Raw genomic sequence first — 55,595 nt, forward strand, 5'->3', positions numbered from 1 at the left:
CTCGACACCTCCGAACAGCCCGCCCCCGCACCGCCGAACACACCGCTCCCCCACACCTCCACGTGATGCTCACCGCGCCCAGGCCCCCGACACTCCCTCCTCCGGAATTTCGCGTATACAGTGAAACGAAAATGCGTTTCGGACCCTCGCCCGTCACGCGCAGCGCGCCGCTCCCGGCGCCGCAGCCGTGACCCGGCCCCGCCCGATGCGCATGTTCGACTCCGTCGGCGCCCACCAGTCAGTCCCTGGCGCCCTGAACAACCCGAGGTGAGATGTCCTTCTCCCAGCCGTTCCGCCTTGCCGTCATCGGTGCCGGTCCCGCCGGCATCTACGCCGCCGAGACCCTCGCGCGCCGGCCGGAGGTGAAGTCCGGTGAGCTGACCGTGCAGTGCGACATCTTCGATGCGATGCCCACGCCGTTCGGCCTGATCCGCTACGGCGTGGCTCCGGACCACCCCCGCATCAAGGGGATCATCACGGCGCTGCACCGGATCCTGGGCCGCGGGGACATCCGCTTCATCGGGGACGTCGAGTTCGGCACGGACCTCACCTTCGAGGAGATCCACGAGCGCTACGACGCGGTGATCTTCGCGACCGGCGCCCTCAAGGACGCGGACCTCGACATCCCCGGCATCGATCTCGAGGGCTCCTTCGGCGCCGCCGACTTCGTGGCCTGGTACGACGGCAACCCCGACTACCCCCGCACGTGGCCGCTCACGGCCCAGCACGTCGCGATGGTCGGCAACGGCAATGTGGCGCTCGACGCCGCGCGCATGCTCGCGAAGTCCTCCGACGAGCTGCTGCGCACCGAGATCCCCGCCAACGTCTACGAGGGTCTGCGGTCCGCGGCCACCACGGACGTGCACGTCTACGGCCGCCGCGGCCCCGCCCAGACGAAGTTCTCCCCGCTCGAGGCCCGGGAGCTCGCGCATCCCCACGGCGTGCAGATCGTCCTGGACGAGCGCGACTTCGACCAGATCACGGATGCCGAGTGGGAGGTCATCAAGGCCGACAAGCGCACCGACCAGATCGTGCAGACCTTCGTCGGCTGGCTCGAGGAGCAGAAGCGCCGCGAGGCCGCCGGCGAGGCGCCGGCCGACGCCCACGGCGGGCCGGTCACCCGGCGCCTGCACCTGCACTTCTGGCACAAGCCGGTCGAGGTCCTCGGCGAGGACGGCAAGGTCGTCGGCATGCGCTTCGAGCGCACGAAGCTCGACGACGGCGGCGCCCTCGTGGGCACCGGCGAGACCGTCGACTACGACCTCGAGGCCGTGTACCGCGCGATCGGCTACTTCGGGTCCGCGCTGCCCGGCGTGCCTTTCGACCCCGCCCGCGGCGTGATCCGCAACGAGGCCGGGCGCGTGACCAAGGACGTCGGCACGCCGATCCCCGGCGTCTACGCCAACGGCTGGATCAAGCGCGGACCCGTGGGGCTGATCGGCGCGACCAAGTCCGATGCCGTCGAGACGATCACCTGCCTGCTGGAGGACCTCGCCGAGGACAAGCTGCTGCCCGCCGCGGATCGAGACAACGATTCGGTGCTGCGCCTGCTGGACTCCAAGGGCGTCGAGTACACGACCTGGGACGGCTGGACCGCCCTGGACGCCCACGAGATCGAGGCCGGGTCGCACGAGACCGATGCCGAGGGCCAGCCGCGCCCCCGCATCAAGGTCGTCGAGCGCGAGGACATGGTGCGCGTGGCGCGCGACGGAATGTTCGCCCCCGCCGAGGGCTGATCGCGAGAACATGCATGGAGGGCCTCGACGCACCGGCGTCGGGGCCCTCGTCACGTGCGGGGACCATCGGGTCTGCCTTTAAGCGGGGGACCCGCGGGGTGATCACCGCACGAGGACCAGCAGTCCGCTCCCGCCATCCGGCCATCCCGGCGTCCTCGTGCACCACAGACCACCTCGGAGCGATCGCGGAGACGCCACCCCTACCGCCGGATCCCCGCCAGGAAGTCCGCGATCCGGTCGACCGCATCGGCCAGCATCTCCACCGGCGGCAGCGTCACCAGTCGGAAGTGGTCGGGCTCGGGATAGTTGAAGCCCGTCCCGTGCGTGACCAGGAGCTTCTTGGAGCGCAGCAGGTCGTAGGCGAACTGCTCGTCGTTCTCGATCGCGTACATCTCGCGGTCCAGCCGCGGGAACATGTACAGCGCACCCTGGGCCTTCTCGACATGCACGCCGGGAATGGCCGACAGCCCCTCGTAGGCGACGTCGCGCTGTTCGAGCAGGCGACCGCCGTGGTGCACGAGCCCCTTGATGCTCTGGCGTCCGCCGAGCGCGGTGGCCACGACGTGCTGGGCCGGCACGTTGGGGCACAGCCGCATGTTCGAGAGCACGTCGAGGCCCTCGATGAAGCTCGCGGCGTCCTCCTTGGGGCCGTAGAGCGCCATCCATCCGGCACGGAACCCCGCCACCCGGTACGCCTTGGACAGCCCGTTGTAGGTGATGGTCAGCAGATCCGGGGCGAGCGACGCGATGGGCGTGTGGACGGCGTCGTCGTAGAGGATCTTGTCGTAGATCTCGTCGGACAGGATCAGCAGGTCGTGCTTGCGGGCGACCTCGACGATCTCCCGCAGCACCGACTCGGGGTAGACGGCCCCGGTGGGGTTGTTGGGGTTGATGACGACGATCGCCTTGGTGCGGGTGGTGACCTTGTCCGCGAGGTCCGTGATGTCGGGCCACCAGCGGTTCTCCTCGTCGCACCGGTAGTGGACGGCGCGGCCGCCGGCGAGCGCGACCGAGGCGGTCCACAGCGGGTAGTCCGGCGAGGGCACGAGCACCTCGTCGCCGTCGTCCACGAGCGCCTGGCAGGTGAGCTGGATGAGCTCGGAGACGCCGTTGCCCAGGTAGATGTCGTCCAGCGACATGTCCGGCATGTTCTGCGTCTGGTAGTACTGCGCGACGGCACGGCGGGCCGAGACCAGCCCCTTGGACTCGGAGTACCCCTGGGACGTGGGCAGCTGCCGGATCATGTCGACGAGGATCTCGTCGGGCGCCTCGAAGCCGAACGGCGCCGGGTTGCCGATGTTGAGCTTGATGACCTTCTGCCCCTCGGCCTCCATGCGTGCTGCCTCGGCGGGGACCGGTCCTCGGATCTCGTAGCAGACGTCGCGCAGCTTCGAGGACTGGTTGAGGATCATCGGGGGGCCTCCTGGAGGGTCGGGTCGGGTCGGCTCAGGTTAGCCCTGTCGCATGGACGGACCAGACCGCGTCCACGTGGCACGGGGCACGGGGCACGGGTATCGAGCAGCGCGGCCACCCCCGCGGTCCAGAGAGACCCGAAGCACCCCACTCCGGGACCACGCGACCCACGCCGCGACACCACCCCGACCCCCCGCACCCCCTTCCACGACTTTCTCCGAAGGGGTTGACCGCACGCCCGGTTCCTATTATTTTCTCCCCGTAAGTAACCCCGGTTCCGATGGAGAAGCCGATCATGCATCCCCCCGCCAGCGCGTCCTCACCCGCCGACCCGCAGCACCCCCTGACCCGCCGCGTGCACCTGCGCGCCGCGGGCGTGTCCCTCCTTCTCGACGTCACCGACGGCCGCATCCCCGCCGTGCTGCACTGGGGCGCGGACCTCGGAGAGCTCACGGAGGCCGATGCCGCCGCGATCGCCCTGCTGACCACCCCCACGGTGGCCAACAACGCGATCGACACACCCCTGCGCCTGGGACTGCTGCCGCAGCTGGCCGATGGCTGGGTGGGCACCCCCGGCATCTCCGGGGCCCGCGACGACGGCTCCGGCTTCGCACCCCGCCTGCGGACGACGGGCGTCGACATCCTCCCGGCCGATGCCACGAGCACCTCCGCGGCGTCCGCGCCCGGCGCCGCCTCCCCCGCGGCGGACGGCTTCGTCGCCACCGGCCCCGGCGCCGTCCGCTTCGACCTCGCCGACGCCGACAACGACCTCGCCGCCACGATCGAGGTCGAGCTGCTGGCCACGGGCATCGCCCGCACGCGCGCGACGCTCACGAACACCGGGGCCACCCCCTACACGCTCGACGCCCTCACCCTCGCGCTGCCCGTGCCGCTCGCGGCCGACGAGGTCCTCGACCTCGCGGGTCGCTGGGGCAAGGAGCGCACCCCGCAGCGCTCCCGCCTGCGGGTGGGCACCCACCTGCGCGAGAACCGCCGGGGCCGCACGGGCCCGGACTCCGCGTACCTCCTGCACGTGGGCCGCCCCGGCTTCGACTTCCGGACCGGCGAGATCTGGGCCGTGCACACGGCGTTCTCCGGCAACCACCGCCACCTCGCCGAGCGGTCCTCCCTCGGCGCCCAGGTGATCGGCGGCGGCGAGCTGCTGCTGGCGGGCGAGGGACGCCTGGACAGCCAGGACACCTACCAGGGCCCCTGGGTCCACGCCGCCTACTCCCCCGCGGGCCTGGACGGCATCGCCCAGCGCTTCCACCGCACGCTGCGAGCCCGCCCCCAGCATGTCGACACCGCGCGCCCCGTGACCCTGAACGTCTGGGAGGCCGTCTACTTCGACCACGACCTCGCCCGACTCAGGGACCTCGCCGACCGCGCCGCACAGCTCGGCGTCGAGCGGTACGTGCTGGACGACGGCTGGTTCGGCTCGCGTCGCGACGACCGCTCGGGGCTCGGCGACTGGGTGGTCTCGGACGAGGTGTGGCCCGACGGCCTCGGCCCCCTCATCGACCACGTCACGGGCCTGGGCATGCAGTTCGGCCTCTGGTTCGAGCCCGAGATGGTCAACGAGGACTCCGACGTCGCCCGCGCCCATCCCGAGTGGATCATGGCGCCGGCCCCGGACCTGCTGCCGCTGGAATCCCGCCACCAGCAGGTGCTGAACCTGTCGATCCCCGAGGCCTGGCAGCACGTCCACGACCAGATGCACGCGATCCTCTCTGCCCACGAGATCGCCTACGTCAAGTGGGACCACAACCGCGATCTCGTCGAGTCCGCGACCCGCACCACGGGTGCCGCCGCGACCCACGCCCAGACCCTCGCGGTGTACCGCCTCATGGACACGCTCAAGGCCGAGCACCCGGGCCTGGAGATCGAGTCCTGCTCCTCGGGCGGCGCGCGCGTGGACCTCGAGGTGCTCGAGCGCACCGACCGGGTGTGGGTCTCGGACTGCATCGACCCCCTCGAGCGCCAGCAGATGAACCGCTGGACCGCCGAGCTGATCCCGCTCGAGCTCATGGGCAGCCACATCGCCTCGGGCCGCTCGCACACCACGGGACGGCTGCACAGCCTGGCTTTCCGGGCCGCCACCGCCCTCTTCGGCCACCTCGGCATCGAGTGGGACCTCGCGCAGGCCTCCGCGGCGGAGCTCACCGAGCTCACCGAGTGGATCACCCTCTACAAGCGCCTGCGCGGCCTGCTGCTCGCGGGCGACTACGTGCGCGGCGGCGGCGAGGACGACGCCCTGTGGCTGACCGGCGTGATCTCGGCGGACCGCGATCACGCGATCTACGAGGTCGCGTGCGTGCGCCGCTCGGACCTCGCCGGAGCCGGACCCGTGCGCCTGCCGGGCCTGGACCCGGGGCGCCGCTACACGGTGCGCCGCATCGACGTCGGCGAGCGCCTCCACGGCCACCACCCGGCCCCCTGGGAGGCCGAGCTGTCCGGCCCCGAGGGCGTCACCGTCGCGGGCTCGGCCCTCTCGGACCTGGGCATCGCCCTGCCCGAGATCCCCGCCGAGTCCGCCCTCCTCCTCGAGCTCACGGTCGCCGTCGGCGACTGATCCCCCCTGCGCGGCCCTCGGGCCGCACCCTGAAAGGAAAGCCCATGTCCATCGCGACGACGACGACGCGATCGACGGGACGGCCCGCCACGAGGCGCCGTCCCGACGACACGAAGCTCGCCCTGCTGTTCATCCTGCCCGCCGGCATCGGAATGCTCGTGTTCCTGGTCTGGCCCCTGCTGACGGGCATCTACTACTCGCTGACCGAGTACACGACGCTCACCCCGCCCCAGTGGGTGGGCCTGGACAACTACGCCCGCATGCTCGAGGACCCCCGGTTCTGGAACTCGCTGAAGGTGACACTGTTGTACGTGGGCATCAACATCGGCGTCCAGACCATCCTGGCCCTGCTGATCGCCGTGCTCATGCAGCGCCTGACGCAGTCGACCTGGCTGCGCTCGATCGTGCTGACGCCCTACCTGATCTCCAACGTGGTGGCCGCCATCGTCTTCCTGTGGCTGCTGGACACCCAGCTGGGCATCGTGAACATCGCCCTGCAGGCCATCGGGTTCGACCCCGTGCAGTTCTGGTCCTCGGAGGGCTGGGTCATCCCGACGGTCGCCTTCGTCAACGTCTGGCGGCACATGGGCTACACGGCGCTGCTGCTGTTCGCGGGGCTGCAGTCGATCCCCGCCTATCTGTACGAGGCCGCCAAGACCGAGGGTGCCGGGGAGATCCAGATGTTCCGCCGGATCACCCTGCCGCTGCTGCGGCCGATCCTCGCGCTGGTCCTCATCATGACGGTGATCGGCTCCTTCCAGGTGTTCGACACCATCTCGGTGACCACCCAGGGCGGTCCGGCCGATGCCTCCCTCGTGCTGCAGATGTACATCTACGAGAACGCCTTCGGCCAGTACCAGTTCGGATACGCCTCGGCGCTGTCCGTCGCGCTGCTGATCATCCTCATGGTGATCACCTTCGCCCAGTACTTCCTGACCCGCGCGAACCAGAGCGATCTGGACTGACGGAGGAGAGAGCCATGACCACTGCATCCACCACCACTGCCATCGATCCCGTCCCGAACGATCCCGCGGAGCCCGCGAGACCTGCACCCACGCCGCGCCGCAAGCCGTTCTCGTGGGGCAAGGTCTTCGGGTGGCTCGCGATGATCGTGATCCTGTTCATCACCGTGTTCCCCTTCTACTGGATGCTGCGCACGGCACTGTCCAGCAACAACGCCCTGGCCACTGACCCGTCGAGCCTGCTGCCCGTCGGCCTCAACCTCGGCGGCTTCGAGCGGGTGTTCGGCACCCAGGACGTCGACGAGGCGGTGGCCCAGGGCGGCTCCGGCGCCTCGATCAACTTCTGGCGCTACCTGCTGAACTCCGTCATCGTGGCCACCTGCATCACGGTGGTCCAGACCTTCTCCTGCGCGATGGCGGCCTACGCGTTCTCGCGTCTGCGCTGGCGCGGCCGCGAGATCGTGTTCCTGATCTTCCTGGGATCGATGATGATCCCGACGATCTTCACGCTGCTGCCCAACTTCATCCTCATCAAGAACCTGGGCCTGGTCGACACCCTGCTCGGGATCATGCTGCCGACGCTGTTCATCTCGAGCTTCGCGATCTTCTTCCTGCGGCAGTTCTTCAACAACATCTCCCGCGAGGTCGAGGAGGCCGCACTCATCGACGGCGCCTCCAAGACGCGGGTGTTCTTCACGCTGATCCTGCCGATGTCGGGGGCGCCGCTGGCCACCCTGGCGCTGCTGACGTACTTCACCGCGTGGAACGAGTACTTCTGGTCGCTGATGGTGTCCTACACCGACTCCTCCCGCGTCCTGACCGTCGCCCTGGGCGTCTTCCGCGCCCAGTCGCCGGGCACCGGCCCCGACTGGTCGGGGCTCATGGCCGCGACCCTCGTCGCCGCCGCGCCCATGCTGATCCTCTTCGCGCTCTTCGCCAAGCGGATCGTCAACTCCATCGGCTTCAGCGGGATCAAGTGAGGCACCGACCATGACCACGAGAACGAACCCCCGACCGACCATCCGCCGCCGTGCGCTGCTGACCGGGGCCGCGGGACTGACCGCCGGTGCCCTCGGGGCGACCGCCCTGGCCGGCTGCGATGCCGCCGACGCCTCCGGGAGGGTCCAGCTGGACTACTGGATGTGGGACGCCAACCAGCTGCCCGGCTACTCCCAGGCGATCGACCTGTTCATGAAGCAGAATCCGGACATCGAGGTCCGCATCACGCAGCTCGGCTGGGACGACTACTGGACCAAGCTCACCGCGTCGTTCGTGGCCGAGGCCGGCCCCGACGTCTTCACCGACCACCTCGCCCGCTTCCCGGAGTTCGTGCGGCTGGGGGTGATCGCGCCGCTGGACGGGATCGCGGAGATCGACGCGCTGCCGGCCGACCACTTCCAGGACGGGCTGCAGGAGCTGTGGACGGGCCAGGACGGCAAGCGGTACGGGCTGCCCAAGGACTACGACACCGTCGCGGTCATGTACGACAAGGCCGTGCTCGAGGAGGCCGGGGTCACCGGGGAGGAGCTCGCCGGGCTCGACTGGAACCCGGAGGACGGCGGCAGCTTCGAGCGGATGATCGCGCATCTCAGCGTCGACTCCCAGGGCCGTCGCGGCGACGAGGACGGCTTCGACGCCTCCGACGTCGCGATGTACGGGCTCGCGTCCTACGCGTCCGTGGACTACGTGGGCCAGACCAACTGGTCGCCGTTCGCGCTGTCGACGGGGTGGACCTTCACCGACTCCCCCACCTGGGGCACCCGCTTCAACTACGACGACGAGCGGTTCGCCGCCTCGATCGACTGGTACTTCGGGCTGGTGGAGAAGGGCTTCCTGCCTCCGTTCGGGAAGTTCGGCGACTCCTCGCCCCCGCAGACCCAGGTCCAGGGACGCAAGGCCGCCCTGGCGACCGCGGGGTCCTGGATGATCGGGACCTACTCGGGTCTGGACGGTGTGGACCTCGGGATCGCCCCGCTGCCCAGCGGCCCGATCGGCACTCCCATCTCGATGTTCAACGGTCTGGGCGACTCGATCGCCTCCCAGACCGAGCACCGCACCGAGGCGGGCAAGCTCATCGCCTTCCTCGGCTCGGACGCCTCGCAGGAGATCATCGGCGGGCGCGGCATCGTGTTCCCGGCCACCGATGCGGGCACGGAGGCGGCGATCTCCGCCTACGAGTCCAAGAAGCTGGACGTCGCGCCGTTCACCGACCGGGTGGAGCTGAAGCAGACGGGTCAGTACCCCCTCACGGAGAACTCCGCCTCGATCGCCTCGCTCCTGCAGCCGGCGTTCGACCAGGCCTGGCTGGGCCGGATCTCGGGAGCGGACTTCGCGAGCTACAACGATCGGGTCAACGCCCTGTTCTCCTGATCCGGGATGCACGAGGGGCGGGGACGATGCCGTGGCATCGTCCCCGCCCCTGCTCGCATGCGCCCGTGTCGTCTCGGGCCAGGGCTGCTCGCTCGGTGCCTGCCGACCCGGCCCGGGACTGCACGCTCGGCGCCCGCCGACCCGGCCCTCAGGCGCCCGTCACGAACCTCCGCACGGCGATCGACGCGGCGCCGCGCGCCCATTCGTCGAAGTCCCCGGAGATGCTGCGCAGCTCGAGATCGGCCTGGGAGGCGGGCACCAGCGCACGCACGCGCGAGGCGATGTCCACCGCCGGCAGCGTCAGCAGCTCGGCGGTCTCCCCGCCCAGCACCACGGCCTCGGGATCGGTCAGCGCCACGAGCGAGGCCACCACATCGGCGACGACCCCGGCGACCTCCCGGGCGACCGTCAGCGCCGGAGCCTGTCCGTCCCGCGCGGCGGCGATCAGCGCGGGCAGCCCCTCCCCGTCCCGGATCGCTCCGTGCGCCAGGGCGCGCTCCAGGACCACGGCGGTCCGGGTCGCGTCGCCGAACGTCGTGCGGGTCCCGTCGGCGGTGACCACGGGCATCGCCTCGGTCAGGCCCGCCCGGTGGTGGGCGCCGGGCAGGACGGCCCCGTCGAGCACGGTGCCCACGGCGGCCCCGGCCCCCACGGTGACGACCCCGAAGGAGCGATAGCGTCGTCCGATGCCCGACCAGGCCATGCCGCGCAGCAGCGCCGTGAAGTCGTTGTCGACCGTCACGGGAACCTCCAGCGCGCCGGCCAGGTCCCCGCCGACGTCGGTCGGCGAGGACCATCCCAGCAGGTGCGAGCTCATCGCGCGGCGCCCGTCGTGGACGATGCCCGGCAGGCTCACCCCCACCCCGGCCACGCGGGGGTGGGCGGCCAGCAGCGTGCGGGCCAGTCGGCGAGCGGTGCGCAGCACCGTGGTCGGCCGGGTGTCGGCCAGCGGCTCCTCGAGATCCTCGTGGACCACACCGCGCGCCGTCGTCACCGAGGCGAACACGCCGTCGGCGGTGATCTTCACACCGATGAACCGCGCCCGCTCGTCGTCGACGTCGAGGGGCTCCTGAGGCCGTCCCTTGTCCCGCATGATCGGCGGCAGCTCCCGCAGCAGACCCGCGTCCAGGAGCGCCCGGCTCGCGCGCGTGAGCGTGGGCCCGGACAGGTCGAGCCGGTGCGCGAGCTCGGTGCGGGGCCGGGGGCCGAAGCGCAGGATCTCGGCGTAGACCGCTCGCGCGGCGGGACCGGACGGCGGCACGAGGGCCGCGGGCGCGACGGCGCCCGGTTCGTCCGACTTCACGCGATTCCCCACATCGCCACACCTTATCCGTGCGGGCCGACCAGCGCGTTCTCCCGCAGATCACCCCGATCCCCTGCCTAGTGTGAGGCCATGTCAGCCCCCTTGCCGGACACGTCGACCGTCGATCCCGCGCTCGCGGACAACCCGCTCGCGACGCCCTCGACGCTCCCCTACGGCCTGCCCGACTTCGCCGCGATCCGGCCCGAGCACTTCGGTCCCGCCTTCGCCGCCGGGATCGCCGAGACCCGCGCGCTGCTGGAGCAGGTCGCCGCGGACCCGACCGCGCCCACCTTCGCCACCGTGATCGAACCCCTCGAGCGCGGCAGCGCGCTGCTGGACCGCACGCAGCACGTCTTCTTCCACATCGTGGCCTCCGACGGCAGCGAGGAGCTCCGCGCGATCGAGGCGGCGGTGACCCCCGAGCTCACCGCGCTCGAGGACGCCATGTACCTCGACGCGCCGCTGTTCGCGCGCATCGACGCCCTCCACCAGGCCGCCTCCGACGGGACCGGCGAGGACCTCACCGCGGAGCAGGCCCATGTCCTGTCACAATGGCACCAGCGGTTCGTGCTGCACGGCGCCCGGCTCGAGGAGGACGGCCGCACGGCGCTGGCCTCGCTGAACCAGGAGATCTCCGCCCGCGAGACCGCCTTCACCCAGGACGTCCTGCACGACCTCACGGCCGCCGCCGTGCACGTCACCGAGGAGGCGGAGCTCGACGGGCTCGATGACGCCCAGCGGGCGGCCGCCCGCGCCGCGGCCCAGGAGGCCGGACTCGACGGCTTCCTGCTGACTCTGGTGCTGCCCACCGTCCAGCCGCTGTTGACCTCCCTGACCCGTCGGGACGTGCGCGAGCGCCTGCACCGCGCCTCTATCGACCGGGGGACGGAGACCTGGGGGCTCGCGGCGGAGATCGCACAGCTGCGCGCGCGCCGCGCCGCCCTGCTGGGCTTCGAGGACTTCGCCTCCCTCGCCGTCGCCGACCGCACAGCCCAGATCCCGCTGGCCGTCGACGACCTCTTCGACCGCACGATCGCCCCGGCGATGCGACGCACCGCGGCCGAGGCGGAGCGGATCGCGCGGCGTGCCGCCGAGGACGGGATCCAGCAGCTCGAGGCCTGGGACTGGCCCTTCTACGCCGATCGTGTCCGCGCCGAGGACCACGCCGTCGACCAGAAGGCGCTCCAGCCCTACTTCGTGCTGGAGCGCGTGCTGTTCGAGGGCGTCTTCCGGGCCGCCCGCGACGTCTACGGCGTGACCCTCGAGCTGCGCAAGGACCTGCGCGCCCACCACCCGGACGCGGTGGTGTGGGAGGTCAAGGAGGCCGACGGGACGGGCCTGGGCCTGTTCATCGGCGACTACTTCACGCGCGACACCAAGCGCGGCGGCGCCTGGATGAACCCCGTCGTCACGCCCTCGGGGCTGCTCGGCACGCGCGCCGTGGTCTCCAACAACCTCAACATCGCCCGACCCGCGCACGGGGGCATCGCCTACGTGACCCTCGACGAGGTGCGCACGATGTTCCACGAGTTCGGGCACGCGCTGCACGGTCTCGTCTCGGCCGCGCGCTACCCCTCGGTGTCCGGGACCTCGGTGCCCCGGGACATCGTCGAGTACCCCAGCCAGGTCAACGAGATGTGGGCCCTGCGCCCGGGGATCGTCGAGCACTACGCCCGGCACGTCGAGACCGACGAGCCGATCCCCGCCGACCTCCTGGCCCGCGTCCAGGAGTCCGCCCTGTGGGGCGAGGGCCGTGCCACCGTCGAGTACCTCGCCGCCGCCGTGCTGGACTGGCGCTGGCACGCGATGGGCCCGGACGTCGCCATCGATGATGCGCGCGCCTTCGAGGACGAGACGCTCGAGGACGCGGGCCTCGCCCACCCCCTCGTCCCCCCGCGCTACCGCACCGGATACTTCCAGCACACGTTCTCGGGCAGCTACGCCTCGGGCTACTACTCCTACCTGTGGGCCGAGGCCTTCGACGCCGACACGGTCGCGTGGTTCGACGAGCAGACCGCCGCGGGCGTGCCGGTCCGCGAGGCCGGTGAGGCGTTCCGCCGCGGCTTCCTCGAGCTCGGCGGCTCCCGCGACCTCCTCGCGGCCTACCAGGCCTTCCGCGGACACGATCGCGACCTCGCCCACCTGCTGGCGCGGCGAGGGCTGGCCGATGCGGACGCCCCCGGGCTCGAGGCGGACGACGTCACCCCGGAGCCGGCCGAGCTGGACTGAGCGGGACCTGCCGCCTCAGAGCTCGTCCGGGCCGACCGGAGCCCTGCGCTCCCGGGCGGCACGCGAGCGCGCCCGCAGTCGGCGGAACGCCCGGTGCAGGCGGTAGGCCAGATACAGGCCGATGCCGAGGAGCACCACACCGATCACGGCGGCGACGGCGGGCAGGGCGATGGTCAAGATGCCCAGCACGAGCGCACCGACGTCCTCGGCAGTGCTGACGACCACGTTGGACACCGGCTCCGGCGACACGTTGACGGCGGCCCGTGCGGTGGACTTCGTGATGTGGATGCCGATGGCGGCGGCACCGCCGAGGAGGGCCATCACGATCGCCGAGGTCGTGTCGGTCTCACCGCCCAGCAGATATCCGATCGCGGCCCCGGCCAGCGGCCGGACGACCGCGTTCAGCTGGTCCCAGAAGGAGTCGAAGTAGGGGATCTTGTCGGCCGCGAGATCCACCAGCAGCAGGATCCCGGTGATCACCAGGACGTCGGTGCGCTGGAGCACCGCGGGCACCTGATCGAGGTCAAGCAGGCGCCCGGCGAGCCCCAGCAGGAACACCATGAAGTAGGGCCGGACCCCGCTGACGACCCCCGAGCCCACGGTCATGAGCAGTGCTTCCATGTCTCCCCCTCCCAGCACGCCCGGCCCCCGGGTGCGCGTGCCGCGAGCGTACAGTGGGACGATGCCTGCCGAGTTCCGCCGTCCCGCCTCGCTGTCCCCCGCCGCGCAGGACAACCTCCCCGGCGACCCGGATCCCGGCTTCTCCCAGGACCACGCGCATCGCAGCGCCAACGCCCTTCTGTCCGGGGTGCGCGGCACCCAGGACCCCGCCGTCGTGGACCGCGTGCTGTCGATCGCCCGCACCGACGGTCTCGACGACCTCGCGAGCCTGTGGGCCGGTGCACCCGCCGCGACCCTGCCCGGCGCCCTGTGGCGCCTGTACGTCGTGCACACCTGGGCCCGCCACGACCCCGACGACGTGGTGCGCCGCTACCGCGATGGCAGCCGCACCGTCCCGGGCCTGCGGTACCTCGCGGGCCTGTCCGAGCCGCCGGACGTCGATTCGGTGCGGACGACCGTCGATGCGATCCTCCGGGGCGCCTTCACGGGGGACCTCGCGGTGGCCCTGGGGCGCGCCGGGGCGCTCATGATGCTGGTGGCCTACGGCACCGCGCACCTCGCGGACTCCGAGCCCGATCCCGCACGCCAGCGGGAGCTGACCGAGCAGGGCGGGCGACTGCTGGCCACCGGCGAGGAGCTCGCCCACGCCGCACGGCGCGAGGCCGCCGGCACGCTCTCCTGAGGTCCGCCCCCGAGGCGTGATCTTCCTTGCGCCGCCCGCGCCCCACGCGGGCGGCGACTGTGTTCTACAGTGGTTCGTGCGTCGGGCCGCGGTTGCCCCGGGCTCCACATATTGCCGCTTCGAGCGGCCTTCGCGCCGACAGGCGCATCCCGGTCCGGCGCGTCACTCGTCCCCCGGGGTCCGTCCCGGACCGGCCCGCTGCCGCGCCCCCACCGGAGCGCGCCGCACGGGTCCTTCGGACTGCGGCCCTCGACCCCGGGAGTGATGATGCGGCTGTTCCCCCAGCGCTACGAGAAGCCGCTGTTCGACCTGTTCGGGGACATCGCCCAGCTGCTCGTGAGCGGCTCCGAGATCCTCTCGCGCACCCTCGGGGAGAGCCCGCGCGAGCGCGCCCGGATCGCCGCCCGGCTGCACGAGCAGTCCGGGGAGGCCGCCGCCCTGTCGCGGCGGATCGCCAACCGGCTGGCTGCCGCGCTCATCCCCCCCTTCGAGGCGGAGGTGCTGCACGGCCTGTCGCTGGCCCTGAGCGAGGCGATGCAGGCGATGGACCGGGCGGCGGACCTCACGGTGCGCTTCTCCCTGGGCTCCGTGCCGGACCCGTTGCTGGAGACCGCCGAGCTCATCGCCCGCGCCGCGGAGATCACGGTCGAGGCGATGTGGCACCTCGGGGAGGTCCACGAGCTGCACGAGTTCTCCGCGGCGATGCGTCGGCTCGACAACCACGGCGAGCGCCTGGCCCGGGGAGCGCTGACCGACGTGTTCGCCAGCGGCGCGAGCGCCGGCCAGATGCTCCGCGAGCGCGAGGTGGCCCTTGCGCTGCGGGGCGTGCTCTCGCAGTTCGAGCAGGTCGCCCGGGAGGCGGACCTGCTGCGGATCAAGGACTCCTGAGGATGCCCTGGAGCGATCCGCCGGTGCTGGTGCTCGCGGCGCTGGCCCTCGGACTCGCCTACCTCAACGGTCTGCACGACGCGTCCAACGCCGTCTCGACCGCGATCGCCAGCCGTGCGCTGTCCGAGCGCGCCGCCCTGGCAGTGGCCGCGGTCCTGAACCTGCTCGGGGCCCTCCTCGGTCTGCTGCTGGCGCCGTGGACCGCGGCGCGCGCCCTCGATGTCCTGGGTCTGGCGCCCGCGGACCTCGCCGATCCTCAGATCGGCGCGGCGATCCGGATCGTCGCGGCGTCCGCGGTGATCGCGACGATCCTGTGGGGCACCGCGACCTGGTGGTGGGGCATGCCGTCCTCGACCTGGCACGCGATGTACAGCGCGCTCGCCGGCGCCTCGCTCGCGGTCGGGATCGCCGTGCCCTGGACCCTCGAGGCGGTGGCTGTCCTCGGATCCCTGCTGCTGTCGCCCCTGCTGGGCGGGGCGCTCGCCTATGCGCTGGTCCACGGGATCGCACGCCTCTCCCGCCGCCGCACCGTGCGCACCCATCATCTCCGCTCTGCCCAGACGGTCTCCGCGGGGGCGGTGGCCGCCGCCCATGGCCTGCACGACTCCCTGCTGCCCATGTCGGTGCTGGTCCTCGCGCTGGCGACCGTCCCCGGTGGCAGCGGCCCGTCGAGGCTGCCGCTGTGGCTGGGGGCGCTCGTGGCCCTCGCGCTCGCGATCGGCACCCTCGTGGGCGGGCACCGGATCATCCGCACCCTGGCCCGCCGCCTGACCGACCTGTCGACCGCGCAGGGCCTGGCCGCGGAGACCTCGGCGGCCCTGGTGCTGCTCGCGGGGATCGTGGGGTTCGGGGTGCCCATCTCCACCTCGCAGACGGTGACGGCGGGGATCGTGAGCTCCGGGCTCGCGGTGGGCCGACGGTCGGTGCGCTGGACGGTGGTGCGCAGCATCCTGGCGACCTGGATCGCGACCCCGCCCGTCGCCGGGCTGCTCGGTGCCGGCTGCGCGGCGGCCCTCGCGCTGCTCTGACGCGGCGCGGCCACGCGGTCTCGCGAGCCGACAGCTCCTTCCTCCGCGCCGGTGCGAGCTTCGCCAGCTCCCCTTCCTCGATCCGGCGCTCCCGGGCCCCAGGCTCCCGGGCCCCCGGGCCCCCGGCTCTAGGGCTCCAGCGTCCTGCACCTCGGTACCCCGGCACCCCGGCACCCCGGCACCCCGGCACCCCGGCAGCATGCTCGGACGACTCGGAGCGCACGTCGATATCCTGTCCGCCGTGCGGTCGCCGGGCACGCGGCGGGCCCCGCGCACGCCCCGAACCGATCCGCTGGAGGACCCGATGACCGACGCCGAGCGTCCGCGCCGCACCCGCCCGACCTACGGCCTGCCCGGATCCACCTCCGGAACGACCTCATCCGGCTCCCCGGCGGCAGGCGGTGCCTACGGCGTCCCGGCGTCGGAGACCGGGCAGACGGGCCACGAGACCGGCGCCTACGGCAGCGACCCCTGGACCTCCGGCGCTCCCGGCTCCCCCGCACCGACCTACGCCTCCTCCGTGCCCCAGGGCGGTGGCCCGTGGGGCAACGCCCCCGTCGCGGCACCGCACCGGCGCAAGGGCGGTCGGCTCGTCCTCATCGGCATCGTGCTGCTGGTGCTCGGGGCGATCGCCGCCGTGGTCGGCCTGGTCCTCAGCGCGCGCGCCCTCTCGGGTCCCATCGACGACGGCGCGGCGCCGATGGCCGGCGGCACCGCGACCATCGAGGCGCAGGCCTTCGACATGTACCTCGTCTACGTGCCCGTGGCCGATGCGGACACCGCGCAGTGCACCGCAACGGGCACCTCCACCGGATCCGTGCAGGTGGTCGACGTCTCGGGCGAGGCCCCCGTCGGACCGGGCGGCGAGACCTATGCGCAGGTCGCGGGCGTCTCCGCGAGCGAGGCCACCACGATCACCATCACCTGCACCGGCACGACCTCGGACCCGCTGGTCCTGGGACCGGTCGGCATGCTCTCGATGCTGCTGCCCGTGCTGCTCGGGATCGGACTGGGCGGCCTGGCCGGGTTGGTGGGCCTGATCCTCCTGATCGTCGGGATCGTCCGGCGCGTGCGGAGCGCCCCCGGACGCTGAGCACGCCGCGTCTCAGCGCGGGCCGACGCGAGGACGTGCGGGGCGTCACCGTCCTACAGTGTGGGCACGCCACCCACGATCGGAGAAGCTCGCTCATGCACCCTCGCGCAGGTCAGAAGGCACTTCCGGAGGACCTCATCGACGTCGATGCCGTCCTCGACGCCTACTACGACAAGCACCCCGATCCCTCGGATCCCGACCAGGCGGTCTCCTTCGGGACCTCCGGGCACCGCGGCTCCTCCCTCGACACGGCCTTCAACGAGGACCACATCGCCGCGACCACGCAGGCGATCGTCGAGTACCGCGCGGGCCAGGGGATCCGCGGTCCGCTGTTCATCGGCCGCGACACCCATGCGCTGTCGATGCCCGCCTTCGAGACGGCCCTGACGGTGCTCGTGGGCAACGACGTCGCGGCGCTCATCGACTCCGGCGACACGTACACGCCCACCCCGGCCGTCTCGCACGCGATCCTCGTGCACAACCGGGACCTGCCCGCGCAGGACCCGGGGCGCGCCGACGGGATCGTCGTGACGCCCAGCCACAACCCGCCGCGGGATGGCGGCTTCAAGTACAACCCGCCCCACGGCGGACCAGCGGACACCGACGCGACGTCGTGGATCGCCGACCGCGCCAACGAGCTGCTGCGCACGGGCCTGCAGGGCGTGCGCCGGGTCGACCGCGCCAAGGCGCTCGCCGCGGCGGGGCGCTACGACTTCCTCCACACGTACGTGCGGGACCTGCCGAACGTCGTGGACATCGCCGCGATCCGCGAGGCCGGGGTGCGGATCGGCGCGGACCCGCTCGGCGGCGCGTCGGTGGACTACTGGGCCGAGATCGCAGAGGTCCACGACCTCGACCTCACCGTGGTCAACCCCGAGGTGGATCCCCGCTGGGCGTTCATGACCCTGGACCGCGACGGCAAGATCCGCATGGACTGCTCGAGCCCCTGGGCGATGGCCTCGCTGCTGCAGGTCAAGGACCGCTACGACATCGCCACCGGCAACGACGCAGACTCCGACCGCCACGGGATCGTCACGCCCGACGCCGGGCTCATGAACCCCAACCATTACCTCGCCGTCGCGATCGAATACCTGTTCACCCATCGGCCGAACTGGCCCGGCACGGCCAAGGTGGGCAAGACGATCGTGTCCTCGAGCCTCATCGACCGCGTCGTCGCCTCGATCGGCCGCGAGCTGTGGGAGGTGCCCGTGGGCTTCAAGTGGTTCGTGCCCGGGCTCATCGACTCCTCCGTCGGCTTCGGCGGCGAGGAGAGCGCGGGGGCCTCGTTCCTGCGCACCGACGGCACGGTGTGGACCACCGACAAGGACGGCATCATCATGGCGCTGCTGGCCTCGGAGATCCTCGCCAAGACCGGGAAGGCGCCCAGCGCACTGCACCGGGAGCAGGTCGAGCGGTTCGGCGCGAGCGCCTACGACCGGATCGACGCCCCCGCGAACCGCGAGCAGAAGGCCCGCCTCAAGAAGCTCTCGGCCGATCAGGTGACGGCCTCGACCCTGGGCGGCGAGCCCATCACCGCAGCGATCACGGAGGCCCCCAACGGGGCGCCGATCGGCGGTCTGAAGGTCTCCACCGAGAACGCGTGGTTCGCGGCCCGTCCCTCGGGGACGGAGGACGTGTACAAGATCTACGCCGAGTCCTTCCGTGGCGAGGACCATCTGCACGAGGTCCAGGCAGAGGCCAAGAAGGTCGTCGACGCGGCCCTGGGCGACTGACGGAGCCGGTCCAGGTCACGGGGGTGCGCACGGTGCTCGGCGCCGTGGCGCACCCCCGGGACGCGCTCCGCGACAAGCGACGGGATGTGATGGACGCCATTCCTCCACGCGTGGCATCGTCCACACACTCTTGCGCACACCGGACCTTCTGCGCACCCTGGAGAGGAAGGTCAAGAGAAGGCAAGGTACTGTCGTCGGGACACAAAGCCGTTCCGGAGCGCCCCGAGGCGCTCGTGACCGAGCCATCGCCCGACATCATTCCCCCGCGGGAGACCGCGGAGAGCGACGAGAGGAGAACGCATGCGCCGACGGACACACCGAGTCCTCGCCCCCCTGGCCGCGACGACAGCCGGCCTGATGACCTGCCTCTCCCTCGCCGTCGCGCCCGCCGCGGTCGCGGACCCCGACCCCGCCCCGACCACGGAGCCGACCACCACGACCACTCCGTCGCCGTCCCCGGACGAGACGACCTCCAGCGAGCCCGCCGAACCGACCTCGACTCTGGAGCCCACCTCGACCGAGACCGGATCGCCGAGCGCCACGACGACCGCACCGTCGACGCCTCCGCAGCACTCGACGACCCCGGCGCCGAGCAGCCCGACTTCGACCGGCGGCCAGACGCCGACCAGCGGCGCCCCCACGAGCACCTCGGCCACGCCCTCGTCGACGACGACCCCGGCGCCCACGAGCACGACCCCCTCGGAGACCGGCACCGAGCAGCCCGAGAGCACCACCACCTCGCGGACGCCCCCGCCGACCACGCCAACCTCCACGACCTCCGAGCAGCGGGTCGAGACGACCACGCCGAGCGCGACGCCGTCGCAGGCTCCGGCCACCCAGAGCACCACGCCCACCGAAGCTCCCCGCACCACGGAGCAGCCCACCACGGAGGCGTCGACCCAGACGGCCGAGAAGAGCTCCAAGGACTCCACCACATCGACCTCGATGGGCGCGGTCCCGGTGACCACCACCCCGGCCGGTGACTCCGGCAACGGCTTCCCGAACCTCCTCGAGGCGTTCACGACCAACGACGGAACGGCCTTCGGCAAGCTCCGTCAGGTGCTCATGCTGACCTTCGGCGTCGGATTCCTGACGGCCGCCGGGTTCATCGCCGCAACCTGGCACAGCCGCCGCGTGACCGCCCGCGCCGAGCACCCGACCTCGGGCCACGGACGTCGCCGGATCGACATCAGGAACCTCTTCGGCCGCTCCTGATCCGAGCTGTCCACCGCAGCGGGACGTGGACCATCGCGCCCACGCCTGCTCGGCGACGGGAGAGGGTGGCTCAGGCCTCGCGGCGGCCGCGCTCGCGGAGCAGGCCCCGGATGTACAGCACGAGACTGGGCAACGCCTTCTCCATGTGCAGCACCGTGCGGTCGAAGGCCTTCTGCCCCTCGTACCAGGGATCCGGCACCCCGAGGTCCTCCTCGCGGGCATTGGCCGGTGCCGCCGGGTCGAACTGGCGCCACAGGTAGACCTCCGGCCGCGGCTCCCCCTCGGGGATCTGCGCGACCTTGCGGCGCATCGCCTCGGCGTGCTCCTTGGTCATCGGCAGCACGAGGTCCCAGGTCGACATCTCCGACTGGTGGATCACCCGCGCTGTGTGCACGAACGGCTTGACGTAGCCGGCGTGCTCGAGAGCCAGCACCGTCCGCTCGTCCATCGGCCTGCCGTCGGAGTCCCAGCTGGTGCCGCCGGACTCCACCTCGACCTGATCGGCCAGCCCGGCGAGCTCCAGGCTGCGCCGGAGGATCACCGCGGCGGCGGGTGAGCGGCAGACGTTGCCGGTGCACACGGTCAGGACGCGGAGTTTGGACACGTGAGCATTGTCCCAGGGACGCCGCCCCGATGCGAGTCCGCTCCGCGTTCCGGATCCGTCGCGGGGCCCGCGAGGGAGGCGACCGGTGGGCTGCCGCCCCCGTTCGGGACATCCGACATGTCGGACAGCGGACGTCCGGCATGTCCGTCACGGACCACCCCGGGCCAGGCACGCTTCGCACCGGGGCCATGACTGTGGCAAGGTGGGAGCGACAGTGCGCGGGATCCTCCCGTCCTTCGTGGTGTGCACGGCCTCGTCGCCGGCACGATCGACAACGAGAAAGGGCACGCCATGGCCGACATCATCCAGGCCCACGACGACGACTGGTCGCTCGTGCGCGAGATCCGCCTCCGCTCGCTGAGCTCCGACCCGCAGGCCTTCGGGCAGAGCTGGGAGAAGGAGTCCGCGTACGACGAGGCCGAGTGGCGCTCGCGCGTCCAGGAGGCCGCCTGGTTCCTCGCCATCGACGACGAGGTCCCCGTGGCCCTCGTGGCCAGCCGGCACGAAGAGGACTCCCCCGCCAACGAGCGCGAGCTCCAGGCCATGTGGGTCAGCCCCGGCAGCCGCAAGGGCGGGATCGCCCAGAAGCTCGCCGACGCGGTGTTCAGCTGGGCCTCCGCCGACGGCGGCGACACGGTGACCCTGTACGTGGGCCCTACCAACGCCCCGGCCCGCAAGCTCTACGACGCCCTGGGCTTCACCGACACCGGCGACCGCTGGGTGCTCGACGAGGATGACCCCGACGGCGCCTGGATCAAGATGTCCCGCGCTCTCTGAGCGCCCGGATCCCGTCATGCCCCTGATCTCGCGGCCGGACCGCGCGTGCCGGTGAGCAGCACCCCCTCCTCGACGTTCGCGACCGACGGCGACCGTCCGCACTGGGCGGCCCGGATCGAGAACACCAAGAACCGGATCACCACCAGGGCCCTGCGCACCATCGGCTGGGACGTCCGGATCCAGCCGTACACCGGATACGGCACCCCCAGCCGGATCCGGGTGCTGGCCAAGGTGCTGTACGCGGCGCCCCGCACGCCCGCCGACTACCACGACCAGCCCGTGCACGACATGCGCACGATGGCCGTCCGCGGCTTCCGCAGCTTCACCTCGCAGTGCGTCCCGTACGCCCGCGTGCGCATCATCGCCGGCGGCCAGGAGTTCACCGTCCGCGCGGACCGCTCCGGGATCGTCGACACCGTGCTCGATGTCGCCCTGCCCGTCGGCACCCACGAGATCGTCGTGTCCACCCACGCCGGCAACGAGGTGACCGCCGAGGTCGTGGTCTACGACCCGCGGCCCGGGATCGGCGTGGTCAGCGACATCGACGACACCGTCATGGTGACGTGGCTGCCACGGCCCCTCCTCGCGTTCTGGAACGCCTTCGTGATCCACCAGTCCTCGCGCAAGGTGGTGCGGGGCATGCCCCTGCTCTACCAGGAGATCGTGCGCCACCACCCCGGCCTCCCGTTCGTCTACCTGTCCACGGGTGCCTGGAACGTGTTCCCGGTGCTGCGCCGGTTCCTCTACAAGAACGGCTACCCCGACGGGCCCATGCTGCTCACGGACTGGGGGCCCACCAACACCGGGATCTTCCGTTCGGGGATGGACCACAAGGACCGCTCCCTGCGGATGCTCGCCGAGGCGCTGCCGGAGATCCGCTGGCTGCTGGTCGGGGACGACGGGCAGCACGACCCCGAGATCTACGGCCGCTTCCGCGCCGAGCACCCCGAGCACGTCGCGGGCATCGCGATCCGCCAGCTCACCGACACCGAGCAGGTGCTGTCCCACGGGTCGCGGCGCGCCGCCGGCTCCGGGCTGCCAGCCGACGGGACCCGCCCCGAGCGTGCCTTCGCAGCCCCCGACGGCTTCGGTCTGCTCGAGGAGCTGCGCGAGGCGGGGTTCCTGCCGTGACCGAGCGCTCCACGCTCCGTCCGGGCGCCGTGCCGCGGCGGGTCGGCATCCGCCGTGCCGTCCCGGCCGATGCGCAGGCGGCGCACACCGTCGTCGAGGCCGCGTACCGCGGCACCGGGACCGACGGCGTCGGCTGGACCACCGAGGCGCACCTCGTCGAGGGCGCCCGCAGCAGCGTGCGCGACATCGAGGATCTCATCGCCGACCCCGCGGTCACGGTGCTGGTCGCCGAACGGCCCGACGAGGGGGACGACGCGACGGATCGGGGGCGGCTCGTGGGCTGCTGCTACGTCCACCGACCGCGGGCCGGGGGCGGCCCGGCGGAGTTCGGCCTGTTCGCGGTCGATCCGCGGGTGCAGTCCGGCGGGATCGGACGGGCGCTGCTGAAGGCCTCGGTGGACCAGGTGCGGGCCGACGGCGCGAGCACCCTGGAGATCACGGTGCTGCAGTCCCGGCCCGAGCTGCGCGCCTGGTACGAGCGGCGCGGCTTCGTCGCCACCGGCGAGAGCCGCCCCTTCCCCGGCCACGACCAGCGCCTGCGGATCGAAGGTCTGGGCATGGACGTGCTGGTGAGACGCCTTGACGTCTGATCGCGGGGCACCCCCTGCGACCTGCCGCCGCGGCTAGGCTCGTCGCATGAGCACCTCTTCATACACGCCCGACCCCGACCGCTACCTCGCCGGCGCCTTCCGCCGCGCCGGCAGCTCCGGAGTGCTGCTGCCGCCCATCTCCCTGGGCCTGTGGCAGAACTTCGGCGGCGATCGGGAGCTCGCGACGCAGCGCGCCATCGTGCGCCGCGCCTTCGACCTGGGCGTGACCCACCTGGACCTCGCCAACAACTACGGCCCGCCGCCCGGCAGCGCCGAGTCGAACCTCGGGCAGATCCTCCGCGCGGACTTCTCCGCCCACCGCGACGAGCTGTTCATCTCCACCAAGGCCGGATACACGATGTGGCCCGGCCCCTACGGCGACCACGGCTCCCGCAAGTACCTGCTGTCCTCCCTGGACCAGTCGCTGGGCCGTCTGGGCCTGGACCACGTGGACGTCTTCTACCACCACCGCGAGGACCCGGAGACGCCGCTCGAGGAGACGATGGGCGCCCTCGCAGACGCCGTCCGCTCCGGGCGCGCCCTGTATGCCGGGATCTCCAACTACTCCCCTGAGCGCACCCGCGAGGCCGCCCGGATCCTCGCCTCGCTGGGCACTCCCCTGCTGCTGCACCAGCCGTCGTACTCGATGTTCAACCGTCATGTCGAGCGCGGGCTGCTCGCGGTGCTCGACGAGATCGGGGTGGGCGCCGCCGTGTTCTCGCCGCTGCAGCAGGGTCTGCTGACCGACCGCTACCTCCGGGGCGTCCCGAAGGACTCACGTGCCGCCGGCGGCGGGTTCCTGTCCTCGGACCAGGCCTCCGACGAGCTCTACCTCGAGCGGGTCAGGGTGCTCCAGGGGATCGCCGAGGACCGCGGGCAGAGCATCGCCCAGCTCGCGCTGGCCTGGGTGCTGCGGCATCGTGCGGTCACCACCGCGCTGGTGGGCGCCTCGAGCGTGGCCCAGCTCGAGGCCAACGTCGCCGCCCGGGAGAACCTCGACTTCGGGGACGACGAGCTCGCGGCGATCGACGCGGTCGCGATCGACGGGACGGGCGCGCGGCGCTGAGCGCCCCTCACAGCACCGAGTCGAGGAACCCCTTCAAGCGATCCGACCGCGGGTGCTCGATGACCTGCGACGGCGGTCCCTGCTCGAGGATCTCGCCGTCGGCCATGAACACGACGTTGTCGGCGACCTCACGGGCGAAGCCCATCTCGTGGGTCACCACGACCATGGTCATGCCGCCCTCGGCGAGGTCCTTGAGCACGGTCAGCACCTCGGCCACGAGCTCGGGATCCAGGGCCGAGGTGGGCTCGTCGAACAGCATGAGCTCGGGGTCCATCGCCAGCGCCCGGGCGATCGCGACGCGCTGCTGCTGACCTCCGGAGAGCTCCGAGGGATAGTGGTCGGCGCGATCGGCCAGGCCCACCCGGTCCAGGAGCTCACGGGCCCGGGACTCGGCATCGGCCGTGGAGATGCCGCGCACCTGCACGGGTGCCTCCATGACGTTGCCCAGTGCCGTGAGGTGCGGGAACAGGTTGAAGCGCTGGAACACCATGCCCACCCGGGAGCGTTGGGCGGCGATCTCCCGCGGGCGCAGTCGCTGCCAGCGGCCATCGGCCAGGGGCTTCTCCGCGTAGCCCTGGGTGATCCCGCCGATCCGGATGCGTCCGGCCGTGGGCTCCTCGAGCTGGTTGATGCACCGCAGGAGCGTCGACTTTCCTGAGCCCGAGGGGCCGATCAGCACGGTGACCTCGCCCTCGCGGACGCTCAGGTCGTTGCCCCGGAGGACATGGAGGTCGCCGAAGGCCTTGTGCAGCCCCTCGATCTGGATCAGCGGCGCCTGGGCAGGGTCGGTCTCGGCGGGGGCAGCCGCGGCCTGTGGCGTGCTCGCGGGGTCTTGTGTCATCACAGCTCCACCTCCGGGAGGGTGTTCGTGGGGGTCGTGCCGGCGCGGGTGACGGCGGCCTGACGACCGCGCGTGGCGCGGCCGCCGCTGCGGTCGTCGAAGCCGCGTCCGAAGTACCGCTCCAGGTAGTGCTGGCCCACCATGAGGATGCTCGTGATGAGCAGGTACCACAGCGCCGCGACGATGAGCAGCGGCACGGGGGTGAACAGCTTGTTGGCGATCGCGTTGGTCGCGAACGTGAGGTCGAGGGTGAAGGGCACCGCGAGCACGAGCGAGGTGGTCTTGAGCATGCCGATGGTCTCGTTGCCCAGCGGCGGGATGATCACCCGCATCGCCTGCGGGACGATGATGCGCCGCAGGATCCTGCCGTTGCCCATGCCGAGGGCCTTGGCGGCCTCGTCCTGTCCCCTGTCCACCGAGTTCAGGCCCGAGCGGATGATCTCGGCGAGGTAGGCGCCCTCGTTCAGCCCCAGGCCCACGATCGCCGCCAGCAGCGCCGGGAACAGGTCCCGGGTCGAGAGGGAGAACAGCTCGGGTCCGAAGGGCACTCCCAGCGCGAGCCGGGGGACGATCACGGTGAACAGGCCCCAGAACACGAGCTGCGTGTACACCGGGGTGCCGCGGAACACGAAGATGTACGCCCAGGAGACCCCACGCAGCACGGGATTGTCGCTGCGTCGCATGACAGCGGCGGCGAGCGCGACGACGGTGCCCAGCACCATCGAGGCGACCGTGATGAGCAGGGTCCAGCCGACGCCCTGGACCACCTTGACGTCCAGGAAGTACGTCGCGACGGTGGCCCAGTCGAAGACGGGGTTGGTGATCAGGAAGTTCACGAGCGCGAGGACCAGCAGCGCGACGACGACCGCGCTGATCCAGGTGCCCGGGCGCGGGCTCTGCTTGGCGCGGATCCGCCCGGGGATCGCATCGAGGGGGGCAGGGGCTGGAGAGGTGCTCACGGCTGGGGGTCCACTTCCGAGGTGTCGATCATGCCGGACTCGTTGCCCCATGCGGCGAGGATCTCGCGCAGGCGGCCGGAGTCGATGAGGTGCTGCACGGCGCCCCGGACGGCTCGTGCGAGGTCGGGCTGGTCCTTGGCGACCACGATCCCGTTGAGCGCGGAGTCCTCGATGCCGCCGATCTGCTCGAGGGTCCCGCGGGACCGGTCCACCGCGTAGGCGATGACCGGGGAGTCGGCGAGGAGGATGTCCGCCTTGCCACCGGCGGTGGCGGTCGCCGCGTCGGCGTTGCCGGTGTAGGGGAGGTCCGTGACGCCGGCACCTCCGGCGGCGCGGCAGGCGCTGTCGCGCTCGGCCACCACATCGTCCATGTAGGTGCCCACCTGGTGCGCGGCGCGCAGCCCGCACAGGTCCGCCGGATCCACGCCGTAGGGGTTGCCGGTGCGGACCGCGAAGGACATGCCGGCCTGGAAGTAGGAGACCATCGAGACCGCCGCGAGGCGTTCGGGGTTGACGGTGAAGCTCGAGATGCCGACGTCGAACTTCGTGCCGATCGCGGGGATGATCTGGGCGAACACCGCGGACTCGGTGCGGGTGGACAGGCCCAGGACCCGCCCGATCGCCGCCAGGATGTCGATGTCGTAGCCGACGGGCTGACCCTGGTCCCCCACGAACTCCCCGGGCGCGTAGTTCAGGGCGGCGCCGTTGACGAGCTCCCCGCGCTCGCGCAGCGCGGCGGGGACCAACGCGGCGATCTCCTCGACGGCCTGGATGTCCGAGACGTCGACGTGCGGGATCGCGTTCGACTCCGCATCCAGGCGCTCGGAGGCATAGGTGCAGGAGGAGAGGACCGGTGCCGTGCCCGCGAGACCGAGGGCGACGGGGAGCGCGCGCAGGAGCGTGCGGCGCGCCGGGGCCGGCCGCCCGGACCGGGGCGCGGGATCGTGCGGAAGCATTCCGCAATACTATGCATGCGAATGCATATACTTCAAACCGTGGGCGTGGATTCAGACAACCCCGACCCGTGCCCGTATCGTGGACCCATGCCATCGCCGACCGGCCCTGACGACCCCGACAGACCCGAGCATCCCCTGGACCTCCCTCCGGGCCTCCTGACCAGAGCTGATCGCCGGGAGGAGGCGGTGCGCCGATGACCGGGGAGCTCCTCCTCAACATCGGGCTCGTCATCGTGTTCGTGCTGATCGGAGGCGTGTTCGCCGCCACCGAGATGGCGCTCGTGACGCTCCGAGACAGCCAGATCAACTCGATCGCCCAGCGCGGCGCCCGCGGCCAGAAGGTCGCAACCCTGGCCCGCAACCCCAACACCTTCCTGTCCGCCGTGCAGATCGGCGTGACGGTGGCGGGCTTCGCCTCCGCCGCCTACGGCGCCTCCTCGATCGCCCCGGCCGTGGTGCCGGTTCTCGAGGACTGGGGGGTCCCCAGCACGGTCGCCTCGACCACCGCGACCATCGTGCTGACGCTGATCATCGCCTACCTCTCGCTCGTCCTCGGCGAGCTCGCGCCCAAGCGCCTCGCGATCCAGCGCAACGCCCAGTTCGCCTACGTCGTCGCCCCGCCGCTCGGCGTGTTCGCGACGGCCATGCGGCCCGTCATCTGGCTGCTCTCGCGCTCGACGAACGCCGTCGTGCGGATCCTGGGCGGGGACCCGGACAAGGCCTCCGAGGAGATGTCCGACGAGGAGCTGCGCGACATCGTCTCGACCCACGAGGGCCTGCCGGAGGACGAGCGCCGGATGCTCGACGACGTCCTGTCCCTGCGCGGCCGCGAGATCAGCGAGGTCATGCGCCCGCGCCCCGAGGTCGTGGCCGTCGACGGCACGGGCACCGTCACCGACGCCGCCGCGCGCGTCCAGGAGCTGCCGTACTCCCGCTACCCGGTCACGGACTCCTCGATCGACGACATCATCGGGTTCGTCCACGTGCGCGACCTGTTCGACGCCGTGCGGGAGGACCCCCGGCGTCCCGTCACCGAGGTCATGCGGCCCATCGAGTACTACCCCGCGATGGCCCGCGTGCTCCCGACGCTGACCGACATGCGCAAGCAGAACCACCACATCGCCGTCGTCGTCGACGAGTACGGCGGCACCGACGGGATCGTCACCCTCGAGGACATCATCGAGGAGGTCGTCGGGGAGATCTTCGACGAGTACGACGCCGAGGCCCCCGTGCCCGGGCTCGACGGCCAGGGCGGCACGGTCGACGGCCGTCTGAACCTCGCCGACTTCGAGGAGGCGACGGGGATCGAGCTGCCCCAGGGCACCTACGACACCGTCGCCGGGTTCGTGGTCGAGCGCCTGGGCCGGATCCCCGTGGTCGGGGACCTGGTGCGACAGGGCGACGTGACGCTGCGCGTCGAGCGCATGGACCGCCGGCGCGTCGCGAAGCTCGCGGTGGTCCACGAGACGGCCGCCGAGGACACTGCCGACGACGCGACCAAGGAGAGGACGCGATGACCACCCCCGGACCGGACGCCCACGAGGCGACGTCCACGGATGCACCCGCTCCGCGAGGCACGCCGACGGCGGTGGACGCCCTGCGCGCCACGGTGCGCGGCCCGATCCGCACACCCGAGGACCGCGACTTCGAGATGGCCCGCCGCCCGTGGGCCCTGGGGATCGAGCAACCCGTGCGGGCCGTGGTCGACCCGGTCGACGCCGCCGACGTGGCGGCGGTGGTGCGCATCGCGGCCGAGCGCGGCCTCGGTCTGCTCCCCCAGCCGGGCGGGCACGGGGCCACCGGCACCAGCGGCGCCGCGCTGCTCGTGCGCACCCGCTCCCTGACCACGATCGACATCGACCCGGTGACGCGCCGCGCACGGATCGGCGCGGGGGTCCGCGCCGGAGCCCTGCAGAAAGCCGCGGCCGCACACGGCCTGACGGGCCTGCCCGGGGACTCCTCGCTGGTCAGCGCCACCGGGATCGTCCTCGGAGGCGGCCTGAGCTGGTTCGGCCGGGCCTTCGGGTGGGTCTCGGACGCCGTCGTGGCGCTCGACGTGGTCGACGCCGAGGGGCGCCCGCAGCACGTCACGGCCCAGAGCGACCCCGAGCTGTTCTGGGCGCTGCGCGGCGGGGGCGGCGGCCTCGCCGTCGTCACCGGCATCGAGCTGCAGCTGCGGGAGGCACCTGCCCTGCGCGCCGGCCGGATGCTGTGGACCGTGGACCGCACGCCCGCCGTCCTCGAGGCCTTCTGCGCCCTCACCCGCGAGGCCCCGCGGTCCCTCACGGCGTGGCTCACGCGACTGCACCCCGCCGGCGGCGAGCCCCTCGTGGGGATCGACGTCACGGATCTCGAGACCGCGGAGGGCTCTGAGGGCTCTGCGGGCGCCGAGACGCTGCTGGGCGCCCTCGATGCCCTGCCCGCCCCCGAGCTCGACACGCGCGCCGTCCTCACCGCGGACCAGCTCTGGGCACCCTTCGCCGCCCCGCGGATCCCCGCGCGCGGCGTGCTGCGCGGCGAGCTCCTCGACACGGTCGACGAGGCGTCGCTGGCCGCCGCGTTCGAGGTCGCGGAGCACCCGGTGACGAGCCTGCAGGTGCGGCACCTGGGGGGTGCGCTCGCAGATCCCTCCGACTCCCCCCAGGGATCGCTGACCTCGCCGTTCCTGCTGAGCACCTACGCGGTGCCCGATGACGCCGGGATCCCCGGGGTCCAGGCCGCCCACGACCGGATCGCCGCGACCCTGCCGGTGACCGGCAGGCGGCCCGTCACGTTCCTCGCCCCGGGGGACTCGCTCGCCGACGCGCTGCCCGAGGCGTCCCTGGACCGCCTCGCGCGGCTCGCCGCGGAGCGGGATCCGCAGGGGATCATCCGCTCGGACGTCGCCCGCCCCTGGGCCTGACCCTTCAGGGTTCCTGCACGGGCCTCGGTCGCGCGCAGGTGGGTCCGCTCACCCTGGGGCCCGAACAGTGCGAGCACCTCGGCGAGGCTCTCCCCGACGGCACCGAACCAGTGCGGGGTGCGGGTGTCGAACTCCGCGGCCTCGCCGGGGCCGAGCGTGAGGTCGTGGTGCCCGAGGATCACCCGCAGCCGGCCGTCCAGCACGTAGAACCATTCGTAGCCGTCGTGCGTGCGCAGCTCCTCGCGCTGCGGCATGCCTCCCGGCGGCAGGATCAGCTTCATCGCCCGGATCCCGTCGGGACGGTGCGACAGCGCGATCATCGTCCGCCCGTCGTGGTGGACGGGCCGCAGGTGGATGCGGGGATCTCCGAGCGGCGGCGCGTCGACGACGTCGTCGAGCGTGACCCCGTAGAGCTGGGCCAGCGGCAGCAGCAGCTCGAGGGTGGGGCGCCGGGTGCCGGATTCCAGGCGTGACAGCGTCGAGACCGAGATCCCCGTGCGGGCCCCGACCGCGGCGAGCGTGAGGTCCCGCTCCCGCCGCAGGGCGCGCAGGTGGGTTCCCACCCCGGCGAGGGACGTCAGCGGATCCGCGCGCTGCGGCGCGGCGTGCTCGGGCCGTCCGTGCTCGGGCTGTCCGTGCTCGGCCCTGGGGTGCGCGCCGTCCTCGTCCTTGCCGTCGGAGGAGCGGTCGGTCTCGTGAGCCATGTCGGCAGTGTGTCAGGCCCGCAGGGGGTGTGCCGGCGCGCCGGCCTGCGGAGCGACGGCACGGGCTGGTGTCGTCGTGGCGGGCCGCGGACTGCGAGCTGCTGGCGAGGGGCGGGGCGGTGCCTGCTCAGAATCGGGCCAGGTGCTCCTCGAGCTCGCGACGCCGGTTGCGGCGCGGGGTGCCGACCGCGGCGAGCGTCGCCGCGATGGCGGTGGTCAGCGGGATCGCGAGCACCAGACCCGTCGAGGCCACGAGCGTGCGGAACACCTCCGAGGCGATCTCCCCCGAGGAGAGGGTGTCCAGCAGGGGCCGTTCGATCGTGCTGGCGACCAGCAGCGTGGGCAGGGCGGAGCCGATGTACGCGTAGGCCAGCGTGTAGACGGTCGAGGCGATGTGGTCGCGGCCGATCCGCATGGTCGCGGTGAAGATCTCCCAGCGGCTCGCCTCGGGCATCGCCGCCCGCAGCTCCCATGCCGAGGACGCCTGGGTGATGGTGACGTCGTTGAGCGCACCGAGCCCGGAGATCACGACGCCCGCGAGGAAGATCGCGGACAGCGACAGGGTGGGCGTCTGTCCGAACAGCAGCATCGCGGCGTCCCCGTCGGTGCCCGTCATCCCCGAGGGCCGCCCGGCGACCAGTGCCAGCACGACCGTCACCGCGAGCCCTCCGAAGGTGCCCAGGATGGCCGTCGTGGTGCGCACGGAGATGCCGTGCGCGAAGTAGACGCATGGGAAGATCATCGCGGAGCCGCCGACGAGGGCGACCAGCACCGGGTCCTGTCCGCCCAGGATCGCGGGGAACATGAACAGCACGATCACCGCGACGCCCGCGACCAGGCCCACGACCGCCCGCAGACCCCGCCCGCGCGCGACGAGCGCGACGACCACGAGGTACAGGACGAGCAGGAGGCCCAGCGGCACCTTCCGGTCGGCGTCGAAGTAGTAGTAGAGCTCCGGGGCCGCCTCGGCGGTGCCGGACTGCTCCGCCGCTCCCCCGGCGTCCGAGGGAGCGATCGCTCCCCCGTCGCCGGAGGGGGTGAGGGCTCCGCCGCCGTCGGAGGCCGCCTCCCCGGGGACGATGTCCTCGCCGGTGTCGAGTCCCTCGGACCCGGTGTCGCCGGCGGCGGCGTCCGTCTGGCCGCTGGCGTCGGCGACCGACAGCACGCGCAGCCGATCCCCCACGTGCAGTCCGCTCACGGCGATCTCGGGTGGGACCTGCACGGAGACGGTGCGGCCGTCGATGGGATCCGACGTCCCCTCCGCCTGCACGATCATGTTCTGGTCCGGGGCGCGCGCCGCGGGAATCTCCGTGACCGTCACGTGCAGGACCTCGACGCCGGGCGCGAGGAGCTTCTGCGACGGGGCCGCGGACGAGGAGCCCGGCCACAGGACGATCAGCCCCGTGACGGTGGCCGCGAGCAGCGCCAGGGTGAGGGCGAGCAGGACGATCCGCGAGCCGCGAGAGGCATGGATCGCCACGCCGTCGCCGTGCCCGTGCCCGTGCCCGTGCCCGTGGGACGATGCGGCCGGACGTGCGGCAGGCGGTGCGGCGTCCTCGGGGACCTCTCTGCGGCGGCGCCCCCGAGGCCTCTCGGCGGGTGTCGGGTCGGGGTCGCTGCCGGATTCCATGGCTGAACAGTAGGCACCGGGTCCCGCTCGGGACGGCCCGGGACACGCCGGACACAGCACACAGCGTGCGGCGGCGCCTCGAGGTCCCGCGCGGGATCAGATGCCGGGCATCATCCCGGCGCCCGTCTGCGGCGCCGGGGCGTCGTCCTCCTCGTCGTCCTCGAGGTCGTTCGTGGCGCCCTCGAACTGAGAGGCGTACAGGTGGGCGTAGGCGCCGTCCTGGGCCAGGAGCCCCTCGTGGTCGCCCTGCTCGACGATGTCCCCGTGCTCCATGACGAGGATCAGATCCGCGTCCCGGATGGTCGAGAGGCGGTGGGCGATGACGAAGGACGTGCGGCCCTCGCGCAGGCGGTTCATGGCCTTCTGCACGAACTGCTCGGTGCGGGTGTCGACGCTGGAGGTGGCCTCGTCCAGGATCAGCAGGCTGGGCCGGGCCAGGAACGCGCGGGCGATCGTCAGCAGCTGCTTCTCCCCGGCGGAGATGTTCGAGCCCTCGTCGTCGATCACCGTGTCGAACCCCTCGGGCAGGCGTGCCACGAAGTCGTCGACGTGGGTGGCGCGGGCGGCCTCGTGGACCTCCTCGTCGGTCGCATCGAGGCGCCCGTACCGGATGTTCTCGCGGATCGTGCCCTGGAACAGCCAGGTGTCCTGGAGGACCATGCCGGTGCGTTCGCGCAGCTCCCGACGGGTGAGGTCGCGGATGTCGACGCCGTCGATGGTGATGCGGCCGCCGTCGATCTCGTAGAAGCGCATCACGAGGTTGACGAGCGTGGTCTTGCCCGCGCCGGTGGGACCCACGATCGCGACCGTCTGCCCGGGGTCCGCCACGAGCGAGAGGTCCGTGATGAGCGGACGCTCGGGCGTGTAGGAGAACCGGACGTGCTCGAACTCGACGCGCCCCTCCCGGATCCGGGCCGCGGCGCGGCTCGAGGTCGCCCCGACGGCGTCGGGCTCCTCCTCCTCGGCGTCCAGCAGCTCGAAGACGCGCTCGGCGCTCGCGACGCCGGACTGCAGCATCGTGGCCATCGAGGCGATCTGCGACAGCGGCTGGGTGAACTGGCGTGAGTACTGGATGAACGCCTGCACGTCGCCGAGGGTCATCGTGCCCGAGACGACCTTGAGGCCGCCGACGATGGCGACGGCGACGTAGGACAGGTTCCCCACGAACATCATGAGCGGCATGATCAGCGAGGACACGAACTGGGCCCCGAAGGACGCCTTGTACATCTCCTGGTTGCGATCCTCGAAGCTGCGCGAGGCCTCCTTGCGACGGCCGAAGACGTTGACGAGGTCGTGCCCGCTGAAGGCCTCCTCGACCTCGGCGTTGACGTGTCCGGTGGCGTCCCACTGCTGCTGGAACAGCTTCTGGGACCGGCTGCCGACGATGCCCGTGACCACGAGGGCCAGGGGGATCACGATGAGCGCGATGAGGGTGAGCTGCCAGGACAGCGTGAACATCATGACGACCACGCCGATCACGGTGAGCACCGCGTTGACCAGCCCCGTCAGCGTGTTGACGAGGGTGTTCTGGATATTGTCGACGTCGTTGGTGACGCGGGAGAGGATCTCGCCGCGGCGCATGCGGTCGAAGTAGGACAGCGGCAGGCGGTGGACCTTCTCCTCGATCTGCTGGCGCAGGCGGTGGACCATCTTGAAGATGATGTTGTTCAGCAGCCAGCCCTGGAACCACATGAACAGCGCGGCGACGACGTAGAGGCCGACCACCAGCAGCAGCACCTCGTGCAGGGCCGGGAAGTCGATGCCCTGGCCGGGCGTGACGTCCATGCCGGTGAGCATGTCCGCGAGCCGGTCCTGGCCGCTCGCGCGCATGCCCCCGATGACCTGCTCCTTGGTGGTGCCCGCCGGCAGCTGGGAGCCGATGACGCCCGCGAAGATCAGGTCGGTGGCGTGGCCCAGGATCCGGGGGCCGACGACCGAGAGCGCGACGCCGATGATCCCGACGAGGATCCCGCCGATCGCGTACCACTTCTGGGGCCCGATCTCGGCGAGCAGCCGCTTGGCCGAGGGCCAGAACTGCCGGGCGTTCTGCCCGGGCCGCAGCCCGCGCTCGGCGTCCTTCTGGGAGGCGATCTCGGCGGCCTCCGCCGCCTCGTCGCCGGCGACCGCCGGGGACGCGGTGTTCTTGTCGGCGTTCACGCGACCTCCTCCTCGGCGCCCTGGGAGGCGACGATCTCGCGATAGGTGTCGCTCGTGGCCAGCAGCTCGGCGTGGGCGCCCTGGGCGACGATCCGCCCGCGGTCCATGACGAGGATGAGGTCGGCGGCGGTGATGGTCGAGACGCGCTGGGCGACGATCAGCACGAGGGCGTCGCGGGTCTCGGGCTCCAGGGCGGCGCGCAGGCGCGCGTCGGTGGCCAGGTCCAGGGCGCTGAACGAGTCGTCGAACAGGTACACCTCGGGGCGTGCCACGAGGGCGCGGGCGATGCACAGGCGCTGGCGCTGGCCGCCGGAGACGTTGGTGCCGCCCTGGGCGATCGCCGAGTCGAGGCCGTCGGGCATCGCGGCCACGAAGTCGCGCGCCTGGGCGACGGTCAGGGCGTGCCAGAGCTCCTCGTCGCTCGCGTCGGGCCGTCCGAACCGGAGGTTGGAGGCGACGGTTCCGGAGAACAGGTAGGGCTTCTGGGGCACCAGGCCGATCCGGTCCCAGAGCACCTGGGCCGCGAGCTCACGGACGTTCGCGCCGTCGAGGACCACGCGTCCTCCGGTGGGGTCCATGAGGCGGGGCACGAGGTTGAGCAGGGTGGTCTTGCCGGCGCCGGTGCCGCCGATGATCGCGATCGTCTGGCCCGCGGCCCCGCGGAAGGTGATGTCCTGCAGGACCGGGCTCTCCGCACCGGGATACGTGAACCCGACCTGCTCGAAGGCGAGGTCGGCGTGCCCGGTGACCTCGGTGGCGCCGTGGTCGTCGACCACCACGCTGGTGCGGGTGTCCAGGACCTCGCGGATCCGCTCGGCGGAGACCATCGCGCGGGGGATCATCATCGTCATGAAGGTCGCCATCATGACGGCGATGAGGATCTGGATCAGGTAGGCGATGAAGGCCGTGATCGAGCCGACCTGCATCTCGCCCGAGGCCACCCGCGGCGCGGCGAACCACAGCACGAGCACGCTGGAGCCGTTGAGCATGAGCATGATGATCGGCTGGATGAGGATCATCAGGAGGCCCACGCGGCGGTTGGTGTCGGTCAGGCTCGCGTTGGCCGTCTCGTAGCGCGACTCCTCATAGCTCTCGCGCGTGAAGGCGCGCAGCACGCGGATCCCGGTGATCTGCTCGCGCAGGACGAGGTTGATGCGGTCGATCCGCTCCTGCATCACGCGGAACAGGGGGGCGGCCCGGAAGATGATGAGCCCGACGGCCACCAGCATGACCGGGACCATCACCGCGATCAGCCAGGCGAGCCCGGCCTCCTCGCGCAGCGCCAGGACCACGCCGCCTATGCCCGTGATCGGGGCCTGGACCAGGAAGTTCAGGGAGAAGAACACCAGCATCTGGACCTGCTGGACGTCGTTGGTCGAGCGGGTGATCAGCGAGGCGGGCCCGAAGCGGTGCATCTCGTGACTCGAGTACGTGGCGACCCGGTCGAACACCTGGGTGCGCAGGTCACGGCCCACCTGCATCGCGGAGCGGGCCGCGCAGTAGTTCGCGATGATGATCGCGACGATGTTCCCGAAGGTCACCAGCAGCATCCAGCCGCCCAGGCGCCAGATGGTGTCGATCTCCCCCTTGGCCACGCCCTCGTCGATGATGTCGGCGTTGAGGGTGGGGAGGTAGAGGTTGGCGAGCACGCCGATCGACTGGAAGACGATGACGAGCACGATCCACATCCGGTACGGACGCAGGCTCGCGAGCGCGAGGCGCAGAAGGGTCACGGCGGGGTCCTCTCGGGCGTGCAGGGCGGGGCATCCCCGACGCTGGTCGACACTACCGGCGGGCTCCGACGAACGACATGCGGTTTCCGTCCGCCCGTGGCGAATCCGACCATCCAGGGCCGCTCCCGGCGGGTTCGCTACGGTGGCGGGGTGAGTCGTCGCATGCAGCAGCTCGTCATCGCCTTCGTGGCACTGGCCCTCGCCGTCCCCTTCGGCGCCATCGGCCTGGCGCAGCTCTTCGGTGACCAGGAATCCTCCGAGGAGGTCACGGCCACCGCGGCGACGGACACCCGCGCCGCCGTCGACCCCTCCTCGCAGCCCGAGCCCGCGCCCACCACGGCGCCGGCGCCGCCTGCGGGCCTGACCGAGCAGACCTCCGACGGCGCCCAGGCGACGTTGCGCTACCTCCTCGAGAGCTACGCGTACATGATGGCCACCGGCGACACGCAGGCCTGGACCCAGGGGGTGGATCCGGCGTGCCAGGTGTGCGTCACCTTCATCGCCAACGCCAAGCAGCTCCACCAGCAGGGCGGTTGGGGCGTGGGTGGCGAGTTCACCGTCACCGCCACGAGCTTCGAGGGCACCGGCGAGCCGCCGGCCTCCGGCACCGCCACCGCGGACTTCACCCAGGGCGAGCAGCTGATCATCGACGACCCCGCCAAGGAACCGCTCACCCAGCCGAGCGTCACGGCGCAGATCCAGGCGCGGATGGCATGGGACGGCGAGCGCTGGCGGGTGGGCGACATGTCGATCCTCGAACAGGGCCAGGCGACCTCCGATGCCGGTGGGGCGCAGGGCTGAGCCGATGTCGATGCCCGTCGACCTCGCACGATGCCTGTTCCACCAGCGCACACCGGCCCAGGCGACGGCGCCCGCACTCGTGCCCCTCGGCACCCTGTGCGAGACCGACCCCGAGGCGTACGCCCGCGCCCTGACGAAGTACCAGGACACGCCCGAGCGACGACGACTGCCGGAGACCCGGATCCCGCTCCTGGACGTGCTGTGGACCGAGGTCGTCTTCCTCTCCCCCATCCGCCCGCACGCGATCTGGCGCACGTGGCGCGACGTGGGTGGGATCGAGCTGCCCGAGCAGGAGTTCTGGGCGATCCCCGCAGAGGACGTCCGCCGCCCCGTGGTGCTCGAGCGTCACCTGAGCACCACGGGGGAACCCATCGATCCGCGCGAGGTCCGCGAGTTCGACACCGCGATGTACCGATCCGAGGGCCGGTCGACGCCGGCGAACGAGGACTGGGTGCGGCACCTCCGATCCCAGGGGCGCCGCGGGGCCTGGTTCCACGGCACGCCGCACGTGCTCACGTCGGAGCCGGTGGACCTCGCGCGGGCGCGGGTGATCGGGTGGAGCACGGCGTGAGGTCCGCATCCGCCCTCGCCGCCACCGTCGGAGCCCTCGCCGCGTGGCAGCGCGATGCCGGGCCCGTGCACCTGCACCCCGGGGATCTCGGGTGGGGCGCGATGGCCGGCCAGGAGCGGTTGGCGTCGCGCCTGCGCACCTGGAGCCGCGACGGGGAGGTGCGCGCCATCGGCTTCTTGGACGGGGAGGACCTCCTGCGCCTGGCGATCGATCCCCGGGCCACCGCGGACGCCGCGCTCGCGGCGCGCATCGCCGAGGACATCTGCACGCCCGGCAGCGGGGTGCTCGATGCGCCGCACCCGGCGGTCGAGGCGCGCGGCGCGTCGGCCCTGCGGGCGGCGCTCACGGATCGCGGCTGGGTGAAGGACGAGCCGTGGACGACCTTCCGCCGGGACCTGACCGCACCCGTGGACGACGGGGCCATCCATCGCACGGGCCTGCGCGTCACGGCGGCCCGTCCCGAGGACGCCGAGAGCTGGATGGCCGTGCACCGGTCCGCCTTCGCCGGCGCGGTGCCCGCCGCCCAGGAGCTCGCCGACCTCGCACGGCGATGGGTCGCGATGGTCCGCGGCCCCCTGGCCCGCGACGCCCGGCAGCTCCTGGCCCGGGACGCACAGGGGACGGCCGTGGCGATCATCGCCGTGTGGGGCGCGGGCCGCGGGCGCCCCGGCCTCCTCGAGCCGATGGGGGTGCACGCCGACCATCAGGGCCGCGGGTATGCCACGGCGATCACCCTCGCAGGCGTCCGCGCCCTGCAGGAGATGGGCGCCTCGAGCACCGTGGTCGGCGCCGAGAACTCCAACCTCGGCGCGATGGCGAGCTATGCGTCGTCGGGCTTCGCGGACGATCCGTCGATCCGGGATCTCGTCCCCGGGCGGTAGCAGAACGCGTCCGTCCGGTACGGGATGCCGACGGTGTCCCCCGGCGCGTGCCCGAGGTGCTCGTGGACGTACCAGCGGAGGTTCGCGAGCACCGTCTCGCGGCGTGCGGGCTCGGCGGCGATGACGTAGCTGCGGGTCCGGGCCAGGTCCACCAGCTCGGTCGCGGTGCGACGGTCCTCCCAGCGCACGACGACCCGGTCCACGAGGTCGAGGCCCTCGGCGACGGGCGGCTCGAAGTCGTCCTTCAGCACGTCGCCCGCGTGCATGATCCGTGAGTACCGGTGCACCCAGGGGATCTGCACGTCGAGGGTGTTCCACACCAGCACCAGCACGCCGTCCGGGCGCAGCACCCGGGTGACCTCGCGGCACACGGCGGCGGTGTCGAACCAGTGCCAGGACTGGGCGGCCGTCACGAGGTCCGCGGACGCATCGGGCAGCCCGGTGCTCTCGGCCCGGGCCACGCGGGACGTGACGTGCGGGTCCCCCGCGGCGTCGAGGGCGGTGAGCATGGATCCGCTCGGGTCGATCGCGGTGACCTGCAGCCCTCGTGCGGCCAGGAGCAGGGTGAGCTTCCCGGTCCCGGCCCCGAGGTCCACGGCGTCCCGGGCGCTGGGCCCGGCCCAGCGCCGGATCGTGTCGATCACTGCGGACGGGTAGCCCGGCCGCAGCCGGTCGTAGTCCTCGCCCTGGTCGGCGAAGGCCGCTCCGAGCTCGCGATGGCGCGCGCGGGACGCGAACCGTGGTGCGTCGCGGGCGGAGACGGGCGGGATCGCGGAGGGTGTGTCGGTCACGGATGGATCCTACGGAGCGTCCCGGCGAGGGTGTCCTGCGAGAGGGCCCGGGGGGCGTCCGCGACGCCGGGTCCCCCGACCCGACGTCCCGGGGCGGGCTCCCCCGAGCCCGCCGCCTGCGGTGCGGCCGACCGTGGCGGCGGGCCCCCCGACCCACCGCCACGGGTGCGAGCTCCCCCGAGCCCGCTGCCGCGGCGATCTTCGCAACCCCACCCGGTGGGGTCCCCCGGGGTTCCGTCGATCTGAGGTCAACTCTAGGGAGCGCCCCCGCGGTGGTCGATGGGGAGAACTCCCCGTGGAGGACTCCCCGTGCGGGAGGTCCGCGGTCAGGCCGTCGCGAAGTGGATGGTGGCCGCGGCGGCCAGCGTCAGCGTCGAGCAGAAGCCCAGGCCGAGCTCGACGACGATCCCGATGCCGAGCGTCTTGATGGCCAGCCACGAGGACTCCCAGGCGAGCTTCGGGTCCTTGCGCCGGTACCACTCCGAGCCGTAGAGGCCGAGCACGAACCCGATGAACAGGCCCAGGAACGGGATGACGAAGATGCCCACCACACCCGCGACGAGTCCGACGAGGATCGGCCAGTTGGGGACCTCGGCCTTCTTGAGCTTGCGTCCGGTCAGGACGTAGCTGCAGGTCATGCCGGCGATCGAGAACACGGCGACCAGGGCGAAGCCCACCCAGGCGGGCCAGCCCCCGACGATGATCGCCCACACGAGCATGGTCACCAGGATCGTGATGGAACCCGGCAGGATCGGCAGGACGATCCCGGTCAGGCCGACGAGGAACAGGATCCCCGCGACGATGGTCGCGATGATGTCGAGGGTGAGGGGGTCCACGGGGCCTCCGGGGTGACGGGACACGGTCCGGGCCATCGTACGAGGACGGCGGTGGTGCCTCCGTCCGGGCCCACTGTCATGGAGCGCGATCCGCCGGCGTCCGAGACTCCTGCCACAGAGATGCCTGCGGCGCCCGGGACGAATCCCCCGAACCTCGCAGGTCGCTCGCGCGGACCGCAGCGGGGTCGCTACGGCCGACGAAGCACTGTTATCGGACCTGAGGATCCACCATGGACGCGCCCCGCCCCATCCGCCGCCGCACGATGATCGCCGCGGGGACGGCCTGGGCCGCGCCCACCGCGGTCCTCGCGACGGCGGCACCGGCTCTGGCGGTCAGCGCGTCCTGTGCCTCGGCGTGCCCGAGCCTGGCGTGGGGCGGTGGTGTGAACACGAACGCATGGGTCTGGGAGATCAACGGCAGCTTCGACACGGCTCCGCCCATGCAGCCACCCAGGTCGTACCGGCCGTCCACCGGGAACAACGCGTGCACAGGCGCGTCCGGAGGCACCGGAGGCGGAACCCTTGCCGACGCGATCGTCGTCGAGGCGAACCCCACCCAGGCCACCTCGCCGCAGTACGTCACCTACACCCGGCCTCTCTGCCTCACGAGCGGTTACCGGTACACCTTCGACTTCACGGCCGTGACGTACGGGACCAATGTGCGTGCCGCGTACCTGGACACTGGGATCCTGCGGGCCGGGTCCGCCGTGGCCACCGCCCCGCAGGTCTCGGCACCGGCGGGCAGCACGAACAAGCAGGAGCCGGTCTCCTTCTCCTATGCGCCCGTGGTCTCGGAGAACCTCTCGTTCGAGCTGCGCTGGACGTTCGGCGCGACCCCGCGTCGTACGCGGGATTCTGCAACCAGAATGCCGACGACATCGGCCTCTCGGCGCCCACCATCACCTGCCAGCGACTCTGACACGGGGGCGACGCGCGCGTCCGTGCGGCCCGCTCAGGCCGTGACGGTCACCTCCGAGGTGCGGTCCGGGCGGCGGCGCACGTGGATCTGCTCGGGGATGCGGGTCTTGAGCTCCCCGACGTGCGAGACGATCCCGACGGTGCGCCCGGAGTCGGCGAGGTGGCCGATCTCCTCGATGACGGCGTCGAGCCTCTCGGGGTCCAGGGACCCGAACCCCTCGTCGATGAACAGCGTCTGGATCTGGACTCCTCCCGCCTCGGCGGAGACGATGTCGGCCAGGCCCAGCGCCAGCGCAAGGGACACGAAGAAGGTCTCCCCGCCCGAGAGCGTCTCCGGGACCCGTGACTGATCGGTGCGGCGGTCGACCACCAGGAGGTCCAGGCCGGTGCGGCGGGCACCGCGGGCGCCGGTGTCGCGCAGCAGCTCGAGGTCTGCTCCCGAGAGCTGGCGGAGGCGGGCGTTCGCGGCGACGATCACGTCCTCGAAGCGCCGCATGAGCACGAACGTGGACAGGCGGATCCGGTCGCCGTCGGCGGAGCCGCCGGTCGCGAGGTCCGCGACCCGCACCACGGCGCCCGCGTTCTCGCGCACGGCGACCATCGCGGCGAGCGCCCGGTCCAGGGTCGCGCGGGCCTCCGTCGTGCGGCGCGCGGCCGCGAGCGCCTGGCCTGCCTCCTCGCGCGCCGTGCCCGCGGTGCGTGACGTGGTCTCGACGGCGGCCCCGGCGGCGGTGAGCGCCTCCTCGGCTCGGCGCACGGAGTCCTCGTCGGCCGTGGCGTCCCGGATGCCGGGCTCCGCGAGACCGTCGGCCAGACGGGCCTCGTCGAGGGTGCGGGCGGCGACCCGCGCGCCGCGCCGTTCCCGATCCTGAGAGGTCAGGGCGAATGCGGCGGCGTCCTCGGCACGGGCCGGCAGGGCAGGCGCCTCCCCGTCCTCCCGCAGCCGGGCCGCGGCCTCCTCGCGCGCCACGGTGACCTCCTCGCCCAGCTCGCGCACCCGCTCGCGCCCCCGGGCTGCCTCCAGGACGGCCTCGCGGAGCCGGCCGGCCCACCGGGCGCGGTCGCGGTGCACGGCGCGCCGCCGGGAGACGGATGCGTGCTCACCGCGGGCTTCGGCGACAGCACGGCGGTCGGTGTCCAGGGACTCGGCGGTCGCCTCGAGGGTGGCGCGGAGCGCACCGGCCTTCTCCGCCGACTCCGCGACGCGTCGTCGCAGGGCGGCGGTCTGCTCATCGTGCTCGGCGATGCGCGTCTCGGCCCTGGCGGCGGTCGCGAGCTGGGTGCGGGCCTCGGCGACGGCGGCCTGCGCGGTCTTCTCGGCGGCGACGGCCGTGGGCACGTCCAGGCCCGCGGAGGCGTCGACGGCGGCGTCCAGGCGGGTTCCGGCGACCTCGACGGCGCTGCCGAGGGACGCGGCGGTCGCCTCGGCCGCGACGCGGTGCTTCTCGGCAGCGTCGAGCTGTTCGTCGTCGACCAGCTCCTCCTCGGAGCTCGCGGGGCTCGGGTGCTCTGTCGCGCCGCAGACGGGGCACGGCTGTGCGGGTTCGAGGGACAGGGCGAGCTCGGCGGCGAGGTGCGCGGTGCGTCGACTGCGCAGGGTGTGCTCGGCGTCCGCGGCCTGCTGCGCCTGGACCAGGGCGACGCGGGCCGCCTCGCGGGCGGCCTCGAGCTCGACGGACCGGGCCACGGCGGCACGGGCGGCGGTGAGGCGCCCCTGGGCCTCGTGGGCGGTGACCTGGGCGCCGCTCAGGGCTTCGCCACGTGTGCGGGCCTCGTCCCGCTCCTGGACGAGCGCCTGGCGCGCGGCGGGGCGCGCCTCGAGCTCGACCTGCGTGGAGGTGATGCTCTCCTCGAGCGTCGTGAGGGCGTCCCGGCGAGCTGCGAGCTGCTCGGCGCGCCCGGCGAGGCCGCTCTCGGTCTCCGCGAGACCGGCCAGCTCGCCGGCTCTCGCGGTCTCGTGCTCCTGAGCCGAGGCCAGAGCCGGGGCGGGCTCCGCCTCCTCCGTCCGCGCGGCGAGGTCCGGCACGTCAGCGCGGGCCGCGGCGATGAGCTCGTCCCGCGCGCGGTCGGCACCGTCCGCGGCGAGGGCGGCGGTGTCGCGACGGCCGACGGCCGCGAGCACGGGCCGTGCCGCCTCGTCGAGGCGGAGCGCATGCTGGTCCTCGCGATGCGCGTCCCGCCCCTGGGCCAGGCGTGCCGCGAGGGCGTCGAGCTCCTCCCGGCGGCGGACCCTGCGACGGGTCTCGCGAGCCGCTTCGAGCACGGACCGCGCCGCGCCCTCGGCGGTGACCGCGGCGTCGCGCCGAGCGACGGCCTGCTGGGCGGCGTCCGCGATGGCGGCGCCGATCTCGTCCGCATCGGCGGCCAGGTCGTCGAGCTCGAAGGCGTCCGCCCGGGCCGTGAGCGCGGCGCGGGCCTCGTCCTCGGTGCCGGCGGCCTCGGCGAAGCGCGCGACCTCGCCGGTGAGCGCGCGGCGCGCCTCGGTGACCTCGGCCTTGGCGGCACGGCGCATGACCTCCAGGCGCTTCTCGATCTCCTCGAAGACCTCCGTGCCGAAGACCCGGGTGAGCACCGCCTGGCGGTCCTCGGTGCGGGCCCGGAGGAACCGCGCGAACTCGCCCTGCGGCAGGAGCACCGTCTGGGTGAACTGCTCGCGGGTCAGCCCCACGGCCCGGGCGATCTCGCGCCCCACCTCGTCGAGGCGGGTCGCGATCGGCACGACCTCCTCTCCCAGGCCGCCCTCGCCGGCGAGCACCGGGGCGATGAGGTCCGGGGAGGTGAGGCGCCACAGGATCGCGGACGCCTGCTCCTTCGTGGTCCCGGAGCCGCGCAGCTTGGGCCGCAGGCGCTCGGGCTCGCGGCGCACGCGGTAGATGCCGGAGCCGGTCTCGAACACGAGGTCCACGACGCTGGGCTCGGCGGGGTCGGAGAACTGCGAGCGGATCCGGTCGGGGCTCGCGCCGCTGCCTGCGACGTGCCCGTACAGCGCGTAGACGATCGCGTCGAGGATCGTGGACTTGCCCGAGCCCGTGGGGCCCTCGAGGAGGAACACCCCGCCGGCGCCGATCGCCGCGAGATCGAGGTCCACCTCGTCGCGGAACGGTCCGATGCCTCGCAGACGCAGGTGGTGCAGCTTCATGACGCCTCCTGCCCGGCGGCGCGCACCTGGCGGTAGGCGTCCTCGAGGACGGCATGCTCGGACGGCGTGGGGGCGCCGCCGGTGACGTGGGCGAGGAACTCGTCCATCACCTCCACGGGGTCCGCTCCCCGGGCGACGGCGGGGGCGGCCGCGGCGGCCTCGCGGCCCTCGGGCCGGTACTCGGTCAGCAGCAGGTGGGGGTAGGCGGCGCGCAGCGTCTCCTGGAGGTGCGGGGGGCGGGCCCGGTCGGTGACGACGGCCTTGAGGTGGTCCTCCCCGTGCTCGGGGGCGTGGGACAGGATCTCCTCGAGCGTCCCGTGCAGCTCGGTGAGCGCGCGGGGGACGGGGGTGCGGATCCTCTCGACCGTGGCGACGCCGGGCTCCTCGAGGTCGATCAGGAGCACGGACTTGCCGTGGTCCTTCTCCGAGAACGAGAACGCCAGCGGCGAGCCCGAGTAGTGCGCGGGGCCGCCGACGGAGCGGCTGAGGTCCTGGCAGCCGTGGAGATGCCCGAGCGCGAGGTAGTCGAAGCCGCCGAGGACCGCGGCGGGCACCGAGTCCACCCCGCCGACCCGCAGGTCGCGTTCGGAATCGCTGGGGGTCCCGCCGGTGACGAAGGTGTGGGCGAGCACGACGGTGCGGGCGCCGGGGTGGTCCGCGGCGCGGCGGCGCACGCGGTCCAGGGCCGCCACCGTGACGGCCTCGTGGGAGCGGCCCAGAGGCTGCCCGCCCGCGGGCGCGAGCGCGTGCCGGGCGAGGTCCGGCTCGAGATAGGGCAGGCCGAAGAACAGCACCTCGCCGTGCCGGTCCTCGAGGATCACGGGATGGTCGATCCCGGGGGTGTCGGCGAGGATGTGGACGCCGGCCCGCAGGAGCGGTGCCCCGAAGCCCAGCCGGGTCGCGGAGTCGTGGTTGCCGGGGGTGAGGATCACGGTCGTGACCTCCGCGAGGCGCGCGAGCGTCCGTCCCAGCAGCCGCACCGCCTCGACCGGGGGCACCGCGCGGTCGTAGACGTCGCCCGGGACGACGACGGCGTCGACCTCCCGCTCCGCGACGAGCTCGACCAGCCAGTCGTGGAAGCGCTCCTGGTCACCCTGGAGATCCACCCCGTGCAGGGTGCGTCCCAGGTGCCAGTCCGACGTGTGCAGGATCCTCATGCCCGTCACAGTAGGGGCATCGTCCGACGAACGACGGCACCACCGGGTGACCGCGAGCCCACCCGGTGCCCGAGGACCCGACCCCGCGGTCGGGGCGCCCCCTTCGTCGGCCCCGGGGTCTAGGTTCGAGGCAGAGAGGTCGACCTCGACCCTCTCCTCGATGCCGAGACCTCGGAGGCCCCGATGACCCACTCGCCCGACAGCTCACCCGCATCCGCCGCTCGCTCCACCGCGGAGACGCCCGACGAGCTCTCCGTCGACGTCCTCGTGCTCGGTGCCGGGCCGGTCGGCGAGAACGTCGCGCAGTACGCCGTCGAGGGCACCGAGCTCACCGCGGCCCTGGTCGAGGGAGAGCTCGTCGGCGGCGAGTGCTCCTACTGGGCGTGCATGCCGTCCAAGGCGCTGCTGCGACCCCTCGACGTCGCGGCGAGCGCCGCCCACCTCGACGGCGTGAGCACCCCCGTCGTCGAGCCCGAGGCCCTGCTGGCACGGCGCGACGTCTGGGTCTCGCACTACGACGACGCCTCGCAGGTGCAGTGGGCCGACGGCGCGGGCCTGCAGGTCCTGCGGGGACATGGACGCCTGGTCGGCGAGCGCCTCGTCGAGATCACGACGCACGACGGCCCCGATGCCGCTCCCGCGACGCGTCGCGTCCGCGCCCGCCACGCGGTGGTCCTGGCCACGGGCAGCGTGCCCGTGGTCCCCGACGCCCTGGCCGCGATCCTCCCGTGGGGCTCCCGGGATGCGACCGGCGTCCGGGAGATCCCCGGACGGCTCGTGATCATCGGCGGCGGGGTCGTCGCGAGCGAGGCCGCCACCTGGATGACAGCGCTCGGCTCCCAGGTCACCCTTCTCGTGCGCGGCGCGGGTCTGCTGTCCTCGGACGAGCCCTTCGCGGGCACGGCCGTGGCGTCCGCCCTGCAGGCGGCCGGGGTGCAGGTCGAGACCGGGGTCGAGGTCACCGAGGCCACCCGGGACGGGGCGCGGGACACCGGGACCGGCCGGGTCCACGGCGGGACCGTGCACCTGACGGTGCGGGACCGCGACGGCGGGGGCACCCGCACCCTCGAGGCCGACGAGGTGCTCGTGGCCACCGGCCGCCGGCCCCGCCTGGACGACGTGGGCCTCGACAGCGTGGGACGGACGCCGCAGGACGTCACCGAGGGCCGGCTCCCGTCGTGGCTGTCGGCCGTCGGCGACGCGAGCGGCGAGGCGCCGCTGACGCACTGGGGCAAGTACCGGGCGCGGGTGCTGGGTGATCGGATCCGCGCCGCCGCCCTCGGCGAGGAGCCCGAGCCCGTCCCCGAGGACGTCCCCGTCCCGCAGGTCGTGTTCACCGACCCGCAGGTCGCGAGCGTGGGCCTGACCGAGGCGCGGGCCCGCGCGGCCGGGCACGACGTCGTCACCGCGCGGATCGAGCTGCCCGGGGCGGCGGGGGTCTCCCTGCTGCGGGACGACGCCGCGGGCACCGCCCAGCTGGTCGTGGACCGCGCCACCCACCACCTGCTCGGGGCGACCTTCGTGGGACCGGAGATGGCCGAGGTGGTGCATGCCGCAACCGTGGCGATCGTGGGCCGCGTGCCGGTGGACGTGCTGCGTCACGCCGTCGCCAGCTATCCGACGTCCTCGGAGCTGTGGCTGCGTCTGCTCGAGGAGCTGCCCCGGGAGCTGCGCCGACCGGCCTGAGCCCCGCCCGCGGGCACCGCGTGGCACGATGACGAGGTCGCCGCCCTTCCGGGCGGTGACTACCGGGAGGTCCCCCATGCAGCCCGTCCGCCCCGCGGTCGCCGCGGCCACCGGCGCCTACCTGGCCAACTGCGCGCTGGGGATCTCGGTGGCCCTGCGGCTCGTGGACACCTCGCGCGTGCGCTGGGTGCACCATGGGATGTACGTCGCCACCTCGGCCCTGACCGTCGGGGCGACCGCCGTCTGCGTGGTGCGTCGTCACCCGGCGGCCCTCCCCCTCGCGCTGGCGACGGTCCCCCTGTTCCTGCTGCAGGCGCACGGGTCCCGGCCGCTTCGCCGGCACGCCCGTGACGCAGTCCTCGCGGCCCCCGCCTATGCCGCCGCGGCGGCCCTGACCCGCATCCGGAGCTGATATGGACCTCCTCGACGCCGTCTTCTCCCGCCGCACCACCAACGGCCCGTTCCTGCCGGACCCGGTCCGCCCCGAGCACCAGCAGCTGCTGATCCGCGCCGCCGCGGCCGCGCCGTCGCAGTTCAACAGCCAGCCCTGGCGGTTCGTGCTCATCGAGGACCGCGACACCATCGGCACGATCGCCGAGATCAGCGGCGCCAGCATGACCCGCGTGATGGGTGAGGGCACGTTCTTCCACCGCTACCGGCGGTGGTTCCGCTTCAGCCGTGAGGAGATGGACGCCCAGCGCAGCGGCATGCTCTTCGACCGCATGCCCGCGCTCCTGCGTCCCTTCACCCAGCGCGCCTTCACGCCGTCGGGGCAGAAGCTCATGAACCGCCTGCGGGTCCCTCAGACCCTCGGAGCGGAGAACCGCAAGCTCGTGGCCGGGTCTCCGCTGCTGATCGGCGTGATGCTCGAGCGCGGTGAATACCGGCCCGGGGAGCTGTCGGGCTTCTACTCGGTGTTCTCGATGGGTGCCGCGATGGAGAACCTGTGGCTGACCACGGTCGCGCTGGGCATGGGCATCCAGTTCGTCTCCTTCCCGATGGAGGCTCCCGAGCAGTGGAAGCGGATCGTCGACATGCTCGACGTGCCCGAGGATCTCGAGCTGATGGCCGTGTACCGGCTGGGGTACGTCCCTCGCCAGACGCGGCGCCCCGCGATCGACTGGTCCAGCAGCGAGCGCAAGCGCCCCTCGCAGTTCGTGTTCCGGGAGACCTGCGCGACCCCGCAGACGGGCTGGGACGACGACGGCCGCCCGGGGCATGGCGGCGCCGAAGAGGGGTAGCAGGAGCAGGGAGGGAGCGAGCAGCGGTGGCGGGATCAGCACCGGATCCGGCATCCGCCGCGACGCCGCCCGCTGACCCGGGCGGGGACCTCGCTACCGCTCGTGCACCACGAGCGTGCGGGACACCCCGTGGTGCCGGACCGCCCACGCGCCGGCACCCGACCGTCCCGGCAGCAGAGCGCGCAGCTCCGCCGGGGTCCGCGCACGCCGGATCGACAGCAGTCCGTCGCAGCGCAGGAACGTCCGGCGTCCGACCAGCGGCAGGGTCAGGACCCACCAGGTGGCCCAGGCCAGTCGGGAACGCCGCAGGTCCCCATGGACGGCGAACGACCGGGCGAGCACGACGGAGTCCGCGAGCAGCGCCGTGAGCGCGGCGTCGTCCAGGTGGTGCAGCACGTGGTTGGAGACGACGACGTCGTAGCGGTCCCCGGCGGCGACCAGCTCGGAGGACAGCGCGGAGACCCACCGAGGGTCCACCCCCGTGCCCGCACCGTCACCCCTGCGCGCGAAGGCACCGGCCCGCGGGTCGGGGTCCGCCCCGGTGACGCGCACCCGGAGCCCATCGGCGCGGGCCCACTGCGCGAGGGCTCGCGTCACGTCCCCTCCCCCGCTGCCCAGGTCCAGCAGCGTGGCCTGCCCGCGGGCGGCCTCCGCCTCGCGCAGCGAGGGTCGCAGCAGCCGACGATAGAGGCCACGCCATCCCGAGAGGGACCGGTTGACCAGGGAGAACTGGGCGTAGGTGCGGTCCAGCGCGACCGGGTCGCAGGCCGGATCGTCCATGAGCTCGACCTCGCCGACGGCCCGCCTCATCGTCCGTCGCCCTCGGGGACATGCAGGAGCGCGCTCTCGATGCTGAGCCCCGGGCCGAAGGCCATCGCCCCGACCAGGCCCGTCGCGCCCGCGGCCAGCAGCCGGCGGAGCACCAGCAGGATCGTCACGCTGCTGACGTTGCCCTGCTCGGCGAGCACCCGACGGGACGCGGCCATGGCATCCTCCGACAGCGCCAGCCGCGCGGCGACGCGGTCGAGGATCTCGCGCCCGCCCGGGTGGACCGCCCAGTGGTCGACCTGCCCGACCGAGCGGCCGGCGCGGGCCAGCAACGGGTCCAGCGCCGCGGTGACGTGCTCGTCGATGATCCTCGGGACGGCCGCGCCGAGCACCATCTCGAAGCCCTCGTCGCCGATCGCCCAGGCCAGCTCGCCCTCCCCCGCCGGTGCCAGCGCGGTCTCCTGATCGAGCAGCTCGGGCAGGGCGACGCCCTCCGGAGCGGGGCGGGCGCTCAGGAGCACCGCGGCGGCTCCGTCGGCGAACAGGGCGTTGCCCAGGATCGTGTCGGGGTCATTGCGCACGTGCAGGTGCAGGGTGCACAGCTCGACGCACACGACGAGCACGACGGCGTCCGGGTCCGCGGCGCAGAACCCTGCGGCCGTCCGCAGGGCGCCGAAGGCCGCGTTGCAGCCCATGAAGCCCAGGTGGACGCGCGCGACATCGGCACGCAGCCCCAGGTCCGCGACGAGCCGCACGTCGGGTCCGGGCGCGAAGAACCCGGTGCAGGACACCGTGACCACGTGGGTGATCAGACCGGCGTCCAGGTGCGGGGCATCGGTCAGCGCGGCGCGCGCGGCGGCGGCGAACAGGCCCGGTGCCTCCTGGGCGTAGACGCGGTTGCGGACTCCCGTGGTCGGGCTCTGCAGCGCACCGGTCACGGCGTCCCGATAGTCCCCCGCGCCCCACGGGGGCGCATCGGCCGAGAGCTCGGGAAGGACGGTGCGGCGGCTGTCCACGCCGGCATTCGCGAAGACCGCACGTGTCAGGCGCGCCCCGAGGCGCGACATGCCCGGCTGCTCGGCGAACAGCTCGGCGATCTGCGGCTGCGCGATGCGGGTGGGTGGCAGCGCCTCGCCCGTTCCGTGGATCAGGGGCCGCGTCATGCGCAGGCCCCCGTGCTCCGACGGCGTGCGCACGCCGTCCGCGCCCTCTCGGACCTCGTACCCATGGTGACCACCCAGCCCGGCGACGTGCCGCACGACCTGTGCGCCCCGTCCCACCTCGATGCTAGCCCCGGCCCGCATACGATGCGTCCCATGAGCACCTCGACGACGGGACCCGACGCCGCGGCCTCCGTGGTCGATCCCCAGCTGGCCCGCACCTTCGACCTGCGCCTGGCCCGCTACGGCGACGAGCTGCGCCGGGGCCTGCGGACCTGCTACGGCGATCGCGCCGAGGCGACCTTCGAACGCCTGCTGGCCGTCGCCGCCGCGGCCATGTCCGCGCGGCCCGAGGCGCTCCGCATCCGGGACGAGGCCAGCCTGCTGTCCCCGGACTGGCTGCAGGATCCGCGCATGCTCGCCTACGTCGCCTACGTCGACCGCTTCGCCGGGACCCTCGACGGCGTGCGCGGACGGCTGGACCATCTCGATGCCCTGGGCGTCACCCACCTGCACCTGCTGCCGCTGCTGGACCCCCGCCCCGGGGACAGCGACGGCGGCTACGCGGTGCGGGACTTCCGCGCGGTGCGCGCCGACCTCGGCACCATGGAGGACCTCGCCGCCCTGGCCACCGCGCTGCACGCCCGCGGCATGAGCCTCGAGCTGGACCTGGTGCTCAACCATGTGGCCGCCGAGCACGAATGGGCGCAACGCGCCCGCGCGGGCGAGGAGCGGTACCGCGACTACTTCCTCACCTACCCCGATCGCGAGATGCCCGACCGCTGGGAGCGCACCCTCCCCGAGGTCTTCCCCGATTTCGCCCCGGGGAACTTCACCTGGGACGAGGCCATGGGGCGGTGGGTGTGGACCACCTTCAACACCTTCCAGTGGGACCTGGACTGGTCCAACCCCGACGTCCTCGTCGAGTTCGCCGAGATCATCTGCCACCTCGCCAACCGGGGCGTCGACGTGCTGCGCCTGGACGCGATCGCCTTCACCTGGAAGCGGGAGGGGACCGACTGCCAGAACCAGGAGGAGGTCCACCAGCTCACGCAGGTGCTGCGCGCCGTGGCCCGGATCGCCGCCCCCGCCCTGGCCTTCAAGGCCGAGGCCATCGTGGGCCCGCAGGACCTCATCGGCTACCTGGGCACCGGCGAGCACGCCGGGAAGGTCTCCGACATGGCGTACCACAACACGGTCATGGTCCAGCTGTGGTCGGCCCTGGCCTCCCGGGACACGGGGCTGCTCGCGGTCGCCCTCGGGCGCTTCGCCCGCAAGCCCGCGAGCACCACCTGGGCCACCTACGTGCGCTGCCACGACGACATCGGCTGGGCGGTCGACGACCAGGACGCCCGCGACGCGGGACTGGACCCCTTCGCGCACCGCGCGTTCCTGTCGTCCTTCTACGCGGGTGACGTCCCGGGATCCTTCGCCGAGGGACTCGTCTTCCAGCACAACCCCGCCACCGGGGACCGACGGATCAGCGGGTCGCTGGCCTCCCTGGCCGGGCTCTCCCGCGCCCTCGGGCCCGCAGGATCACAGGTCGACGGTGCCGTGCACCCGTCGCCCGGCACGGACGCGAGCACGGAGGTCGAGATCGGCCGATCCGTGGATCGGATCCTCCTGCTGCATGCCGCGATGCTGGGATTCGGCGGGCTGCCGCTGCTGTACATGGGCGACGAGATCGCCCTGCTCAACGACACGGGCTTCGCCCGGGAGCCCGACCATGCCGCCGACAACCGCTGGGCGCATCGCCCGGTCATGCCGTGGGAGGCCGTCGCCGCCGCGGAGGAGGACGTGCGGGCCGAGGGCGGGCCCCGGACGCCGGCGGGCCGGGTGCTGGCGGGACTGCGCCATCTCGTCGCGGTCCGGGCATCGACGCCGCAGCTCCACGCCTCCGTCGAGTCCCAGGTCCTGGGCGGTGCCGACCGGCGCCTGCTGCTCCTGCACCGCGACCACCCCGAGGGCGTCATGCTGCAGGTGCTCAACGTGTCCGAGGACCCCGTCGACCTCGATCCGACCGCGCTGCGCGATGCCGTGGGCACGGCGCCGCGGGAGCTCCTGTCCGGGCACGGCTGGGACCTCGCGGTTCCGCGCGTGAGCATCGCGCCGTACCAGGTGCTCTGGTTCGTCGAGTCCTGACGGACACGTCGCGACGCGGGCCACCGGGCTCGGGCACTCAGGGGAGCCGCGCGCCGCCGTCGATCAGCGGCGCAGGCGGTACCTCAGCGCGAACGCGGCGCCGCCGAGCACCAGCAGCCCGAGGGCGGTCAGCGCGATCGGCGCGAGCTCCGCACCTGTGCGCGGGAGCCGGCCGGACGGGGCGCCCGCCGCCGTGGACCCGGGCATCGACGAGGCAGACCCCGGCGTGGTCGACCCCGTCGACGTCCCGCTCGGTGCGGCCCCGCCGGTGGACGTCGGGGCGTCGCTCGGCGTGGGGGCATCGGTGGGCGTCGGGGTGGAATCCCCGGGGGCGTCCGTGAAGCCGCCCGCCAGGCCCAGCACCAGCGGGTTGTGGTCCGAGGAGGCGAACGGCCCCTCCTCGTTGAGCTCGACGACGTTGGTGCGCTGGCGGCTGTACAGGGCCAGCGGCGACTCGGGCCCGTTGATGCCCCAGTCGTCGGCGCCCGTGATCCGGGCGGCGGCCGACCTGTTGGCCAGCACGTGGTCCAGGGATCCCACGGCGCCGTCGAAGCTGTAGGACCAGCCCTCGGGGTCGTGGGTGCTCGCGACGTCGACGTAGCCCTTGTCGTAGAACACGTGGAGGGGCTCCTCCTGGGTGTAGGCGTTGAAGTCGCCGCCCAGCAGCACGTCCTGCACGCCCAGACGGGCCTGGGTGTCGGCCACCCACGTGTCCAGCGCCCACGCCTGCAGGAGACGCGAGGTGCGGGAGTTGCCCTGGACCGGATCCGCCGGGAGGTTCGCGTCCGCGGCGTCCTTGGAGCCCTTGGACTTGAGGTGATTGACGACGAAGAGGAACGGCGTGCCCTCGCGGCCGTCCGGGGCGACGGGGACGAACACCTGGCCCAGCGGCTCGCGGGCGTTGGAGAACGCCGGATCGCCGACGAGGACCTGCGCGTCGCCGACGGGGCGGGCGAGCGCGGGCTTGTAGATGATCGCGTTGGTGATGACGTCCTGGCCGCCGTCGCTGCCGTGGGCCGCGTAGGCGCCGGCCGTGGGCACGTATGCCCAGGTCCCTGCGCCGTCCCGCGCGTTGAGCGCGGCGACCAGGGTCGCGGTCGCCTCGTCGGGCTCCTCGCCGAGGCGCGCGGAGTTCTCGATCTCCATCAGGCCCACGACGTCGCCGCCGGTCGCGGAGATCGCCGAGACGATCTTCTGCTGCTGACGGGCCAGGCCCGCCGCGTCCCAGGCGCCGCGCGGTGCGCAGCCCTCGCGCACCGAGGTGCCCGTGCCGTCCATGTCGGTGTAGGGCACGCAACCGGGCACGGAGTCCCCGAGGGTGGTGAAGTAGTTGAGCACGTTGAAGGTGCCCACCTGCAGGTCGCCGCCCACCTCGGCGGGGGCATCGGTGCGGGTGTCCTCGAAGTCGATGCCGTCGGTCCCGGGCGAGGTCCACGGGCCGGTGGGGTTCAGGCGCCACCGGTCGAAGGAGAAGGCGACGACGACGGGACGGGTGAACGTGGGGTGGGATCCGACGCGCACGGGCTCCTCGGTGCTGAGGTAGCTCATGGGCTGGGTCGGGTTCTGGCCGAAGTTGGTGGTCCTGCCGTCGTCGAGCAGCACCGTCTGCGCGGCCTGCGCCTGCTGGATCGCCGTGGCCTCCGGGCCGGGGCGGTGGGTGTCGCCGGCCTGACGGTGCGGCGCGTCGCCGATGGCGAGCACGACCTCGCCGAACCGGTGGGTCTCGTAGACGTCGGTGACGGTGAAGTCACCGGGCGCGGGCTGGTAGAGCATGCTCTCCAGGCCCTCGCGCTCGGCCGCGTCGGTCGGGAAGCGGTCGAGGGTGACCGGGCGCACCGCGGGGGCGGGCGTGTCGGCCGCGGACAGCCCGCCGGAGCGTACGGTGATCTGGGTCGAGCCGTTGTACTCCGAGACCGCGCCGGTCACACGCACGGAGTCCCCGATCCGGGCGGCGGCCACGGTGTCGGGCGAGTACACGAACAGGCCGGTCGAGGCCGCCTTGGCGGCGGGGTCGATCGGTCCTCCGGTGCCGCCGGTCTGGATCACGTAGCCGCTCAGCCCACCGGTCGCGTAGACGGCGGTGACGACGCCCTCGGTGGTGACGGTCCGGCCCGCGAGCGGCGAGGAGGCGCCGGTGCCCTGGATCTCGGCGATCGGCACGACGGTCCCGGGCGGGTCGGTGGGATCCGGAGGATCGGTCGGATCCGTCGGCCCGGTGGCGCCGCCCGTCGTCGACTCCGGGGTCGGGGCTCCGGCGACGAAGTCCGTCGAGTTCTCCCCGGTCGCCGCCCTGCGTGCGATCGAGGTGGTGTTGCTGGTCGCGGGGGCGGGGGCCGTGCCCGAGAACGTCGTGGCCGTGCCCCAGCCCACCAGGTCCAGGACCGCGGGGTCGCTGCCGCAGGCGGCGCCGGTGCAGGCCAGGGTGCCGCTCGCGTCGGAGAGGGCGAAGACGCCGCTGGTCACCGAGACGGCGATCGTGCCCTCCGCGTCGGGCGACGGCAGGGCGGTGGTGCCTCCGGCGCCCTTGCCGAGCTGGATCAGGGAGGTCGCGCCTGCCGGGATCGACCCCGTGAGCTTCAGGACGTTGCGCGCGTCGAAGGTGCCGGTGGCCGAGGAGTACTGCAGCGTCCAGCCCTCGATGCTCACCGCGGCGCCGCTGGAGTTGTGCAGCTCGACGAAGTCGTGGGTGTACGTGGCGCCGGAGTTGCCGCCACCTCCGTAGACCTCCTGGATCACGACGTCACCGGGGGTGACGGTCGCCGCGAGCGCCGGGGCGGCGAGCATCGGCACCAGGGCCAGCGCCGGGACGGGCAGGAGGGCCAGCAGCGCGGTCCGACGACGGCGGGACGTGGGAGTGGGCGAGGGCATGAGGGGCTCCAGTGCTCGGCACGGCGGGGATCCGGGAGAAGGGCAGGGTGTCGGGGTCGGACGAGAAGCGGATCGGGTCCGGCCGGACGGCGCACCGGCGTGCCGGGCGGGGCGTCCGAGGAGACGGCGACGGTGCCCGGCCGGAGGTCCGGGCCGGGCACCGCAGGGATCAGCCGCGCAGGCGGCGACGGATCGCGAGGGCGCCGATGCCGAGCACGACCAGGGCGGCGGCCGCGGCGATGTACGGGGCCACGTCGGTGCCGGTCCTCGGGAGGCGGCCGGGGGCGCCTGCCGCGGTCGAGCCGGATGGCGTGCCCGTCGAGGTGGGCACCGCCGCCGAGGAGCTGGACGGGCTCGGGGCCGGGGCGCTGGTGGTCGGGGCGGGCGCACTCGGGGTGGGCGCTGCCGTGCAGTCGCCGCCGGCGGTCACCTCGAGCTGCCGGGACACCGCGGTGCCGGTGTCCGGGGTCGCGGTCACCGTGACGTCGTGCACCCCGGTGGGGAGGCACTGCGGGACGGCCAGGTCGAGCGTGGCGCTCCACTGGCCGGTCTCGGCGTCCTGCGTGTAGGGGGCGGTCGTGGTCCTGCCGTCGATGGTGACGGAGACGCTGTCGACGCGCGGGGCGCCCAGGCTGCGGGACTCGAGCGTGCTCAGCGTGATCCTCCAGGGATCCGCCTCGGTGCCGGCCGCATCGGGGTCGGCGATCGAGAAGCCGATCCCGCGCTGGGAGTAGTCGGGGG

The 55,595-nt window shown here is 72.8% G+C and carries 44 protein-coding genes and 1 pseudogene; 25 read left to right on the plus strand and 20 right to left on the minus strand.

All coding sequences use genetic code 11. From position 1 onward, the window contains the following. Window positions 1-272 precede the first annotated feature (272 nt). Window positions 273-1,736, plus strand: coding sequence for an FAD-dependent oxidoreductase (locus ACT3TZ_RS12630; RefSeq protein ID WP_444583781.1), 1,464 nt, complete (start codon window positions 273-275; stop codon window positions 1,734-1,736). Window positions 1,737-1,936: 200 nt separating this feature from the next. Here ACT3TZ_RS12630 and ACT3TZ_RS12635 read toward each other — a convergent pair whose 3' ends face one another. Beyond that, complete coding sequence (locus ACT3TZ_RS12635; protein ID WP_444583782.1) at window positions 1,937-3,148, minus strand: pyridoxal phosphate-dependent aminotransferase; 1,212 nt, start codon at window positions 3,146-3,148, stop codon at window positions 1,937-1,939. A gap of 296 nt (window positions 3,149-3,444) precedes the next feature. Here ACT3TZ_RS12635 and ACT3TZ_RS12640 point away from each other — a divergent pair, with 296 nt between their 5' ends. From ACT3TZ_RS12640 to ACT3TZ_RS12655, 4 genes are read left to right on the plus strand one after another with little or no spacing between them, the layout of a single operon-like run. After that, on the plus strand, window positions 3,445-5,721 hold the full coding sequence (locus ACT3TZ_RS12640; protein ID WP_444583783.1) for an alpha-galactosidase: 2,277 nt from the start codon (window positions 3,445-3,447) through the stop codon (window positions 5,719-5,721). A gap of 44 nt (window positions 5,722-5,765) precedes the next feature. Then, window positions 5,766-6,686, plus strand: a complete 921-nt coding sequence (locus ACT3TZ_RS12645) for a carbohydrate ABC transporter permease (RefSeq protein ID WP_444583784.1) — start codon at window positions 5,766-5,768, stop codon at window positions 6,684-6,686. A 14-nt stretch (window positions 6,687-6,700) separates the two neighbouring features. After that, a complete protein-coding gene (locus tag ACT3TZ_RS12650; RefSeq protein WP_444583785.1) occupies window positions 6,701-7,663 on the plus strand; it encodes a carbohydrate ABC transporter permease in 963 nt (320 codons plus the stop codon). A 10-nt stretch (window positions 7,664-7,673) separates the two neighbouring features. Continuing rightward, window positions 7,674-9,053 (plus strand): ABC transporter substrate-binding protein, encoded by a 1,380-nt coding sequence (locus ACT3TZ_RS12655; protein WP_444583786.1) that lies wholly within the window; start codon window positions 7,674-7,676, stop codon window positions 9,051-9,053. 148 nt (window positions 9,054-9,201) lie between these two features. Here the strand turns inward: ACT3TZ_RS12655 and ACT3TZ_RS12660 are convergent, their stop codons facing one another. Then, window positions 9,202-10,356, minus strand: coding sequence for an ROK family protein (locus ACT3TZ_RS12660; protein WP_444583787.1), 1,155 nt, complete (start codon window positions 10,354-10,356; stop codon window positions 9,202-9,204). A gap of 90 nt (window positions 10,357-10,446) precedes the next feature. On the opposite strand from ACT3TZ_RS12660, the gene ACT3TZ_RS12665 reads away from it, so the two are divergent. Further along, entirely contained in the window at window positions 10,447-12,585 is a 2,139-nt protein-coding gene (locus ACT3TZ_RS12665) for a M3 family metallopeptidase (protein WP_444583788.1), read from the plus strand. A gap of 15 nt (window positions 12,586-12,600) precedes the next feature. Here the strand turns inward: ACT3TZ_RS12665 and ACT3TZ_RS12670 are convergent, their stop codons facing one another. After that, on the minus strand, window positions 12,601-13,206 hold the full coding sequence (locus tag ACT3TZ_RS12670) for a DUF4126 domain-containing protein (RefSeq protein WP_444583789.1): 606 nt from the start codon (window positions 13,204-13,206) through the stop codon (window positions 12,601-12,603). Between the two features lie 61 nt (window positions 13,207-13,267). On the opposite strand from ACT3TZ_RS12670, the gene ACT3TZ_RS12675 reads away from it, so the two are divergent. The 5 genes from ACT3TZ_RS12675 to pgm all read left to right on the plus strand — a co-directional run bounded on the left by ACT3TZ_RS12675 (window position 13,268) and on the right by pgm (window position 18,630). After that, on the plus strand, window positions 13,268-13,888 hold the full coding sequence (locus ACT3TZ_RS12675; protein ID WP_444583790.1) for a hypothetical protein: 621 nt from the start codon (window positions 13,268-13,270) through the stop codon (window positions 13,886-13,888). A 264-nt stretch (window positions 13,889-14,152) separates the two neighbouring features. Beyond that, entirely contained in the window at window positions 14,153-14,776 is a 624-nt protein-coding gene (locus ACT3TZ_RS12680) for a DUF47 domain-containing protein (protein ID WP_444583791.1), read from the plus strand. 2 nt (window positions 14,777-14,778) lie between these two features. Further along, entirely contained in the window at window positions 14,779-15,804 is a 1,026-nt protein-coding gene (locus ACT3TZ_RS12685; RefSeq protein ID WP_444583792.1) for an anion permease, read from the plus strand. A 304-nt stretch (window positions 15,805-16,108) separates the two neighbouring features. Next, a complete protein-coding gene (locus ACT3TZ_RS12690) occupies window positions 16,109-16,897 on the plus strand; it encodes a hypothetical protein (protein ID WP_444583793.1) in 789 nt (262 codons plus the stop codon). A gap of 95 nt (window positions 16,898-16,992) precedes the next feature. Continuing rightward, on the plus strand, window positions 16,993-18,630 hold the full coding sequence (gene pgm / locus ACT3TZ_RS12695; protein WP_444583794.1) for a phosphoglucomutase (alpha-D-glucose-1,6-bisphosphate-dependent): 1,638 nt from the start codon (window positions 16,993-16,995) through the stop codon (window positions 18,628-18,630). A 170-nt stretch (window positions 18,631-18,800) separates the two neighbouring features. On the opposite strand, the gene ACT3TZ_RS12700 is transcribed toward pgm, so the two are convergent. Continuing rightward, window positions 18,801-19,601, minus strand: coding sequence for a hypothetical protein (locus ACT3TZ_RS12700; protein ID WP_444583795.1), 801 nt, complete (start codon window positions 19,599-19,601; stop codon window positions 18,801-18,803). Here ACT3TZ_RS12700 and ACT3TZ_RS12705 point away from each other — a divergent pair. Continuing rightward, the gene (locus tag ACT3TZ_RS12705) at window positions 19,591-19,845 is read left to right on the plus strand and encodes a hypothetical protein (protein WP_444583796.1); all 255 of its coding nucleotides are present in this window, start codon (window positions 19,591-19,593) and stop codon (window positions 19,843-19,845) included. The two genes, ACT3TZ_RS12700 and ACT3TZ_RS12705, sit on opposite strands and share 11 nt — an antisense overlap. Before the next feature lie 70 nt (window positions 19,846-19,915). Here ACT3TZ_RS12705 and ACT3TZ_RS12710 read toward each other — a convergent pair whose 3' ends face one another. Next, window positions 19,916-20,449 carry an arsenate reductase/protein-tyrosine-phosphatase family protein gene (locus ACT3TZ_RS12710; RefSeq protein ID WP_444583797.1) on the minus strand — a complete coding sequence of 178 codons (534 nt, stop codon included), beginning with the start codon at window positions 20,447-20,449 and terminating at the stop codon, window positions 19,916-19,918. Window positions 20,450-20,740: 291 nt separating this feature from the next. Between ACT3TZ_RS12710 and ACT3TZ_RS12715 the strand changes: the two genes are divergently transcribed. Genes ACT3TZ_RS12715 through ACT3TZ_RS12730 form a run of 4 tightly spaced genes read left to right on the plus strand, consistent with a single transcriptional unit; the run spans window position 20,741 to window position 24,013 of the window. Continuing rightward, window positions 20,741-21,226, plus strand: a complete 486-nt coding sequence (locus ACT3TZ_RS12715) for a GNAT family N-acetyltransferase (RefSeq protein ID WP_444583798.1) — start codon at window positions 20,741-20,743, stop codon at window positions 21,224-21,226. Window positions 21,227-21,277: 51 nt separating this feature from the next. Next, a complete protein-coding gene (locus ACT3TZ_RS12720) occupies window positions 21,278-22,357 on the plus strand; it encodes an App1 family protein (RefSeq protein ID WP_444583799.1) in 1,080 nt (359 codons plus the stop codon). Beyond that, window positions 22,354-22,947 (plus strand): GNAT family N-acetyltransferase, encoded by a 594-nt coding sequence (locus ACT3TZ_RS12725; protein ID WP_444583800.1) that lies wholly within the window; start codon window positions 22,354-22,356, stop codon window positions 22,945-22,947. Before ACT3TZ_RS12720 ends, ACT3TZ_RS12725 begins: the two co-directional genes overlap by 4 nt. 46 nt (window positions 22,948-22,993) lie before the next feature. Beyond that, complete coding sequence (locus tag ACT3TZ_RS12730; protein WP_444583801.1) at window positions 22,994-24,013, plus strand: aldo/keto reductase; 1,020 nt, start codon at window positions 22,994-22,996, stop codon at window positions 24,011-24,013. A 7-nt stretch (window positions 24,014-24,020) separates the two neighbouring features. Here ACT3TZ_RS12730 and ACT3TZ_RS12735 read toward each other — a convergent pair whose 3' ends face one another. From ACT3TZ_RS12735 to ACT3TZ_RS12745, 3 genes are read right to left on the minus strand one after another with little or no spacing between them, the layout of a single operon-like run. Further along, the gene (locus ACT3TZ_RS12735) at window positions 24,021-24,854 is read right to left on the minus strand and encodes an amino acid ABC transporter ATP-binding protein (RefSeq protein ID WP_444583802.1); all 834 of its coding nucleotides are present in this window, start codon (window positions 24,852-24,854) and stop codon (window positions 24,021-24,023) included. Then, window positions 24,854-25,813: an amino acid ABC transporter permease gene (locus ACT3TZ_RS12740; protein WP_444583803.1), complete on the minus strand. Its 960-nt coding sequence runs from the start codon at window positions 25,811-25,813 to the stop codon at window positions 24,854-24,856. Before ACT3TZ_RS12740 ends, ACT3TZ_RS12735 begins: the two co-directional genes overlap by 1 nt. Continuing rightward, a complete protein-coding gene (locus ACT3TZ_RS12745; RefSeq protein ID WP_444583804.1) occupies window positions 25,810-26,769 on the minus strand; it encodes a transporter substrate-binding domain-containing protein in 960 nt (319 codons plus the stop codon). Before ACT3TZ_RS12745 ends, ACT3TZ_RS12740 begins: the two co-directional genes overlap by 4 nt. A 194-nt stretch (window positions 26,770-26,963) precedes the next feature. Here ACT3TZ_RS12745 and ACT3TZ_RS12750 point away from each other — a divergent pair, with 194 nt between their 5' ends. Both ACT3TZ_RS12750 and ACT3TZ_RS12755 read left to right on the plus strand, forming a co-directional pair. After that, entirely contained in the window at window positions 26,964-28,286 is a 1,323-nt protein-coding gene (locus ACT3TZ_RS12750; RefSeq protein WP_444583805.1) for a hemolysin family protein, read from the plus strand. Further along, the gene (locus tag ACT3TZ_RS12755; protein ID WP_444583806.1) at window positions 28,283-29,671 is read left to right on the plus strand and encodes an FAD-binding oxidoreductase; all 1,389 of its coding nucleotides are present in this window, start codon (window positions 28,283-28,285) and stop codon (window positions 29,669-29,671) included. Before ACT3TZ_RS12750 ends, ACT3TZ_RS12755 begins: the two co-directional genes overlap by 4 nt. Window positions 29,672-29,748: 77 nt before the next feature. On the opposite strand, the pseudogene ACT3TZ_RS12760 reads toward ACT3TZ_RS12755, so the two are convergent. From ACT3TZ_RS12760 to ACT3TZ_RS12775, 4 genes and pseudogenes are all read right to left on the minus strand, one after another. Next, window positions 29,749-30,375, minus strand: a pseudogene (locus ACT3TZ_RS12760) (helix-turn-helix domain-containing protein); the annotation flags it as partial. 127 nt (window positions 30,376-30,502) lie between these two features. Then, window positions 30,503-32,005 carry a YibE/F family protein gene (locus ACT3TZ_RS12765; protein WP_444583807.1) on the minus strand — a complete coding sequence of 501 codons (1,503 nt, stop codon included), beginning with the start codon at window positions 32,003-32,005 and terminating at the stop codon, window positions 30,503-30,505. 96 nt (window positions 32,006-32,101) lie between these two features. Then, entirely contained in the window at window positions 32,102-34,162 is a 2,061-nt protein-coding gene (locus ACT3TZ_RS12770) for an ABC transporter ATP-binding protein (protein WP_444583808.1), read from the minus strand. Further along, window positions 34,159-35,895 (minus strand): ABC transporter ATP-binding protein, encoded by a 1,737-nt coding sequence (locus ACT3TZ_RS12775; protein WP_444583809.1) that lies wholly within the window; start codon window positions 35,893-35,895, stop codon window positions 34,159-34,161. The genes ACT3TZ_RS12770 and ACT3TZ_RS12775 overlap by 4 nt, the downstream gene beginning before the upstream one ends. Before the next feature lie 150 nt (window positions 35,896-36,045). Here ACT3TZ_RS12775 and ACT3TZ_RS12780 point away from each other — a divergent pair, with 150 nt between their 5' ends. Genes ACT3TZ_RS12780 through ACT3TZ_RS12790 form a run of 3 tightly spaced genes read left to right on the plus strand, consistent with a single transcriptional unit; the run spans window position 36,046 to window position 38,148 of the window. Then, window positions 36,046-36,696, plus strand: coding sequence for a DUF6318 family protein (locus ACT3TZ_RS12780; protein ID WP_444583810.1), 651 nt, complete (start codon window positions 36,046-36,048; stop codon window positions 36,694-36,696). 4 nt (window positions 36,697-36,700) lie between these two features. Further along, on the plus strand, window positions 36,701-37,267 hold the full coding sequence (locus ACT3TZ_RS12785; protein WP_444583811.1) for a hypothetical protein: 567 nt from the start codon (window positions 36,701-36,703) through the stop codon (window positions 37,265-37,267). Next, the gene (locus ACT3TZ_RS12790; protein WP_444583812.1) at window positions 37,264-38,148 is read left to right on the plus strand and encodes a GNAT family N-acetyltransferase; all 885 of its coding nucleotides are present in this window, start codon (window positions 37,264-37,266) and stop codon (window positions 38,146-38,148) included. The genes ACT3TZ_RS12785 and ACT3TZ_RS12790 overlap by 4 nt, the downstream gene beginning before the upstream one ends. Here ACT3TZ_RS12790 and ACT3TZ_RS12795 read toward each other — a convergent pair. The 4 genes from ACT3TZ_RS12795 to ACT3TZ_RS12810 form a co-directional block, all read right to left on the minus strand. Beyond that, window positions 38,088-38,939 carry a class I SAM-dependent methyltransferase gene (locus tag ACT3TZ_RS12795; RefSeq protein ID WP_444583813.1) on the minus strand — a complete coding sequence of 284 codons (852 nt, stop codon included), beginning with the start codon at window positions 38,937-38,939 and terminating at the stop codon, window positions 38,088-38,090. The genes ACT3TZ_RS12790 and ACT3TZ_RS12795 overlap by 61 nt on opposite strands. A 326-nt stretch (window positions 38,940-39,265) precedes the next feature. Further along, a complete protein-coding gene (locus tag ACT3TZ_RS12800; RefSeq protein ID WP_444583814.1) occupies window positions 39,266-39,799 on the minus strand; it encodes a DUF456 domain-containing protein in 534 nt (177 codons plus the stop codon). A 928-nt stretch (window positions 39,800-40,727) separates the two neighbouring features. Beyond that, complete coding sequence (locus ACT3TZ_RS12805; protein WP_444583815.1) at window positions 40,728-43,832, minus strand: AAA family ATPase; 3,105 nt, start codon at window positions 43,830-43,832, stop codon at window positions 40,728-40,730. Beyond that, on the minus strand, window positions 43,829-44,989 hold the full coding sequence (locus tag ACT3TZ_RS12810) for an exonuclease SbcCD subunit D (RefSeq protein ID WP_444583816.1): 1,161 nt from the start codon (window positions 44,987-44,989) through the stop codon (window positions 43,829-43,831). Before ACT3TZ_RS12810 ends, ACT3TZ_RS12805 begins: the two co-directional genes overlap by 4 nt. A gap of 183 nt (window positions 44,990-45,172) precedes the next feature. Here ACT3TZ_RS12810 and ACT3TZ_RS12815 point away from each other — a divergent pair, with 183 nt between their 5' ends. The 3 genes from ACT3TZ_RS12815 (at window position 45,173) to ACT3TZ_RS12825 (ending at window position 47,916) form a co-directional block, all read left to right on the plus strand. After that, on the plus strand, window positions 45,173-46,675 hold the full coding sequence (locus ACT3TZ_RS12815; protein WP_444583817.1) for a dihydrolipoyl dehydrogenase family protein: 1,503 nt from the start codon (window positions 45,173-45,175) through the stop codon (window positions 46,673-46,675). Between the two features lie 76 nt (window positions 46,676-46,751). Continuing rightward, the gene (locus ACT3TZ_RS12820) at window positions 46,752-47,087 is read left to right on the plus strand and encodes a hypothetical protein (RefSeq protein ID WP_444583818.1); all 336 of its coding nucleotides are present in this window, start codon (window positions 46,752-46,754) and stop codon (window positions 47,085-47,087) included. A 1-nt stretch (window position 47,088) separates the two neighbouring features. After that, entirely contained in the window at window positions 47,089-47,916 is an 828-nt protein-coding gene (locus ACT3TZ_RS12825; RefSeq protein WP_444583819.1) for a nitroreductase family protein, read from the plus strand. 93 nt (window positions 47,917-48,009) lie between these two features. Here the strand turns inward: ACT3TZ_RS12825 and ACT3TZ_RS12830 are convergent, their stop codons facing one another. Together ACT3TZ_RS12830 and ACT3TZ_RS12835 are read right to left on the minus strand one after the other, a co-directional pair. Next, on the minus strand, window positions 48,010-48,726 hold the full coding sequence (locus ACT3TZ_RS12830) for a methyltransferase domain-containing protein (protein WP_444583820.1): 717 nt from the start codon (window positions 48,724-48,726) through the stop codon (window positions 48,010-48,012). After that, a complete protein-coding gene (locus ACT3TZ_RS12835; RefSeq protein ID WP_444583821.1) occupies window positions 48,723-49,847 on the minus strand; it encodes a type III polyketide synthase in 1,125 nt (374 codons plus the stop codon). Before ACT3TZ_RS12835 ends, ACT3TZ_RS12830 begins: the two co-directional genes overlap by 4 nt. Before the next feature lie 153 nt (window positions 49,848-50,000). Between ACT3TZ_RS12835 and ACT3TZ_RS12840 the strand changes: the two genes are divergently transcribed. After that, a complete protein-coding gene (locus ACT3TZ_RS12840) occupies window positions 50,001-51,986 on the plus strand; it encodes an alpha-amylase family protein (protein WP_444583822.1) in 1,986 nt (661 codons plus the stop codon). A 63-nt stretch (window positions 51,987-52,049) separates the two neighbouring features. Here the strand turns inward: ACT3TZ_RS12840 and ACT3TZ_RS12845 are convergent, their stop codons facing one another. Both ACT3TZ_RS12845 and ACT3TZ_RS12850 read right to left on the minus strand, forming a co-directional pair. After that, a complete protein-coding gene (locus ACT3TZ_RS12845; RefSeq protein WP_444583823.1) occupies window positions 52,050-54,854 on the minus strand; it encodes an ExeM/NucH family extracellular endonuclease in 2,805 nt (934 codons plus the stop codon). A 169-nt stretch (window positions 54,855-55,023) separates the two neighbouring features. Then, the coding region (locus tag ACT3TZ_RS12850) for an LPXTG cell wall anchor domain-containing protein (RefSeq protein WP_444583824.1) at window positions 55,024-55,595 on the minus strand (572 nt) is incomplete at its 5' end.

It is taken from the genome of Brachybacterium sp. AOP25-B2-12 (genome assembly GCF_052378625.1).
Classification (GTDB): Bacteria; Actinomycetota; Actinomycetes; order Actinomycetales; family Dermabacteraceae; genus Brachybacterium.

Excerpts from the sequence above, each read along its gene's own strand:
- ACT3TZ_RS12655 (WP_444583786.1), top strand. The coding sequence starts at position 7,674 with ATGACCACGAGAACGAACCCCCGACCGACCATCCGCCGCCGTGCGCTG.
- ACT3TZ_RS12845 (WP_444583823.1), bottom strand. The coding sequence starts at position 54,854 with ATGCCCTCGCCCACTCCCACGTCCCGCCGTCGTCGGACCGCGCTGCTG.
- ACT3TZ_RS12840 (WP_444583822.1), top strand. The coding sequence starts at position 50,001 with ATGAGCACCTCGACGACGGGACCCGACGCCGCGGCCTCCGTGGTCGAT.
- ACT3TZ_RS12730 (WP_444583801.1), top strand. The coding sequence starts at position 22,994 with ATGAGCACCTCTTCATACACGCCCGACCCCGACCGCTACCTCGCCGGC.
- ACT3TZ_RS12825 (WP_444583819.1), top strand. The coding sequence starts at position 47,089 with ATGGACCTCCTCGACGCCGTCTTCTCCCGCCGCACCACCAACGGCCCG.
- ACT3TZ_RS12830 (WP_444583820.1), bottom strand. The coding sequence starts at position 48,726 with ATGAGGCGGGCCGTCGGCGAGGTCGAGCTCATGGACGATCCGGCCTGC.
- ACT3TZ_RS12645 (WP_444583784.1), top strand. The coding sequence starts at position 5,766 with ATGTCCATCGCGACGACGACGACGCGATCGACGGGACGGCCCGCCACG.
- ACT3TZ_RS12680 (WP_444583791.1), top strand. The coding sequence starts at position 14,153 with ATGATGCGGCTGTTCCCCCAGCGCTACGAGAAGCCGCTGTTCGACCTG.
- ACT3TZ_RS12735 (WP_444583802.1), bottom strand. The coding sequence starts at position 24,854 with ATGACACAAGACCCCGCGAGCACGCCACAGGCCGCGGCTGCCCCCGCC.
- ACT3TZ_RS12690 (WP_444583793.1), top strand. The coding sequence starts at position 16,109 with ATGACCGACGCCGAGCGTCCGCGCCGCACCCGCCCGACCTACGGCCTG.
- ACT3TZ_RS12670 (WP_444583789.1), bottom strand. The coding sequence starts at position 13,206 with ATGGAAGCACTGCTCATGACCGTGGGCTCGGGGGTCGTCAGCGGGGTC.
- ACT3TZ_RS12805 (WP_444583815.1), bottom strand. The coding sequence starts at position 43,832 with ATGAAGCTGCACCACCTGCGTCTGCGAGGCATCGGACCGTTCCGCGAC.
- ACT3TZ_RS12765 (WP_444583807.1), bottom strand. The coding sequence starts at position 32,005 with ATGGAATCCGGCAGCGACCCCGACCCGACACCCGCCGAGAGGCCTCGG.
- ACT3TZ_RS12685 (WP_444583792.1), top strand. The coding sequence starts at position 14,779 with ATGCCCTGGAGCGATCCGCCGGTGCTGGTGCTCGCGGCGCTGGCCCTC.
- ACT3TZ_RS12750 (WP_444583805.1), top strand. The coding sequence starts at position 26,964 with ATGACCGGGGAGCTCCTCCTCAACATCGGGCTCGTCATCGTGTTCGTG.
- ACT3TZ_RS12820 (WP_444583818.1), top strand. The coding sequence starts at position 46,752 with ATGCAGCCCGTCCGCCCCGCGGTCGCCGCGGCCACCGGCGCCTACCTG.
- ACT3TZ_RS12650 (WP_444583785.1), top strand. The coding sequence starts at position 6,701 with ATGACCACTGCATCCACCACCACTGCCATCGATCCCGTCCCGAACGAT.
- ACT3TZ_RS12835 (WP_444583821.1), bottom strand. The coding sequence starts at position 49,847 with ATGACGCGGCCCCTGATCCACGGAACGGGCGAGGCGCTGCCACCCACC.
- pgm (WP_444583794.1), top strand. The coding sequence starts at position 16,993 with ATGCACCCTCGCGCAGGTCAGAAGGCACTTCCGGAGGACCTCATCGAC.
- ACT3TZ_RS12640 (WP_444583783.1), top strand. The coding sequence starts at position 3,445 with ATGCATCCCCCCGCCAGCGCGTCCTCACCCGCCGACCCGCAGCACCCC.
- ACT3TZ_RS12785 (WP_444583811.1), top strand. The coding sequence starts at position 36,701 with ATGTCGATGCCCGTCGACCTCGCACGATGCCTGTTCCACCAGCGCACA.
- ACT3TZ_RS12715 (WP_444583798.1), top strand. The coding sequence starts at position 20,741 with ATGGCCGACATCATCCAGGCCCACGACGACGACTGGTCGCTCGTGCGC.
- ACT3TZ_RS12630 (WP_444583781.1), top strand. The coding sequence starts at position 273 with ATGTCCTTCTCCCAGCCGTTCCGCCTTGCCGTCATCGGTGCCGGTCCC.
- ACT3TZ_RS12745 (WP_444583804.1), bottom strand. The coding sequence starts at position 26,769 with ATGCTTCCGCACGATCCCGCGCCCCGGTCCGGGCGGCCGGCCCCGGCG.
- ACT3TZ_RS12755 (WP_444583806.1), top strand. The coding sequence starts at position 28,283 with ATGACCACCCCCGGACCGGACGCCCACGAGGCGACGTCCACGGATGCA.
- ACT3TZ_RS12815 (WP_444583817.1), top strand. The coding sequence starts at position 45,173 with ATGACCCACTCGCCCGACAGCTCACCCGCATCCGCCGCTCGCTCCACC.
- ACT3TZ_RS12675 (WP_444583790.1), top strand. The coding sequence starts at position 13,268 with ATGCCTGCCGAGTTCCGCCGTCCCGCCTCGCTGTCCCCCGCCGCGCAG.
- ACT3TZ_RS12665 (WP_444583788.1), top strand. The coding sequence starts at position 10,447 with ATGTCAGCCCCCTTGCCGGACACGTCGACCGTCGATCCCGCGCTCGCG.
- ACT3TZ_RS12635 (WP_444583782.1), bottom strand. The coding sequence starts at position 3,148 with ATGATCCTCAACCAGTCCTCGAAGCTGCGCGACGTCTGCTACGAGATC.
- ACT3TZ_RS12810 (WP_444583816.1), bottom strand. The coding sequence starts at position 44,989 with ATGAGGATCCTGCACACGTCGGACTGGCACCTGGGACGCACCCTGCAC.